The following is a 56,339-nucleotide window of genomic DNA, read 5'->3' as shown; positions in this document are numbered from 1 at the left end:
GACGTGCCGAAATCCGTTCCAGGCGTCGACACCGGGCTGCTGAACCCACGCAATACCTGGGCCGACAAAGCAGCGTACGACGAAGCGGCCAAGGCGCTGGCCGGTCTGTTCATCGAGAACTTCAAGAAGTTCGACGTGAGCGATGCGATCAAGGCAGCGGGTCCGAAGTTGTAAGACCGGGCTTTGCTGACCAAAAAACCGCCTCCAGGGGCGGTTTTTTTATAGATATCTTTCGGCGTCAGTCTTGCCCGATCTTATGGCTCAGCCTGATTTCCCCGTCACCGGAAAATCCTGAGTGATGTCGAAACTGCCCTTGGCAACGACGTTCTTCGCGTTGCACAGTTTCGCGTCGAAGCCGGGGTGGCGTTCGCCGTGTTGGGCCGCGAAGGCGGCGGCTTCTTTGGTGCATTCGTCGTTGGGCTGTTCGGGGGAGAGTGCGGCGTTGAACTGAAACGTGCCTACCAATCTATAACGGTCCAACAGCTTGTTGGATGACGTCAGCTTCTCGATCTTGCTGAAGTCGAGTTTGACGTTGCTGTTCGTGCCGTCCTTGTCTGTGTCGAAATACTGGTAGTACGAGCCGGTGTCGTAGGACGCGCTGTTTTCATCGTGAGCGACTTCAACGCGGCCACCCTGAAACATGATCGCCTGTTTCTGCTGGTCCGGGTCCTCGAAAGAGAAACCGAGGATGGGGCCGATGCTGACTTCGTTGCGATCACCGTCTGCTTCCTGGTCCGCACTGAGCGTCAGCCAGTTCGCGCCGGGCAGCTTGCCGGGCAGGAAGCCAACGCTGACGGCATCGCCTTTGGCTTCGTAGTGCAGATTCATGGCACCGCTCACGTCTACCGTCATCGACTTCGAGAGGCCGCGAGCGTCGGCAGAGGCGCTGCTGGCTTTCTCGGGATTTTTATCGCCGCAGCCTGCGAGGGTGGCAATCAGGGCGGCGAACATGAGCGGAAGGTAGCGAGTGTGGGTCATGGGGTTTTCCTGAAGTGATCGGCTGAAAGCCTCTGCTTGGCGGAAGGTATGACCGCTGAAATCGCGTTTTGTCGAGCCAGTGACTGAAAAATGTTGCCGAGGTCTTTGTTGGCAAGCTCGCCCTCGACGGTGATTCATGATCCCGGTCAAGAGCGAGACAGTTGCCTGGAATTCTTGATGACGTATTGCCGCTTCGTTTATGTCACGGCAGGGTGTCAATCGGTTTTTCAGTTTTACGTATAATGTGAAGCGATACAGCTTGAACGGTCTTGTAAATCACATTCAATAAAATGGAAGTGAAATTTCAACTAATGGGCTTGTGAAAACTCGACGTTGGCGCAACAGGGGCGGACAAGCCTGCGTTGGGAAAGAATGCATTGCCGTTCACGGCTGAAAACTTCACACCCTTATCGCCCCACGAGACGCGGCGCTCTCCGGCGTCCGCTTCCGTAATGGCGGTATAAGATTTGCTGCGCATACCGATAAAACTCTTATCGTTTCGTGCAATCACTTTCAAATACTCATCAATTCTGGCGGAAGTCAGCTTGAGCATTTTATTCAGCGGAGCCCCCCAGCGAGTCAGACTTTGCTCGGCGTAATGACGGATGATCAAACCCGGTTCCGTAAAAGCATTTCTGCCATTGGCGCCATCATCGGCCGCGTTGCCCACTAACGTTGCGTGGCGACCTGCCATTGGGAAGATATGTACCTGGGTGCTTGGCGCGGTGCGCGGCGCTACGCAGGCGAAACCTTTGGAGCGTTCATCACGTGCGTAAAAGCCAATGTACTGTTTGACGTTGGCACCGAGCGTGACGCGGTGAGCCTGGAAGTTCAGCGCACCCGGCACAGGGTCGATGGCGAAGATATTGACGGCAATGTGCTTCAGCTCAGGGTCTGCCAGCATGGCATTGGCCAGCATGTGGCAACTGATACCCCCGCGGCTCCAGCCCACCAGATTGACCTGTTTGGGAATCGGGCGGCCTTTTTCATCTTTCTTGCGGAAGATCTGGATGATTTTTTCCTGAAGCTGCTGGGGGGTGACTTTGCGATCCCCGTAGTCGTAAGTGCGCCACAGCCAGCACCCGGTTCGATCAAGGTCTTCAACAGGAATGTTGGCTTTCTTCAATCGATCGTATTCCTGCTTGGTCAACTTCGTGCGCTGCCAGTTCGTTTTGCCTTTTATCATCGCCAATGCATGACCGACATTTTCTTCCCAGCCTTTGCCAAATAGCGTTCCGGTCATGCCATAGCCGCCGGGCTCAGTGAACAGGTTATCGGCTTGCAAGTTGCCACTGCCAGGGCCATCAATAATGATCCAGTCGGCAAACTCTCGGTTGTTCATGTTTGAAGCCAGTGTGGATACCAGCTCGCCGTCCCAATAGCTTTTATTGAATGGGTCAAAACTGTTAGAGCCGGTACCGCAAAAGAATACTGTTAAAACACTCATGATTAATTACCCTTGGGTTGATAGGTCTCCAAAAGGTAGGTTGAGGATATTCATTTGGCAAAAGCGTAACTGTTTCGCAATATGAGCCTGTCAAAAGGCTCCAAAGTGTGTCAGTCCGCATCAGGGTCGATAAGTATTAGCCGCCTCACAGAACTGTTCCTGTGCGAGTTTGTTTTTCTCGTCCCTGTCTTTGGCAGCGCGCTTGGTCCAGTCGCTGCACATGTCTTTGAAGTACGGTGCAGCGGCGCGACGGCATTCGCGATATTCGACGCTGTCCGCTTTGAAGTTCATGCACACGCTATTGTTTTCGACGTGATTGTTGTAGATGCGGTAGCGCGCTTCATACCGATTGCGCCCATCCACTTCCCTGATAAGTACGCCCGCGACTTCATAGCGACGGCCCGTTTCAGCCTGAGGCTTGGCGGCGGTCGCCTTGTACTGCGCCATGTAACGGTCAGACACCATGCCCTGTGGTCGGGGTGCGTTGTAGTCCGTCGGTTGAATATCGCCAAACCGGCAATTGATGACGTCTCGGTCGATCACATTGCCTTGCTTCATGCAGTCGTCGAGCGGCTTTGACGTCGCAGGTTGGGTGGTATCTAGCTTGGGAGCGACGTAGACCACTTGCTCGGTCGTCCGCATTTCGGGTGTTTGAGCCTCGGGTTCAGGTGCTTCGATGACGTCAGCCGCCGGTAACGTGGCGACGGGCATCGGAGCGGGTTTCTGCGTATGAAACATCTGAGCGACGAGGTAGAGAATCGCCATCACTAGCGCCAGACAAATCAACACGCTGCTGAGCGGCCACGTACTTTTGGCAGGTGGGAGTTTTCTTTTTGCAGGGTGCGAACCGAGCACGACGTCGAACTGGTCTGGCGTCAGACGCTGTATGACGATCTGGCCGTCATCCTCGGGCGGCAGGGTGGGTTGCATGGCCTCTCCTTGGCGATTTTCGTGCTGCAATGGGGCCTCTAGGCCCTCTTCAGCGAGTGAAATCAGATGTGAGTAAAAGTTGCGGCGAGGTTAAACGGCGCGATGTCGTTTTGCTAGTCGTGCACATCCCTCGCTTATCAGAGATGTATCCTGTTTGGCATTTCTGTAACGGTTTAGGTGTTCGTCGCCCGAACCTGCCGCGCTAAGGTTCAGGTCTTTGCGACGGTTCATGGAGGGGCGGTACATGCATCAAACGCTTGAGCAGGTTTTCGGTTATCAGCAGTTCCGCGCCGGACAAGAGGCAGCGATCAGCGCGGTATTGGCGGGTCGTTCCGTTGCCGCGATCTTTCCCACCGGCTCCGGAAAATCGCTGTGTTACCAGTTGCCAGCCTTGCTATTGCCAAACCTCACACTAGTGGTTTCTCCGTTGCTGGCGCTGATTCAGGACCAGTTGACCTTTCGCAGCGCCACGGCATCTCAGCGGCGAGTATCGATTCGGCACAGAGTCGTGAAGACGTGACAGACGTGATGAACCGCGCCCGCTCCGGCGAACTGAAAATTCTGATGATTTCGGTAGAGCGTCTAAAAAATGAGCGATTCCGGCACTTCATCGCGCAGGTGCCGATCTCGCTGTTGGTGATCGACGAGGCGCATTGCATCTCGGAATGGGGGCACAACTTCCGCCCGGACTATCTCAAGCTTCCGGACTACCAGCGCGAATTCAATATCCCGCAAGCGCTGTTGCTGACCGCGACTGCCACTCCACACGTCATCGAAGACATGCAGAGCAAATTCGCCATCGCGCCCAGAGACGTGGTGACGACCGGATTTTATCGGCCGAATCTCACGCTGTTGGTCGAACCCGCGCCGGGGCGTGACAAAAGCAGACGCCTGACGCAGTGGCTGGGCGAGCGGGCCGGGCAGCCGAGCATTGTGTATGTCACCTTGCAGAAAACCGCCGAATTCGTGGCGGCGCATTTGGCGGAGCAGGGCATTCCGGCGCAGGCCTATCACGCCGGATTACCCCACGACAGACGCGAATCGATCCAGCGTCAGTTCATGGCGGGGCGCCTGAACTGCATCGTCGCTACCATTGCGTTCGGGATGGGCATCGACAAAAGTGACATCCGCAACGTCGTGCATTTCGATCTGCCCAAATCGGTCGAGAACTACAGCCAGGAAATTGGCCGGGCAGGGCGCGACGGTGCCGTCTCCGAGTGTCTGGTGCTGGCCAATCGCGACAGCCTCAACGTGCTGGAAAATTTCGTGTACGGGGACACGCCCGAGCGCGAGGGGATTCGTCGGGTGCTGGAGGATTTGCTCAGTGCGCGCCATGACGGCCAGTGGGAATTCTTGTTGCTGCATCTTTCCGACATGAGCAACATCCGCCAGCTGCCGTTGAAAACGTTGCTTGTTCAGCTTGAACTGCGCGGGATCATTGCCCCTCGTTACTCGTATTTCGCGGAGTACCGCTTCAAATATTTGATCGAGCCGCAGGACCTGGTGCAGCGGTTTCAAGGCGAGCGTCAGCAGTTCGTGCAGGCATTGGTCGAGACTTCACGCCGCGCGCGGACTTGGGCGACTGTGGACTTCGACGCGATTTACCAGCAATACCAAGCGGAGCGCGGACGCGTGGTAACGGCGCTGGATTTCTTTCAGGAAAAGGGCTGGATCGAGCTGGAAACCAAGCAGATGACCGACGTCTACAACGTGCTGGTCACGGATTTTGATATCCAGGTGCTGAGCGAAGAGCTTCACGCTTACTTCGTGCATCATGAGACGACCGAAGTGGCGCGTATTCACGCGATGCTGGATCTATTCGCGAGTGAACAGTGCCTGAGTCATCGCCTTGCTACGTACTTTGGCGATGAGCGGGCGCCTGATCGCTGCGGGCATTGCTCGGTGTGTGCAGGGCATGTCGCGGTGTTGCCGGGGCCTCCCGAGCTGAGGCCGCTCGATGAGCGGGATCTGGGGGATTTGTGCAGCGAGTTTGTCAGCAAGCATTTGCAGGCGTTGGGGCATGATCCCAGCCTTGAATGCCTGACCCGGTTTTTATGCGGAATCAGCGTGCCGGTGTTTACCAAACTCAAGGCCCGGGGCATTCCTGGTTTCGCGGTGCTGGAGGATTACCCCTATGGCGAAGTGAGGGCTTGGGTTCAGGGCCAACTTCAGTAGGGCTGCAGATGCAGTCTGCTGTGGGAGCGAATTCATTCACGATGCGTATTCTCAGGCGCAGGTGATGGTGTTGTTACGCCGCCATCGCGAATCAATTCGCTCCCACAGGTTTCATGGATACCCTAAAGCGTCATAGTGTCAGGTCCGCACTTGCCCACCGAGGACAACGCATGAGCGAAACTCCGATACGCGCCGACTACCGCCACTTTCAGCCCATCACCACACGCTGGCATGACAACGACATTTACGGCCATGTGAACAACGTCACCTACTACAGCTTCTTCGACAGCACCGTGAACAGCTACCTGATTGAGCAGGGCGGGCTGGATATTCACGATGGGGCAGTGGTGGGGTTCGTGGTCAGTTCGTCCTGTGACTATTTTGCGTCAGTCGCTTATCCCGACCTGATTGAGGTGGGGTTGCGCGTCGGAAAACTGGGGAACAGTTCAGTGCAGTACGAGCTGGCAGTGTTCAAGGTGGGTGAAGAAGAGGCGTGTGCGGCGGGGCGGTTCGTGCACGTGTTCGTGGATCGGGCCTCGAATCAGCCCGTGCCGATTCCTGTGGCGTTGCGCGCGGCGATGGAGCGTCTGGTGCTCTGAAGCGGCTGGAAACGCAAACCGGCCGCGTTATCGGCGGCCGGTGAATGTCCCTGTCGAAGGCGTTGCGCTGCTGTCAGCGATGACGCCAGCCGCGATGACGGCCGTGGTCGTAGTGACGCTTGCCATGACCGCCGTGGTAGTCGCGACGATCACCGCGATAGCCGCGACGATTGTCGTCACGACGGCTCTCTTCGCCCATATAGTTACCCAGCGCGCCACCGGCACCGCCACCTGCTGCTGCGCCGATCAGGCTGCCAGTGCTGCCGCCGACGCTGCGACCAATCACGTTGCCGCCTGCCGCGCCCAAACCGCCGCCGATGGCGGCTTCAGTACGGTTGTGACGGTTGGCGCCCACTGCGCCGCCAGCCGCCCCGCCCAGTCCTGCGCCGATGGCAGAACCGGTGCTGCCGCCGATTTGTTGACCGACAACTGAACCCAGTACCCCACCCAATGCGCCGCCTACGCCAGCGTTCAGGTTATCGCCTGCTGAGGCGAAACCGGTGGCCAGCGAGAGGGACAACAACAGAATCGAGGAATACTTCATGTAGGGATGCTCGTAGGGATGACGACGCGATCCTGCAATCATGAAGAAAATGTCACAATCGAAATCCGACGAATAACACGACTTGTATACAAAAGCCTAAGTTATTGTTTTTGATGCGGAACTTAGTAAGGTTTGACGAGTCCTAGATTACTTCCCACAGGCCCAAATCATGCGATTTGGGCCTTTTTTGTGGGCAGTACTGTGCCAGCGAGCACACGTGGATTTGGGTGTACGAGGATCATCTGTAGGAGCGAATTCATTCGCGAAGCGTCAGTACACTCGACGCATCACTGTCGACTTCAAGACCCTTTCGCGAATGAATTCGCTCCTACAGGGGATAGCGGCGTTAGTTAAATAATCCGCGCCACCTCGGCGTGCCGCTCCAGCTTGATCGCCACGAACTTGGACGTTGGCGTATGGCTGCCATCGCCAATGCTTTCCAGTGGCACCAGCGGGTTGACCTCTGGGTAGTAAGCCGCTGCCTGGCCCGCCGGAATATCGAACGGCAGCAGGGTAAAGCCCTTCACGCGCCGTTCGATGTCATCGCCCCAGATCGACACGATGTCGGCTTTCTGGCCGGGTACGAAGCCCAGGCGCACGATGTCGGCTTCGTTGAGGAACATCACGTCACGCTGGCCTTTCACGCCGCGATAGCGATCGTCCAGCCCATAGATTGTGGTGTTGTACTGATCGTGGGAGCGCATCGACTGCATGATCAGGTCCGGAATGATGCCGGTCCCGCGAATGCTTTCGTGCACCAGATCGACCGGCAGCTCGTTTGCCTTGAAATTGGCGCGTGCGCTTGGCGTGTTCCATTTGCGCGAACCGGCCGTGCTGCCCAGATAGAAGCCGCCGGGGTTCTTGATCTTCTCGTTGAAGTCTTTGAACGCCGGGATGGTGTCGGCGATCAGGTCGCGAATACGCCCGTAATCTGCCGCCAGCCACAGCCAGTCCACAGGCTGCTTGCCCAGGGTGGCGTTGGCGATGCCTGCCAGAATGGCGGGCTCGGAGCGCATGTGACGCGACAGCGGTTTCAACTGGCCGTTGGATGCGTGAACCATGCTGAAGGAGTCTTCCACGGTGACGGCCTGCGGGCCTTCAGCCTGGATATCGATGTCGGTGCGACCGAAGCACGGCAGGATCAGCGCCTCCTTGCCGTGGGCCAGGTGGCTGCGATTGAGCTTGGTGCTGATCTGCACGGTCAGGTCGCAATTGCCCAGGGCTTCGAACGTACGCGTGCTGTCCGGGGTTGCCTGAGCAAAGTTGCCGCCCAAGGCGATAAACACTTTCGAGCGCCCTTCCAGCATCGCGTGGATCGCTTCAACGACGTTGTGGCCGTTTTCGCGCGGCACTTTGAACTGGAAGCGTTTTTCCAGCGCATCGAGGAAGAACGCCGGTGGACGCTCGTTGATCCCCATGGTGCGGTCGCCCTGCACGTTACTGTGGCCACGCACCGGACACAGGCCCGCGCCGGGCTTGCCGATGTTGCCGCGCAGCAGCATCAGGTTGGCGACTTCCTGGATGGTCGGCACCGAATGGCGATGTTGGGTGATGCCCATCGCCCAGCACATGATCACGTTCTTGGCGCGGGCATACATCCGGGCAGACAGCTCGATGTCGTCCAGCGTCAGGCCCGATTGCTCGACGATGAATTCCCATGAGGTCGCGTCGACGGTGGCGAGGTAATCCTGCACGCCGTCGGTATGCTCGTTGATGAAGGCGTGGTCGAACACGGCTGGCTCATTCTTGGCCTGGGCTTCACGTTCCCATTGCAGCAGGAACTTGGCCATGCCACGCATCATGGCCATGTCACCGCCCAGTGCAGGGCGGAAGAACGCGGTATTGGTCGGCTCGGAGCCGTTGGTGAGCATTTCCAGCGCATGTTGCGGGTGCTGGAAACGTTCCAGGCCACGCTCCTTGAGCGGATTGACGCTGACCACCTGGGCGCCGCGCTGTACGGCTTCACGCAGCGGTTCAAGCATGCGCGGGTGGTTGGTGCCAGGGTTCTGGCCCAACACGAAGATCGCGTCGGCGTGTTCGAAGTCGTCGAAGGTCACGGTGCCTTTGCCGACGCCCACACTTTGCGACAGCGCAACGCCACTGGCCTCGTGGCACATGTTGGAGCAGTCAGGGAAGTTATTGGTGCCGTAGGCGCGCACGAACAGCTGATACAGATAGGCGGCTTCGTTGCTGGCCCGCCCCGAGGTGTAAAACTCGGCCATGTTCGGGCTGGGCAGATTGTTAAGGTGCTTGGCGATCAGCGCAAACGCGTCGTCCCATGCGATCGGCTTGTAACGATCGGTCTGGGCGTCGTAGACCATCGGCTCGGTCAGGCGACCTTGATACTCCAGCCAGTAATCGCTCTGCTCCAACAGCGCGCTGACGCTGTAGCGGGCAAAGAAAGACGGGTCGACGCGACGCTTGGTGGCTTCCCAGTTGACCGCCTTGGCCCCGTTTTCACAGAACTTGACCAGACCGCTTTCCGGCGAGTCGCCCCACGCACAGCCCGGGCAGTCGAAGCCGCCGTTCTGGTTGGTCTTGAGCATCATGCGCAGGTTTTTCAGCGCGTTGTCACTGGTCAGCCAGGCTTTACTCACACTGATCAGCGCACCCCATCCGCCGGCCGGACCTTTATAAGGCTTGTAGCGAGGGACGGGGGTCTTGTCGGCTTGTTTGTGCATGCTCACGCGTTAATTCTCCAAGGCCGGGCTGTAGACCCGCGGCGCGCTGTGTTTTGGCAGATGAATGAGGTTGAGGTTGTGCCGACGCGCCCATTGCAGCGCCAGGCCGGTAGGCGAGGACAGGCTGACAAGGGTTTGTATCCCGGCACGCAAGACTTTCTGGATCAATTCGAGGCTGCAACGGCTAGTTACGACCGCCAGGCCGCCCGCCGTGGGAATGTGCTGGCGGATCAGCGCCCCGATCAGTTTGTCGAGGGCGTTATGGCGACCGATGTCTTCGCGACCGAGCAGCAGTTCGCCCTTGTCGTTCATGAACATCGCGGCATGGACGGCGCCGCAGTACTGGCCCAGCGGCTGGAATTCGTCCAGGCGCTCACGCAGGCCGTGAAGCCATTCGGCCGGGGGCAGCGGAGCGCCGGGGAGTACGTTCAGCTCAGGCAAGGCCTGTTCCACGGCTTCGACCCCGCACAGGCCGCAACCGGTGGTTCCGGCCATTTGCCGACGCTGAGTCTTGAGGTTCCAGAACGCGCGGCTGGCGATTTCGACTTCCGCCGTTTGTGCAGAGCCGCAGCCGCCAAGCTTGATGTCGTAGATTTCATCGGGGGATTCGATGATGCCGCTGCCGATGCTGAAACCGACGATAAAGTCTTCCAGATCGGAGGGCGTCACCAGCATCACCGCCTGGCTGATGCCGTTAAAGGCAATGGCCAGCGCCACTTCTTCCGCGAGCACGGTGGGCTCAGAAGCGTCGTGCTCCAGATTCGAGTAGGTGTAGGGCTGGCTTGCGGCAGGCGCGGGCAGTTGTTTTGCGGGCGCCGTGCTTTCCTTGTGCTTGGTATGCATCGGGACGTACCGGCAGAGTTTCCAGGCCCCTAGCCTAGGCCTCTCGTCGGATGGCGTCTAATCGCTAGTACTGATGCCGTAATAGATGACGTCGATCAAGATGCTGCGATCATTTTGTGATACTCGCCAAAGCACGCCTCGGCCAGCGCGGATCGTGGCGCCGAGCGGCGCATGATGAGTCCCAGGCGGGCCAGCGTCTGCGCCTGTTCGATGGGCTGCAGACGCAGGTGATCTGTCAGCGTTTCGAGCCCGCCGTCCAGCGGCATGATCGCGCAGCAGAAACCGGCCTGAACGGCTTGCAGCAGTTGATGGACGGCGTCGGTCTGGATCAGCGGCTGGGGTTCCAGCCCGCGGGTCTGGAAGTTGTGGTCGATGGACTGACGAAAGTGCATGCCGCTGGTCAGCATGCCCAACGGCAATTCGATCAGGCTCTCCCAGCTCAGGGGGGCGTCACCGAAGCTGAAGTGGCGCTGGTCGTACATGAGGCCCATGCGCGTTTCCGCCAGCTCCAGCGAGTCGAAGCGTTCCGAGTCCAGCCGTTCCAGGTATGAAACGCCGAGGTCGAGCCGGTTGCTCGCCAGTTGGTCGAGGATTTGTTCGGAACTGAGGGACGACAATTCGAAGCGCATGCTTGGGTGATTGTTGTGCAGGCGTTGCAGCAACGGCAGCGGATCGAAGTTGGACAGTGGCACGACGCCCAATCGCAAGGTGCCGACGAGGTGACCGCGACAGGCAGCGGCTTCGGCCTGCAAACCGTCATAGGCCGCCAACACCGTACGTGCCCACGCCAGCACGCGCTCGCCGGGGGCTGTGAAACCTTCGAAACGCTGCCCCCGATTGACCAGCGGCAGGTCCAGCTCTTCTTCCAGACTGCGCAGACGCATGGAGAGGGTCGGCTGAGTGATGTGGCAACGCGCAGCCGCCTGCCCGAAATGACGGGTTTCGTCGAGGGCGATCAGGAATTTCAGCTGTTTGATGTCCATCTTCACTCCGCAAGGCACAGGTCGGCTCGGGGATTCTAGCGCGGCAGGATGTCGCATGGGGTGATGATTGGGACTGGGACGAACAGTTGCGCAATGGGCAACCTGTAGGAGTGAGCTTGCTCGCGATAGGCCTGACACTCGATACATACCTGTTTGTTCCAGGCATCCATCGCGAGCAAGCTCACTCCCACAAGGATTGGTGTGTGACAGGGGAACGATCACAGGCCTTGGATAAGCGTCCGGTAATCTTCAACGGCGTCGAATTCTTCGGTCTCCTTCGGCCCCTTGCGGCTGTCGGGTTCACGCACGGCCAGCAGGTGTTTCACGCCATAACGTCCGGCGCTGCGCAGGATTGGCAAGGTGTCGTCGATGAACAGACTGCGTGCCGGATCGAAATCGATATCTGCGTGCAACGCGTCCCAGAACTGCGGGTTTTCCTTGGGGTAGCCGTAATCGTGTGAGCTGATCAGCCGCTCGAAATAGGGCGCCAGCTCCAGCCGCTGCATCTTCAACGACAACGAATCCCGGTGTGCATTGGTGATCATGATCACCCGCTTGCCAGCCTGTTTGATGGCGCCCAGAAACAGCTCGGCGTCGGGGCGTAGCGCGATCAGGTGGGCAATTTCCACTTTCAGCTCTTTCACCGAGAGCTTCAGTTCGCTGCTCCAGAAATCGGTGCAATACCAGTTCAGCGTGCCTGCGTTCTTCTCAAACAGCGGCGTCAGCTCCATTTTCGCCATCGCGAGGCTCACGCCATGCAGCTCCGCGTAGCGTTTAGGCAGGTGTTCAAGCCAGAAATGATTGTCGAAGTGCAGGTCGAGCAGTGTTCCGTCCATGTCCAGCAGAACGGTGTCGATGTCGCGCCAGGGCAAAGAAGGCATACGGGTCTCTCGGCATTGAATAAGTCGCTGTGGTTTTCCGACACAGACATTCAGAAAAGCCACGGTATAGTAACCCGTCTACGCCAAGGAGCTTGTCATGCGCCAGAAACCCACCGTACTCGCCCGTGAAATCGTCGCGAGCAGCCGTCTATTCCGAGTCGAAGAAGTGCAATTGCGCTTTTCCAATGGCGTCGAACGCGTTTATGAGCGTCTGGTCGGACGCGGCAACGGTTACGGGGCGGTGATGATCGTGGCGATGCTCGACGCCGACCACGCCGTATTGGTGGAAGAATATTGCGGCGGCACCGATGAATACGAGCTGTCCTTGCCCAAAGGGCTGGTCGAGCCGGGCGAAGACGTGCTGGCCGCCGCCAACCGTGAGCTCAAGGAAGAAGCGGGTTACGGGGCGCGCAACCTTGAACATCTGACTGAGCTGTCGCTGTCGCCGGGCTACATGAGTCAGAAGATTCAAGTGGTGCTGGCCACCGATCTGTATGAAGAGCGCCTTGAGGGCGACGAGCCTGAGCCGATGCGCGTGGACAAGATCAACCTGCGCGAACTCGCCAGCCTGGCGCAGCACCCGCAGTTCTCAGAAGGTCGCGCCTTGGCTGCGTTGTATCTGACCCGCGATCTGTTGACCCAGCGCGGGGTCTTCCAGCCATGACTGATCTGTTCGCTGGTTTGCCCCACCCGTTGCTGGCCCCGGTGATCGACCTCTGCCGTCGCGCGGGAGAAGCCATTCTGCCGTTCTGGCGCTCGGGCGTTGAAGTGACGTCCAAATCCGACAATTCCCCCGTGACCGCTGCCGACCTGGCCGCTCACGAGCTGTTGGTAGCGGGACTGAAAGCGCTGGACCCGAGCATTCACATCCTGTCCGAAGAAGACGCCAACATTCCATTGAGCGAACGCAGCCAGTGGCAGCGTTGGTGGCTGGTCGATCCGCTGGATGGGACCAAGGAATTTATCTCCGGCAGCGAAGAGTTCACCGTCAACGTCGCGCTGGTCGAGAACGGGCGCGTTGTGTTCGGCGTGGTATCGATGCCGACCAACGACCGCTGTTACTTTGGCGGAGCGGGCCTGGGGGCCTGGCGCAGCGATGCTGTTGATCACGTCGAACCGATCGCCGTGCGTAATCGGCCAGGAGTGGGCGAGGCGTTTACCGTGGTCGCCAGCCGTCGCCATTCCAGCCCGGAGCAGGAGGCGTTGCTCGCGGGACTTTCTTCCGTGGTGGGCGAACTGAAGCTGACCAACATCGGCAGCTCGTTGAAATTCTGTCTGCTGGCAGAGGGTTCGGCTGATTGCTACCCGCGTCTGGCCCCGACTTCGCAGTGGGACACCGCCGCTGCGCAGGGTGTGCTTGAAGGTGCGGGCGGTGTGGTGCTGGACCTGATGGGCGAAACGTTCGATTACCCGGCGCGTGAGTCGCTGCTTAACGGGTTTTTTCTGGCGTTGCCGGGCAATGCGCCGTGGCGCGGGGCGTTGGTGGAGTTGGCGAAAGGCTGATCGCAGCCAACTCAACATTCTGCTGCGGACACGATTCCGATCGTTCCTACGCTCCGCGTGGGAATGCCGCCTTCGACGCTCTGCGTCCGCTGATGCCGCGCTTATTTATGCAACACATACTGCCCAACAAACTCCACCGCTGAGTCGTCCGACCCTTCGGCCACGATTCGGGTGTTCAGCGCCAATCGCGCACGCCCGCGACGCTGATACAGCTTCAGGAATTTCTCCCAGGTCGCGTCATCCGGCGCTTCGCAAATTGCCACGCCGTCGCGCTTCACCGGCAGCGGATAGCTGATCTGGCCGTCCTGGATCACGATATGGCCGTCGTCGATCCCGGCTTCTTTCAACCGCAGGTACAGCCAACCCCAACCCGCCAGCACGGCGCCGCAATACAGGCTGCCGCCAAACAGCGTGCTCTTGTGGTTGATGTTCTGCGCCAGCGGCAAGTGCAGGCGCAGTTGATGGTTTTCCCAGGCGATGACTTTCATGCCCATGTCGCGGGTCAGGGGGATGTCGTGATGCAGCACGGTTTCCAGGTAGCTGGCCGCAGATTCATTCGTTGTCATCGGACCCGCCACCGCTAAAGATCAGGCCGTGTTTGCGCAGTTTGTCGTGCAGGGTTTTGCGGGGGATGCCCAGGGCTTCGGCGAGGCTGCGAACAGAGTTGTGAGGGCGGGTCAGTTCGGCGGCAATCAGAGCGCGCTCGAAGGCTTCGACTTGATCACTTAGGCCACCGGTCGAGGCAGGTATGTGCGGCGACGTGCCTTCCAGTTCCAACTCCAGACCCAGCGCAAAACGCTCGGCGGCATTTTGCAGCTCGCGCACATTCCCGGGCCAACTGTGGCGCAACAGCATTGCCCGTTGCCCCGGTTGCAGTTCGTGGCGAGGCAAGCCGTGACGCAGGCTCCCGGCATCCGCGAAATGCTGAAACAGCACCAGTGCATCCTCGCCTCGTTCGCGCAGAGGGGGAATGCGCAGCGGCGCGACGTTCAGACGGTAATACAGGTCGGCCCGGAAACGGCCTTGATCGGCGGCGTGGCGCAGGTCTTCCTTGGTGGCGGCGACGATGCGAATGTCCAACGGAATCTGCTGATTGCCGCCCAGCCGTTCGACCACCCGTTCTTGCAACAGCCGCAGTAGCTTGACCTGCACGTCCATGCTCATGCTCTCGATCTCATCGAGAAACAGCGTGCCGCCGTTGGCGAATTCGAATTTACCGATGCGCCGTTTTTGCGCCCCGGTGAAAGCGCCCGGCTCGTGACCGAACAGCTCGCTCTCGACCACCGACTCCGCCAGCGCGCCCGCGTTGATCGCAACAAAAGGGCCGTTGCGACGGTTGGACAGATCATGCAGCGCGCGGGCCACGACTTCTTTGCCGGCGCCGGTTTCACCGAGAATCAGCACATCGGCCTTCGTGGCCGCCAGTGCACCGATCTGGTCGCGCAAGCGCTGCATCTGGGGCGAGAGGCCGACCAGTCGCGCACTCAGTTGCTGACGATCACTCAGCTCGAGACGCAGGCTCCGGTTGTCCAGCACCAACCGGCGCAAGGCCAGTGCCCGGCGCACGCTGTCGAGCAGCGCGTCGCTGGCGAAGGGTTTTTCCAGAAAGTCATAGGCCCCGGCCCGCATCGCCTGGACTGCCAGCGGTACATCGCCGTGACCGGTGATCAGCAGTACCGGGAGTTCCGGGTCTTGTGCGTGGAGTTGATTGAGCAGTTCGAGGCCGTCGATGCCTGGCATGCGGATGTCACTGACGATCACCCCCGGCCAGTCACGCTCAATGCGGGCTTGCAGGCCAGTGGCGTCGCTCAGCGGCAGGACTTTCAGACCTGCCAGGTCCAGCGTCTGACTCAGGGCCTGACGCAAGTGTGGGTCGTCGTCGATCAGCACAACCTGAATACGGCTGTCGATGGCGGTGTCCGTGGTCATGCAGATAGATCCTCCGGCGGTTGAAGACTGACCCCTGAAGCCCCGGTGCGCATGCGCAACGTCAGCAGCGCGCCCCCCTCGGGGTGATTGGCGAACAGCAGTTCGCCGCCCAGCGCGCGCATCAGCGTATCGCAGATCGCAAGGCCCAGCCCCAGGCCCTGCGTGCGCGTCTTGGTGGTGAAGAAGGGTTCGCGCGCATGCTCCAACGCCTCACGGGAAAAGCCCGGGCCGTTGTCGCGAATGTACAGGTTGACGCCCTCGGCGTTGTACTCGGCACTTATCCACAATTTGCGCGGCGGGCCTTTCTCGGTGAGGGCGTCCAGTGCGTTCGCCAGCAAATTGCCGAGCACCTGCCGCAAGCGGGTTTCGCCAGCCTGCACCCACAGCGTGGCGTCGGGCAGGTCGCGAATCAGCTCGACGTCCATGGCGCGGCGTCGTTTGGCGAGCAAGGCCAGCGCGTCATCAAGCGCTGGTTGCAGGGCCACGCTTTCAGGCGCGTGCCGGTCACGCCGGGCGAAGGCCCGCAAGTGTGCGATGATCGACGCCATGCGCCCCGTGAGTTCGCTGATCAGCTTGAGGTTGCCCCGCGCATCGTCGGTGCGCTGGTGATCGAGCAGCACTTCGGCGTTTTCTGCGTAGCTGCGAATCGCCGCCAACGGCTGGTTGAGCTCATGGCTGATGCTGGCCGACATGGTGCCCAGCGCCGACAGCTTGCCCGCTTGAACCAGCTCGTCCTGCGCACGAAACAGCTCCTGCTGCGCATGTTCCCGTTCCAGCACTTCCTGGCGCAGCCGCTGGTTCAAGCCTTCCAGGTCGCTGGTGCGTTCCATCACCCGCACTTCCAGTTCGCGGCGGGCTTTGCCTTCGAAGTTGATGCGGTCAAGGTAGTGACGCCGCCGCTGCATCATGATGCCGAGCAGCAACATCAGCACCAGCAACGTCGCGCCGCCGATGGCGAGCACCGTGCGCACTGGACGCGAGACCAGCACTTTCGGGGCGAGGATGTTCACGCTCCAGCCGGTTTCGTCGATCTGCTGGGTCTGGGTCAGCCAGCCGTTTTCATTCAGTTGAAGCGGGCGCGGGTCGCGGGTCGGGTACGGCTGAATCGCAACGATGGCCTGTTTTTCTTCTTCGCTGAGCGGCCGTGTCGCGCGGAAACGCCAGGCCGGGTTGGACGTCAGGATCACCACGCCGTTGTGGTCGGTGACCAACAGCTGTTCGGGCGTCTTGCCCCACAGGGTTTCGGTCAGGTCCAGATCGACCTTGACCACCAGCACGCCGATGACAGTGTTACCGTCATGCACGGCGGCGGCGAAGAAATACCCGCGTTTGGCCGACGTGGTGCCCAAGCCGAAGAAGCGACCCAGTTTGCCGGCCATGGCGTTGCTGAAATACGGGCGGAAGGCGAAATTCCGACCCACGAAACTGTCGCGCTTGTCCCAGTTGGATGCCGCGAGGGTTTCGCCGTTAGGCGCCATCAGGTAAATGACTTCCGCGCCGGTTTGCTGGGCCGTGTTCATCAACAGCAGATTGGCCTGCTCTTGGGTCTGCTTGTCCTGAGGGTTGGCCAGCATGGCGCGTAAGCCCGGCAGGTCACCAAGGATTTGTGGCAGCACTTCGTAACGGTGCAGGGTGCCGAGCAGGTTGGCGACGTAGAGGTCCAGCGTCTGACGGTTCTGGCTCAGCAGCTCATTGAGGTAATAACGCTCGGCCAGGCGTTCGAGCGGCCACAGCAGCGGCGCGAGGATCAACGCCAATAACGCGAGGCTGCGCCAGCGAGGGCGACGGGGGAGAGAGGAAGTGCTGGTCATGAAATCGCCCGGTGAGTCCGTTGCGATGCTTGTGTGACAGGCATTTGGCCCGTGTCGCTCATGCCGTCACTATCGCGAGCAAGCTTACTCCTACAGGCGGGAGCCGTTGAATGTAGGAGTGAGCTTGCTCGCGAAGGCGTTAGGTCAAGCGAAGCATCGTTCGGCCAGTGCCACGCGGCATCTGATAGGCGACATTATGCCTATCGCTGCTGAGCTAAGCACTCCAGCAATGCAGCGTGCCAATCCGGCTGGCTCACGCCCCATTCCTGTTGCAGGCGGCTGCAATCGAGACGGGAGTTGAGCGGGCGTTTGGCGGGGGTTGGGTAGGCGCTGGAAGGGATCGGCTCAATTGTCGCGCACGGCTTCCCGACCTTGATCAGTTCCTGACCAATCGCCCCGGCAAAGCCTGCCCATGACGTTTCGCCGCTGGCCGTCAGGTGATACACGCCCCATGCGCCCGACTCGCCGTCACGCCAGCGCTCTATCAACGCCCGCGTGCTCTGCGCGATGGTGCCCGCCCACGTCGGTGCGCCTATCTGGTCGGCCACGATGGTGAGTTTTTCGCGCTCTTGCAGCAGGCGTTGCATGGTCAGCAGAAAGTTGCGGCCGGTCAGGGAATAGACCCAACTGGTGCGCAGGATAAGGTACTGACCACCGGCCTTTTCGATGGCCTGCTCCCCGGCGAGTTTGCTGCTGCCGTAGACGCCCAGCGGGTGGGGCGTATCTGTTTCCGTCCATGCTTCGTTCTTGCTGCCATCGAACACGTAATCGGTGGAGTAATGAATGAATGGGATGCCCAGCGCGGCAGCTTCTTCAGCAAATACGCCGGGAGAAGTCGCGTTGATCGCGTAGGCCAGGTCGGGTTCGCTTTCGGCCTGATCCACTGCCGTGTGAGCGGCAGCGTTGATGATCAGGTCCGGTTTGACCTCACGCACGACATTGCGGATCGACTCCGGCGCACTCAAATCGAGCTGGTCGCGACCCACCACGATCAGCTCACCGAGGTCCTTCAGAGTGTGCTGCAGCGCTTGCGAGACCTGGCCGTGTTGCCCGCTGATCAGAATCCGCAGTGGCGCACTCACGGGAACAATTCCGCGTCTTTGAGGCTTTTGCCGACCTGGTCCTTCGCTGACAAGGTTGGCGCGTCGCTCAGGCCCCAGTCGATGCCCAGCTCTTCGTCGTCCCAACGAATGCAGCGTTCGGCAGACGGCGTGTAGTAGTCGGTGGTCTTGTACAAGAACTCGGCGTGATCGCTGAGCACCACGAAGCCGTGGGCGAATCCTGGTGGAATCCAGAGCTGGCGGGCGTTTTCCGCCGACAGCTCAAGGCCGAACCATTTGCCGAAGTGCGGCGAGCTGCGGCGGATGTCGACAGCGATGTCCAGCACCTTGCCCGCCGTGACGCGCACCAGCTTCCCTTGAGGGTTCTGGATTTGATAATGCAGACCGCGCAACACGCCTTTCTGTGAACGCGAGTGGTTGTCTTGCACGAACTGATCGGTAATCCCGGTGGCTTCGGCGAAGGCTTTGGCATTGAAGCTTTCGTAGAAGAAACCGCGCTCATCACCGAACACTTTAGGCTCGATGATGAGCACTTCTGGCAACTCGCTTTGAGTGACGTTCACTGGCTTTCCCCGGCAATTTTGAACAGGTACTGACCGTAGCCGGTCTTGCCAAAATAGTCAGCCCGTTTGAGCAGATGATCGCGATCGATCCAGCCGTTCTGATACGCAATTTCTTCGAGGCACGCCACTTTCAGGCCCTGACGATGCTCGATGGTCTGCACATATTGCGAGGCGTCGAGCAGGCTGTCGTGAGTGCCAGTGTCGAGCCAGGCAAAGCCCCGCCCGAAACGCTCGACGCGCAGGTCGCCACGTGTGAGGTAAGCGTTGTTGACGTCGGTGATTTCCAGCTCGCCCCGTGGCGACGGTTTCACGTCTTTGGCGATCTGAATGACGCCGTTGTCGTAGAAATACAAACCCGTCACGGCGTAGCTGGACTTCGGTGCCTTGGGCTTTTCTTCGATGGACAGCGCGTGGCCGTTCTCGTCGAAATCAATCACGCCGAAGCGCTCCGGGTCCTTGACCCAATAGCCGAACACGGTTGCGCCCGAGGTGTGCTCAGCCGCTCGCTTGAGCTGATCGCTGAAGTGCTGACCATGGAAGATGTTGTCGCCCAGGATCAGGCACACCGAATCGTCACCAATGAACTCCTCGCCGATCAGGAACGCCTGCGCGAGACCGTCCGGCTTGGGTTGTTCGGCGTAGTGGAAATGCACGCCGAACTGGCTGCCATCACCGAGTAGGGCCTTGTATTGCGGCAGGTCCAGCGGCGTGGAAATGACCAGGATTTCCTTGATGCCCGCCAGCATCAGCACCGAGATCGGGTAGTAGATCATCGGTTTGTCGTAGATCGGCAACAGTTGCTTGGAGACCCCGAGGGTGATGGGGTGCAGGCGTGTGCCCGACCCGCCTGCCAGTACGATTCCTTTAGTCATGCGATCAGATCCTTCACGTTGGTGCCCAAGCGTTCGCCCTGGTAGCTGCCGTCCTGCACGTTACGGCACCATTCCAGGTTGTCGAGATACCACTGCACGGTTTTGCGCAGCCCGGATTCGAAGGTTTCTTCCGGCGTCCAGCCCAGTTCGCGTTCAATCTTGCTCGCGTCGATGGCGTAGCGCATGTCATGGCCAGGGCGGTCGGTCACGTAAGTGATCAGGTCCGCGTAGTTGGCCACGCCTTTGCGCTGCTCCGGCGCCAGTTCTTCAAGCAGGGCGCAAATGCCACGCACCACGTCGATGTTCTTTTGCTCGTTATGGCCGCCGATGTTGTAGGTCTCGCCGACCTTGCCTTCAGTCACGACCTTCAGCAGCGCGCGGGCGTGATCCTCGACGAACAGCCAGTCCCGCACTTGCAGGCCGTTGCCGTAGACCGGCAGCGGTTTGCCCGCGAGGGCGTTGAGGATCACCAGCGGGATGAGCTTTTCCGGAAAGTGGAACGGCCCGTAATTGTTCGAGCAGTTGGTCACGACGACTGGCAGGCCGTAGGTGCGTTGCCAGGCGCGAACCAGGTGATCGGACGCCGCCTTGCTGGCCGAATAGGGCGAGCTGGGCGCGTAAGGCGTGGTTTCGGTGAACAGGTCATCGACGCCATGCAGGTCGCCGTACACCTCATCGGTGGAAATGTGGTGGAAGCGGAACGCGGCGCGCTCGGCCTCAGGCAAGGTCAGCCAGTAACCGCGAGTCGCTTCCAGCAGGCTGTAAGTGCCGACGATATTGGTCTGGATGAATTCCGACGGGCCGTCGATAGAGCGGTCCACGTGGGATTCCGCTGCCAGGTGCATGATCGCGTCAGGCTTGAAACGCGCCAGCACCTTGCTGACTTCGGCCTGATTGACGATGTCCTGCTGCACGAATTCGTAGCGGGTGTTCGTCACGATGCTGTGCAGCGATTCGAGGTTGCCTGCGTACGTCAATTTGTCGAAATTCAGTACGTCGTGGTCGGTGTTATTGATCAGATGACGGATCAGCGCCGAACCGATAAATCCGGCGCCACCGGTGACAAGTATTCGCATAGCCAGACCTTCTTCCCTGGATGGACGTCAAGATTACGAAGCATAGCTTGTGGGCGGGCGGTGACAGGCGCAAGGCACAAACGCCCCGAAGGCCATGAAATTAATTGATGGCCAGACCCGATTAGCGTCATAAAACCGCCGCAAGTGTTTCATTCGTGTAACGACTACGCTATCTATCGATCAGCTAAATGATTTCTTTACGTTGCACTGTTGCAGGGTTGCGCATTTCACGAGCAACTGGCGATATTGCGCGTTCATCCTGCCCCGAGACCCTTCATATGCCGCTCGCCACCCTGATTCATCGATCCAGCCTGCCTTGCCCGGAGGTCACTCCCGACCAGGCGGCCGAACTGCTTTCGGTGCATTACGGGCTGGTGGGTTCGTTGAAGGAATTGGGCAGTCAGCAAGACCGAAATTTCTTGCTGGACACAAACGAAGGGCGGCGCTTTGTGTTGAAGATCTGCCGTGGCGACTACGCCACCGCTGAGTTGGCGGCCCAGCATGCGACGCTTCGGCACCTCGGAGCGCATCCCGATCTACGGGTGCCGGGGGTGGTGCCTGCGGTCAGCGGCGACGACATCTTGTCGGTCGAGGTGGGTGGGAACGCGGTGCACGTGCGCTTGCTGGAGTTCATCGACGGGCAGTCGCTGGCCGATGTTCAACACCTGAGCCGGGACGTGGTGACCCGTTTGGCTGAGTTGTGTGCCAAGGTCGATGTCGCACTGGCTGACTTCGACCATCCGGGGCTGGAGCGCATTCTGCAATGGGACCCTCGCCATGCGAGCGCGCTGATCAAGCACCTGCAGCCAGTGATTGAAAACGCTGACGAGCGCGCATGCATCGCCAATGCAACGGACCAGGCCCATGCCCGGTTATTGCCATTGATCGCTGCATTGCCGATGCAAGCCATTCACCTGGACATCACGGAATACAACGTCGTCTGGGAACGGGACGGACACCATATGTGGCAGTTGCAGGGCCTGATCGACTTCGGCGATGTGGTGCGTACCTGGCGCATCGCGGACCTCTCGGTGACCTGCGCCGCGCTGCTGCACCATGCCGAAGGCGATCCGCTGTACATCCTGCCGGCGATTCAGGCGTATCACCGAATCAACCCCTTGCAGATCGAAGAGCTGAAAGCGCTGTGGCCGTTGATCGTCAATCGCTCGGCGGTGCTGGTGCTCAGCAGTGAGCAACACGCCAGTGTCGAGCCGGACAATGCTTACATTCAGGCCAACCTCGACAGCGAATGGAACATCTTCGACGTGGCGACTTCGGTGCCGATGGCGTTGATGGAAGCTGCGATTCTGGACGCCGTGGGTCTTGAAACGACCCACGAATCAAAAGGCGAAACGCCGTTTTCGCCCCTGTTGCCAAGTCTGGCGGGGCAGGCATTCAAAACCGTTGATTTGGGTGTCCTCAGCGAGCATTTCGAGGCGGGAAACTGGGAGCAGAGCGGCATCGACGAGACGCTCCTCAAGGAGGCGGCCCACCAGCACGGCCTGGCCGCCAGTCGCTACGGGGAGTTCCGGCTCTCCCGAACGCTGCCCGACAGCGCCCATGAGCCGGACACCTTCGCGCTGCACGTCGAACTGCTGATCCCCCACGGGACGGCGGTGCACGCGCCTTTTCACGGCACCTTGCGACACACCGCCGACGGCGCGTTAATGCTCGTCGGTGCCCATTCGAACCTGCGCCTGTGGGGCGTGCGATCAGATTTCGATTCCGGAGTCGAGTTCGGGGCCAGCGATGTGATCGGGCAGGGCGGCGGTTCATTGATCGTGCAGCTGTGTTCCGAACGCAACGTCAGCCCGCCGCTGTTTTGTACGCCCTCCCGCGCTGCCGGCTGGCGCACGTTGTGCCCGTCGCCAAGCGGGTTGCTGGGGTTCGATTGCGACGCCTCGCTCCCCTCAGACGCTGCCGAGTTGCTGGCCCGTCGCGACGCCAGTTTCGCTCGCTCACAGAAGCACTATTACCAGGCACCGCCGCAGATCGAGCGTGGTTGGCGCAATCACCTGATCGACATGCAAGGCCGTTCGTATCTGGACATGCTCAATAACGTCGCAGTCCTCGGTCATGGTCATCCGCGCATGGCGCAGGTCGCGGCGCGGCAATGGTCGTTATTCAACTCCAACTCGCGCTTTCATTACGCGTCCATCGCTGAATTCTCCGAGCGTCTGCTCAAGCTGGCGCCGCAAGGGATGGATCGGGTGTTTCTGGTCAACAGCGGCACCGAAGCGAACGATCTGGCAATCCGGTTGGCTTGGGCCTACAGCGGCGGGCGCGATGTCTTGAGCGTGCTGGAGGCTTATCACGGTTGGTCGGTGGCGACCGATGCGATTTCCACGTCCATCGCCGACAACCCGCAGGCGTTGAGCACGCGTCCGGATTGGGTGCATCCGGTGGTCGCGCCGAACACGTATCGGGGCGAAGCGCGTGGTGCGGACAGCACGCCGTTCTACCTGAAAAGCGTGGATGCGCACTTGGCGCGACTGGCCGGGCAGGGGCGTCAGGTGGCGGGTTTCATCTGCGAGCCGGTGTACGGCAACGCGGGCGGCATCTCGCTGCCGCCGGGTTACTTGAGCGAGGTGTACCAGAAAGTCCGCGCGCAGGGCGGGGTGTGCATCGCGGACGAGATTCAAGTGGGGTACGGCCGTCTTGGGCACTATTTCTGGGGCTTTGAAGAGCAGGGCGTGGTGCCGGACATCATCACCATGGCCAAGGGGATGGGCAACGGCCACCCGCTTGGCGCGGTGATCACGCGGCGCGAGATTGCTGAGGCGCTGGAAGCCGAGGGCTATTTCTTCTCATCGGCGGGGGGCAGTCCGGTGAGCTGCCAGATCGGTCTGGCGGTGCTGGATGTCATGGAAGAGGAACGGTTGTGGGAGAACGCGCAGGTGGTGGGCGGCTATTTCAAGGAACGGCTGCTGGCGCTGATCGACCTGCATCCCCTGGTGGGCGCGGCCCACGGTTCGGGTTTCTATTTGGGCCTGGAGCTGGTGCGCAATCGCCAAACGTTGGAACCCGCCACAGAAGAGACCACTTACCTGTGCGACCGGCTGCGTGAGCTGGGCATCTTCATGCAGTCTACCGGTGATTACCTGAACATCCTCAAGATCAAACCGCCGATGGTGACGACGCGCCGTAGCGTGGATTTCTTCGTGGACAGCGTTTCGAAGGTTCTGGCTGAGCTTGAAGGTTAATTGAACCTGCGTCCCTGTCAGGCATGGGGCGGTCGTCTGTGGGAGCGAATTCATTCGCGAATGGCTGGTACATTCGACGCATCTGCGTCGTCTGTTCCACCGTTTCGCGAATGAATTCGCTCCCACAGGGGTATGTATTTTCAGATTAATATCGGATTTATCAGCCTAAATTCAATTAAGGAATTTCGTAATAGCTTTAAATACGGATATTTATCGGCTATAAAGACGCCAGATTGTCATCGCTGATCTGTCACGATGACGCGCCCTTCGTCTTTGTCGCCGGAGATTGTCATGAGCCGTATCGTCACTGTCGCTGCCACCCAGATGGCCTGTTCGTGGGAGCTGGACGCCAATATCGAGACCGCCGAAAGGCTGGTGCGTGACGCTGCGACGAAGGGCGCGCAGATCATCCTGATTCAGGAGCTGTTCGAAACCCCGTATTTCTGCCAGAAGCCCAACCCCGAATACCTGCAGTTGGCGACGTCGACCGACACCAACGTGGCCATTGCGCATTTCCAGAAAGTCGCGAAAGAGCTGCAAGTGGTGCTGCCGATCAGCTTTTTCGAACTCGCCGGGCGGGCGCGATTCAACAGCATCGCGATCATCGACGCGGACGGCAGCAACCTCGGGATTTATCGGAAGAGCCACATCCCGGACGGCCCCGGCTATCACGAGAAGTATTACTTCAACCCCGGTGATACGGGCTTCAAGGTCTGGAACACCCGCTACGCGAAAATCGGCGTCGGCATCTGCTGGGACCAATGGTTTCCGGAGTGCGCGCGCAGCATGGCGTTACTCGGGGCGGAGATTCTGTTCTACCCGACCGCCATCGGCAGCGAGCCCCACGACAAGACCATCAGCTCTCGCGATCACTGGCAACGGGTGCAACAGGGCCATGCAGGCGCTAACCTGATGCCTTTGGTCGCGAGCAACCGCATCGGCAACGAAGCTCAAGACGGCTACGACATCACGTTTTATGGCTCCTCGTTCATCGCCAATCAGTTTGGCGAGAAAGTCGAGGAACTGAATCAAACCGAGGAGGGCGTGCTCGTGCACCGCTTCGACCTCGATGAACTGGAACACATTCGCAGTGCCTGGGGCACTTTCCGTGACCGCCGTCCCAACCTGTACGGCCCACTCAAAACCCTCGATGGCTCACTGGAGTCCTGATCAATGACCACACTCAACAGTACACCACGCGCCGACGGCTTCTACATGCCCGCCGAATGGGCCCCGCAAACCCAGACCTGGATGGTGTGGCCTGAGCGCCCTGACAACTGGCGCCTGGGCGGTAAACCCGTGCAGAGCGCCCATGTCGCGGTGGCCAAGGCGATCGCCCGCTTCGAACCTGTGACCGTCGCCGTATCCGCTGCGCAATACGACAACGCCCGCGCGCGTCTTGATGTGCCGAACATCCGTGTCGTCGAAATCAGCAACGACGACGCTTGGGTGCGTGATACCGGCCCGACCTTCGTCATCAATGACCAAGGCGAGGTGCGCGGCGTGGACTGGGGCTTCAACGCGTGGGGCGGTTTCGATGGCGGCCTGTACTCGCCGTGGAATCTGGACGAACAGCTCGCCAGCAAAGTGCTGGAAATCGAACGCTGCCCGCGTTACGTCACTGAAGGATTCGTGTTGGAAGGCGGCTCGATTCACGTCGACGGCGAAGGCACGCTGATCACCACCGAGGAATGCCTGCTCAATCGCAACCGCAACCCGCATCTCTCTCGGGAAGAGATTGAAGCCGTGCTGCGCGATCACCTGTCGGTCGAGAAAATCATCTGGCTGCCGGAGGGTTTGTACAACGACGAAACCGACGGGCATGTGGATAACTTCTGCTGTTACGTGCGTCCGGGTGAAGTCCTGTTGGCGTGGACCGATGATCCGAAAGACCCCAATTACCCGCGCTGTCAGGCCGCCATGGGCATTCTGGAAAACGCGCGTGATGCCAAGGGGCGACCGTTCGTCGTGCACAAGATGCCGATTCCCGGTCCGTTGTTCGCCACGGAAGAAGAGTGCGCAGGCGTCGATCAGGTGCACGGCAGCCAGGAACGCAACCCATCGGTGCGCCTGGCCGGTTCGTACGTGAACTTCCTGATCGTCAACGGCGGCATCATTGCCCCGAGTTTCAATGATCCGCTCGACGAAACGGCACGCCAGATCCTGCAACGCCTGTTTCCGGAACATGAAGTGGTCATGGTCCCAGGCCGTGAGCTGCTGCTGGGCGGCGGCAATATCCATTGCCTGACGCAGCAGCAACCAGCGCCGCACCGCCGCTGAGTTGGTTCACTTCTTGCTCTCATCAAAGCCTGTCGAACGACGGGCTTTTTTGTGGGTAGCGACTTCTCGTTTTTCGGCGAGGGGGTGTTTCCACGAAGGCTTGACGGTGACACGAGTCGTTCGTCTGTAACAAAAGCTCCGTAGATTTCGCAGTCCAAGACGCAAGAGGTTATCCCTATGAACGCAGGTCATGAGCCACGCGTGACTCGAGGTTTGTCTGCGAGCAGTGAAGCACGGCAGATGATGGCGGACTGGTTACGGATAACCCAGGCTTCAAAACACCAGGCTCCGGATTACCGGGCCATGCTCTCCGAGCGCTACCCCTCTGGCCTCATCAACGATGCGGAAATCGAGGCGTTGCTCGGTATTTGGCACAAATGATCATGCGCGCCTATTCCAATCTGGAGTAGGCGCACTTCATCGTTTCGGCCTTCATCAAATTGACACCCATCGGTGCTGGCGATAGCATTCGCGCCTCAACCGCCTGTGGCCAAGCGCCATGTACGTGCATCAGTAGTCCACTGCGATGATTTCGTGCGGGCTTCCGGGACTGAAAGTAAGTCTGGGGAGACGCAATTACCTGTCCGGTTTTTGCCACAGCGCGAGATCAATCTGCCTATAAGGACAACAAGATGAAACAGCGTATCGGTCTGCTCGCTCTGGGCATCCTGGCGGCCACTCAGGTCATGGCTGATGGCCAAGCCGACTCCAAAGGCTTCGTCGAAGACAGCAGCCTCAACGTCAATCTGCGTAACGTCTACATCAACCGCGATTACAAAGGTGGTCCTCAAGACCGCGCTGAATGGGGCCAAGGCTTCATCGCCAATTACTCGTCCGGTTACACTCAGGGCACCGTGGGCGTCGGCGTTGACGCATTCGGCCTGTACGCCGTTCGTCTGGACGGCGGTCGCGGTAAAAGCGGCGCCGGCGGCATCGACTTCTTCAAGCAAGACAGCAACGGCAAAGCGGCTGACGACCTGTCCCGCTTCGGCGGCGCGGTCAAATTCCGCATCTCCAACACCGAGCTGAAATACGGCGACATGATGCCGGAGCTGCCGGTGCTGAGTTACGACAACTCGCGTCTGCTGCCAGAAACCTATACCGGCACCATGATCACCTCGAAAGAGATCAAGGACCTGACGCTGGTTGCAGGCCGCTTCACTGCTCAGACCCGCAAGAGTGCGGAAGGCCGCGACAGCGGTGATCTGAAAAGCATCAACGTCTACGGCGGCGCTTACAAATTCTCCGATGCGTTCAGCGCGGCCTACTACGCCTCCGACGACGAAGACACGCTGAAGAAGCAGTACGTCAACCTGAACTACGTCCTCGCGCTGCCGACCGATCAGTCGCTGACGTTCGACTTCAACGGCTACAAGACCAAGCTGGATCGTGACGTGGCGGTCGATGACGCCCGTGACAACAAGATCTGGAGCCTGGCGGCGACGTGGGCAGTGGGCATCCACTCCTTCACCATCGCGCACCAGCGCAGCACCGGCGAAACCGGCTACAACTACGGCGGCTATCGCAACAATGGCGGCTTCAGCGATGGCGGCAACTCCATCTACCTGACCAACTCCTACTGGTCGGACTTCAACGCCAAGGACGAGCGTTCGTGGCAGTTGGGCTACGGCGTTAACCTGTCGACCCTCGTGACTCCAGGCCTGAGCTACAAAGTGGCTTACGTGCGCGGCGACAACATCGACGATGGCACCAACCGTGGCGATGGCGAAGAGCACGAACTGTTCAGCCAGATGACCTATGTCGTCCAGAGCGGCCCGGCCAAAGACCTCTCTTTGCGCCTGCGCAATTCCTGGCTGCGTGTATCGGACAACGCTTCCAACTACAACGTTGGCGGTAACGAAACCCGCATCTTCATCACCTACCCGATCAACGTTTTCTAATGTTGAACGGCGATTGAGCTGAAGCTGCAAAAGAGCGCCCCGGTCGAGAGATCGGGGCGTTTTTGTTCGAGCGCTCGCCTGGATACGCTAATCGCTGGTCATCTTCGACCCCGCGTCGCTAACATTGCCCACACCCGATCTTTTGTTGGTCACCCCCCATGGCCCTTGCCGCACCTCCCGATCTCACTAACACCACCGTTCCGGTTCAGCGTGTTTCGCGCACGTACCCGCGTGGGCTTTACATCGAACCGCATGAGCATGACTGGGGGCAGGTGCTCTATGCGATGTCGGGGGTAATGTGGGTCGAAACACCCAACGAGGCATTAGTGGTGCCGCCACAGCGGGCGGTCTGGTTGCCGCCGGGGGTGTCTCATGGCATTCGTGTGGTGTCCGACCTGGAGATGCGCAACATCTACTTACGTCCGGCGTTGTCCGAGACGCTGGAGCCGACCGTTCAGGTATTCGAAGTGGCGCGGCTGTTGCGCGAGCTGATCGTCCATCTGGTGGCCGAGCAGGACAAGGATTCCGAGTATTACAGTGCCTTGGTCGGTCTGGCGTTGCTGGAGCTACGCCGGGCAAAGCGCTCGTTGCTGAAGGTGCCGATGCCTGACGACAGCGACCGTCGGCTGATGAATATTTGTCAGGCGGTGATGATCGAACCGTCCATTGGCGTCTCGTTCGAGCAACATGCCGAAAACGCCGGGGCCAGCGTACGCACGCTGTCCCGGTTGTTTCAGGGCACGCTGGGCATGGGTTTCGCCGAATGGCGCAGGCAGGTGCAATTGGCGACGGCGGTGGCGGAGATCATTCAGGGCGTGTCGGTCAGCACCATTGCGCGTTCGATGGGGTATTCCCCCAGCAGTTTCAGCGACATGTTCCGTCGTGAGCTGGGGATGGCGCCATCGCAGTATCCGTTGGGCGAAATGGCGTAATCGCCAGACATCTTGTGGGAGTGAGTTTGCTCGCGATGGCGGTGTGTCAGACATGAATGAACCGACTGATTCACTGCTATCGCGAGCAAGCTCACTCCTACAGGTCAGCCATCGCACTCAGCCTGTCCGAAATTCAGAAGCACTTGGCCGGTAGGCATTTCCACCTTTCCCTAAACTCTGGTCCATCGCCAACGCTGTCGTGCTTCACGACACACGGTCCCGGAGTTCGTCATGAGCTACATCATTTCACTCGCCATTGGTATCGCCGTCGGCTTGCTGTACGGCGCACTCGACTTTCGCTCACCCGCGCCGCCCTTGGTGGCGTTGGTCGGGCTGCTCGGCATGCAGGCGGGCGAAAAGCTGTGGCCCATGGGCCGCCAGTTGTTCGCCAACCTGATGTCCTGAATAGAACGAATTCTGTATTCCCACTCTGGATTTGAACGCCATGAAAGCACTGCAATTTTCCCGAACCGGCGACCTGGCTGCACTGGAAGTCGTCGAACTGCCCACTCCCGTTCCTGCAGCGGATGAGGTTCTCGTACAGATCAAAGCGGCAGGCCTGAACCCGAGCGACGTGAAAAACGTCCTGGGCCGTTTCCCTTACACGACGCTGCCACGGGTGCCCGGTCGCGACTTCGCGGGCGTCGTCGTCGAAGGTCCAAGTGAGTTGATCGGTGAGGAAGTCTGGGGCACAGGCAACCAGATCGGTTTCTCGCGTAATGGCTCCCACGCGGGTTACATCACGTTGTCAGCCAAAGGCGTAGCGCTCAAACCCAAGTCCTTGAGTTTCGTGCAGGCCGCGAGTCTTGGCGTGCCGTACACCACTGCATGGGATGCGTTGGAGCGCAGCCTGGTAAAAGCCGACACCCGCCTGCTGGTGATCGGTGCCAATGGTGCGGTCGGCAGCGCTGCCATCGCGTTGGCTAAAGTCCGCGGGGCCCAAGTGCTGGCTGCCGTACGCCGTCCGGAACAGGTCAAAGCTCTTCAGGACCAAGGCTACACCGCCATTCTGCTGGGCAAGCCTGAAGAACTCTCGGCCCAAGTGAACGCAGTCTTCCAGGGCGGCGCGGACGTGATCTTCGACACCACCGGTTTCTGGCTGCCCGCGTCGGTTCAGGCACTGGCCCCATTCGGGCGCATCGCAATCATCGCCGCCCCGGTGGACGGCCACGTCCAGTTGCCAGCGCTGGCGCTGTACCGAAAAGGTGGCTCGGTGGTGGGCGTCAATTCGCTGCTGTACGGCGTCGAAGCCTGCGCGCGGATGCTGGAACAGTTCGGCAAACTGTTCGACGACGGCACCTTGCCGCTGCCGACCGACTTGATCGAGACGCCAATTGAAGAAGGGCTCGCGCGTTACGCAGAAGTGAATGAGGGGAGTGCGGACAAGATTATTCTGCTGCCGTGATCCCTCGCGTCGCTGGGCGAACCTTGCTGCGTTCGCCCAATCTCACCAAACCGGCAACCCTTTCACATACCCCGCCTCAATCCTCGCCGACGTGCCATTGGCTTCCAGCGTATCGAGGGCCGTCCGCAGGCGTTCGACCATCTGCGGATCGCAATCCTTGGAGCAGGCCAGGTAGAGGTTTGCGGTCATCAACACTCGGCTCATCACCAGCGGCCGGTCGCTGATTTGCTTCCAGATGTAGCGGGTTTCAGGCACGCCGTTGAACCACGCATCCACACGTCCTTTGAGCAGCATTTGCGCCGGGTTTTCACCGATCTTCAACGGGTAGATTTGCGAGGCAGGGAAGCCTTCTTCGCGTAGACGGGTTTCCTGCGCTGTGCCGATTCCCACTGCGATGAGCTTGAAGGCTTTCTTTGCTTCGTCGAAGGTATCGACGCGCTGGTCGAGGCTGAAAAACGTACGGTCCATCGTCATCACCGGGGCGATCCAGGTGAAGAGGCCTTCTCGGCTTTGCGTGCGCGTGAGAGGGGCGATCAGCATGTCTTTGCCACTGCTGACTTCCCGTTGTGCACGGGGCCAGGGTGGAGAGACAAAGTTGCCCGAGTACCCTGTCATCGCCATTGCCTGTACCACAATGTCGCCCACGATGCCGTGCGCGTCTGCCTGATTGAGCATGGTCAACGGTGGCGCTTCGGGAACGTAAAGGTCAACGGCGGAGGTGGCGAATGCCATGGGTGGGCCTGCCAATACCGCACTGATGGCGTATCGGATAAAGCGGGAAATCCATTTCATGGCAGCAGCGCTCAAGGTAAATACAGGGCCTGTCAGGGCAGGCCTCTTGCCTGGCTCACGAGTCGGTCGGAAAGCCGCTCATGATTTTGCTGGAAAGGTACAACATTCAAGCTGCGAGGGCTTCACAAGACTCACGTCTTGTTGTGCTCATTGGTGTAGCGGCCGCTCAGTTCCCATCCACATTCGAGCAACATGTCGATCCAGTCCTCATAGGAATCGTCGACGTCCAGCAGGTTCATGAACTGATCTTCGATGTGACAGCGAAAGGTCTGCTCTTCAACGTTCCATTCAACGTCCCGGATTCGCCAGGCGCGTTGATCGGGCAGCTGAATGTTCAGGCCATGGAAGGGCACGAACGGCAACTCGACCTCATACAGAAGCTTCGACCATTCAGAAGAAATTTCGGGGGTCTGGTGAGTCCAGACGTATTTGATCAATCGAACATTGTGCACGGTTGGGCCTTCTCTCGTGTTTCGGGTGACGGCTCGCTGTCGCTGCGGGCGAAGGCGCGGGCCAGTCGGAATGCCTATACGTTACTAGATGGGCGCGTGATCGGGGAGGGGGCGCGTGAGATCGCTGCCGCAGAGGCTCGGGTGTGCGAGGCTTGTTGGTCAGCGTTGACGACGAATGGTGGGGGCGACGAGGGTTTTGAGTCAGCTTCGGGAGACCGTCTGGCAGAATCAGGGGCTGCAGGACAATGATTCGACATCCCTCAGCCCAATCGTGCTATCACAGAGACAGCCTCATCTCCTCTACGGCGCTATCCAGCTTTTCGCGTAACGGATCGATCAAGCACCAGATCTGATCCGCATCGAGCTTTTCGGTGTGAGCCGCCTCAAGCAGGCGGGTCGTCAACGCCAGCGCCATATTAACGTTCGCGACCTGCTGCATCGCCGCGCTGACGGCGCCCACATGGCTCTTTACATCTTTCAACTCAGTCAACCATTCCAGTACGCGGGCCGCAGGTATTGGGGCCTTACCCTGGACGCTATTTTCAAGCAAAAGCTCAAGTGAGCAGAGGCGTGCTTCGATATTCATGGGCGACGCTCTCTGAGTGTGGAGGGAAGTGTGGCATTTGTCTGAAAGCGGGCAGTTGTTGCTCGCCAAATTTCATGATCTACAAAAAAGGCCCTACAGATAATTTCAAATCCTAAGTATGTCTTAGTACGCGGTCAATCTGATTCTAAGAATCTCTTAGCCTTTTAGCGGCTAATAAATGAGCATTTTTAGCAAACGATTGAAGGAAGCCCGAACGGCTGCCGGGCTGTCCCAGGAGCGTTTGGGCATTGAATCAGGGATCGATCCCGCCTCCGCCAGTGCGCGGATGAATCAATACGAAAACAATAAACACACGCCCAATTCATTGACCATCATTCAAATCGCCGCCGCTCTGGATCTTCCGCCCGCCTATTTTTATAGCGCTGATGATGAAGAGGCCAGAATGTTGCTCCTGTTTTATCGCCTCGATTCGCCAGGGAAAAAACAGATTTTGACATTGGCCGTTGAATTACACGGTCAGACCAAATTCCTGAACGTCTGAAATATTCAATCAGTTTGTAGATGTTTAGAAGACGATATTGATCCACATCTCTCATTTGTTGTCTTCCAAATTCCTGTTCTGGTGGGATGATAGCCAGCCGTCGTTTTACGTATATGCTGAGCGGGCCCCGTGGCCGAGACCTGCCCATGCTTCACAAAAATCTCATTCGTCGCCTTGATCTGATCACCCTCAAGCTGTTCGTTGCCGTGCATGAAGAAGGCACGCTGACCCGTGCAGCGGCTCGCGAGGCCATTGCTGTATCGGCCGCCAGCAAGCGATTGATGGAGCTCGAAGAGGTCTTGGGCATTGGGTTGTTCGTGCGCAACGCCAAAGGCATGGTGCTGACCGCTGCGGGTGAAACCCTGTTGCACCATGCTCGGCGCATGCTGTTCGACCTGGAAAAGATGGGTCTTGAACTCGATGAGCACCTGCAAGGCATGCGCGGCTATGTACGCATGTTGGCTAACCTTTCGGCGATTATTCAGTTTCTCCCGGAAGACCTGCACGACTTCACCATCAGCCATGAACGGGTCAAGGTCGATCTAGAAGAGCGGCCCAGCACCGGCGTGGTTCAAGGCTTGATCGACGGCGTTGCCGACATCGGCATCTGTTCGGAAGACACCGATGTTCAGGGTCTCTATAGCGTGCCGTACAGGCGCGACGAGTTGGTCGTGGTCATGCGTTCCGACCATGCGCTGGCTCAACGGCATCACGTCGCTTTCGAAGACACACTGGGCAGTGATCACATCGGCCTGCACGCCGCCAGCTCCATCAACATGCGCACCCACACGGCAGCGCGCTCCCACGGCAAACCTCTACGCGTGCGTATTCATGTTCCGGGCTTCGACGCGATGTGCCGAATGGTGCAGGCGAACATGGGAATAGGCGTCCTGCCGCGTAAGGCGTTTGATTTGCTGGGCACACCATTAGGCCTGACAGCCGTAGGCTTGAGCGATGCGTGGGCCAAACGCACATTGATTCTGGTGGTGCGCGACAAGGCCGCGTTATCCCCGGTCAGCCTTTTGCTGTTCGATCACCTCCAGCAGCACGAGCAGCACGGTCGCTAGCGTTCGCGTTTCGCGAACGATCCTTGCCAACATACGGTTGGATTTGCGAAACCCCGGTCCTCTAGTCTTGGGTACAAATTCCAAGAAACACTGAGGTATCCGCTATGACAGGCCCCCTGAACGGTGTGCGCGTAATTGAAATCGGCACACTGATCGCAGCGCCCTTCGCCGCACGCTTGATGGGCGAGTTCGGCGCTGAGGTGATCAAGATCGAATCCATGGGACAGGGTGACCCGCTTCGTAAATGGCGAAAGCTGCACGAGGGCACCTCGCTGTGGTGGTATCTCCAGTCTCGGAACAAAAAATCCCTGTCGCTGAACCTCAAATCCCCCGAAGGCATCGAGATCGTCAAGCGTCTGGCCGAAAGCGCCGACGTGTTGATCGAAAACTTGCGCCCCGGCGCGCTGGAAAAACTCGGTCTCGGCTGGGATGTCCTACACGCCTTGAACCCCAAGCTGACGCTGGTTCGTATCTCGGGCTACGGCCAATCCGGTCCTTATCGTGATCGTCCGGGCTTTGGTGCCATCGGCGAGGCCATGGGCGGCATTCGTTACACCACCGGCACCCCCGGTTCGCCTCCGGCGCGAGTGGGCGTCAGCCTCGGTGATTCACTGGCTTCGATGCACGCTGTGATGGGCGCGCTGATGTCGTTGCTGCGCGTGAAAACCGGGCAAGGCGATGGCCAGATCGTCGATGTCTCGCTGGTCGAAAGCGTGTTTAACCTCATGGAAAGCCTAGTGCCGGAATACGACATGCTTGGCCATGTTCGTGAGCGCACCGGCGGTGCACTGCCCGGCATCGCACCCTCCAACACCTATCCGACCGCTGATGGCGCATTTGTCGTCATCGCCGGCAACAGCGATCCGATTTTCAAGCGCTTGATGCACACGATTGGCCGTCCTGACCTGGCTGAAGCCCCTGAGCTTGCACAGAACGATGGCCGTGCTGCGCAAAGCGAGATGCTCGATGCGGTGATCAGCGCATGGTCGTCCAATTTGCCTATCGACGACGTCCTTGAGGCGCTTGAACAGGCGGAAGTGCCCGCCGGCCGGATCTATAACGTCGCTGACATTGTGGCCGACCCTCACTATCAGGCGCGCGAGATGATCCTCGACGCGCAACTGCCCGGCGGCGCCCACGTGAAAATGCCCGGCATCGTGCCCAAACTCTCCGAAACACCGGGTTCGGTGAACTGGCAAGGGCCTGCCTTGGGTCAACACACTGACAGCGTCCTGAGCGATCTGGGCCTGACCGCTGCCGATATCGCACAACTCAAAACAGAGGGGGTGGTGCAATGATCACCGACTTTTCCGAGCGTTTGATCGTCCAGGAAGTTTCGCCGCGCGACGGTTTGCAAATCGAGCCCACTTGGGTCGAAACACCCGACAAAATCGAGCTCATCGATCAGCTTTCTCTAGCCGGTTTCAGCCGCATCGAGGCCGGCTCTTTTGTTTCGCCCAAGGCCATTCCCGCGCTGCGTGATGGCGACGAGGTGTTTCGTGGAATCTTGCGCCACCCGGGCGTGATTTACGTGGCGCTGATCCCCAACCTCAAGGGGGCGCAGCGTGCGATAGACGCAGGTGCCAACGAGCTGAATCTGGTGATGTCCGCCAGCCAGACCCACAACCTGGCGAACATGCGCATGCGCTGCGAGCAGTCGCTCAGTGCGTTTGGCGACGTCGTTTCCTTCGCCGCTGGCCATCCCGTGAGTCTCAACGGCTCTATCGCCACGACGTTCGGTTGTCCATTCGAGGGCAAGATCGACGAAGACCGCGTGCTGCAGATCGTCGATGCCTACCTGGAACTGGGCATGCAGGGCATTTCGCTGGCGGACACAACAGGCATGGCCAACCCGCGTCAGGTGCATCGGCTGGTACAGCGCGTGCTGACCCGCATACCCGCGTCGGCACTGACGCTGCACTTCCATAACACCCGTGGGTTGGGGCTCAGCAATGTCCTCGCGGCCTACGAGGCAGGCGCTCGCCGTTTTGATGCGTCGTTGGGTGGCTTGGGCGGTTGCCCGTTCGCGCCTGGCGCATCAGGAAATATCTGCACTGAAGACCTTGTGAACATGTGCGAAGAAATGGGGATCGAGACCGGTGTCGACCTGCCGCATCTCCTGAAACTCTCGCGCGGCCTGCCTGCGCTGCTCGGGCATGAAATGCCGGGGCAAGTTGCCAAGGCAGGGCGCAACTGTGATTTGCATCCCGCGCCTGAACATCTGCCGGGCTGATTTATCGCGAGACATCTGTAGCCAAACGCTTTACCGAATACGAACGAATACGCCTCGCCGCGTATTCGTCCAGACAACAAAAACAATAGGGCTCCCTTTGGGAAGTCCAACTGGAGTGACCGCAATGACTATCTCCGTTCTAAACCCCAATAGCAGCGTCGTGGACGTTGTGAACGCCGAAAAAGCGTTGATCCGCAAAGTCGCGTGGCGGCTGATGCCGTTGATCATGGTCTGCTACCTGTTCGCATTCTTTGACCGCATCAACATCAGCTTCGCCAAGTTTCAGCTGCAAACCGACCTGAGCCTGAGCGACACCGCGTACGGCCTCGGCGCGAGCCTGTTCGTCATCGGTTACGTGCTGTTCGAGGTGCCGAGCAACATCATGCTCTACAAGGTTGGCGCCCGCCGCTGGATTGCCCGGATCATGATTTCCTGGGGCATCGCGACGGCGCTGATGGTGTTCGTCAACGCTGAATGGCAGTTCTACGTGCTGCGCTTCATCATCGGCGCCATGGAAGCCGGTTTCGCACCCGGCGTACTGTTTTATCTGACGCTGTGGTTCCCACAGACCTACCGTGGACGTATCACATCGATCCTGTTTCTCGCCTCGGCCTTCGCCGGTCTGCTCGGTGCGCCGATTTCCGGCCTGGTGCTGGGCCACATGGACGGCGTCATGCAAATGCGCGGCTGGCACTGGCTGTTCCTGCTCGGCGGCCTGCCTTGCATTGCACTTGGTATCGCTGTGCTCAAGATCCTCAAAGACCGCGTTTCAGACGCCCATTGGCTGACCGACGCCGAAAAAAACTATCTTTCCAGCCGCATCGCCCAGCATGAGCCTAATAAACATGGCTCGCTGCTGACCGCCCTGAAAATGCCCGGCTTCCTGATGCTTGGCCTGATCTACTTTCTGATTCAGGTTGCGTCCTACGGCCTCAACTTCTGGGCGCCTCAGCTGATTCGCAGCGCAGGTGTCGAAAGCCCGGTCGTGATCGGCCTACTCACCGCCATCCCTTACATCTGCGGCGCCATCAGCATGGTTGTGATCGGACGCCTGTCAGACGCCAGCGGCGAGCGTCGCAAATTTGTCTGCGGTCTGGTCGTGCTGGGTGCCATCGGCTTCTTCAGCGCGGGGATTTTCGCTCAGCACACCAGCATGCTGATCCTCTCCCTGGCCATGCTCGGTGGCGGCATCGTTGCTTCCATCCCGGCATTCTGGACCCTGCCGCCGAAGCTGCTGGCCGGTGCAGGCGCAGGCGCGGCAGGCGGCATCGCGCTGATCAACACCCTTGGCCAGTTCGGCGGCATCGTCAGCCCGATCATGGTCGGCAGCATCAAGGACATGACAGGCAGCACCACGCCAGCGCTGTACGTGATTGGCGTCACCAGCGTGATTGCGGCAGGTTTGTTGTTGTGGGCGTTGCCCGAGAAGTTGCGGACGTTGGATAAGAATCACGACTGACGCCTGAAAGCTGCGCCTGACTTCAGGCGCAGCTTTTTGTGCAGGTATAAGGCCGCATCGTCTGGTTCGAGCGTTATCCCTGAGTCGCCTTGTTCAACACGGCTTTATGCAACTCGATGTTCTGCTCCGCGGTGCCCTCGTAGGACGAAATCCCGACCTCCTCGGCCAACTTCTTCCGATTTTCCATGCTGCTGTCGAGCTTCAATGCCTTGAGCAAGTCCACGATGGACGACTGGGGATTCAGCCCTGGGTTGCCCTCCTTCAACTTCGTAATTTCGGCGCTGAGCTGATCAGGCGTAGGCTGGCTGCTCGCTCCAGGAGAAGGCGACGCGCTCCCCGCCGTGGGCGCAGTCGGCGCATCTGGCGATGCCTGCGTGCTGGCGTTAGCCGTCCCAAACCCGAGTTTTTCAAGAATGCTGCTGATAATGCTCATAGTAAGTCCCTTTTTTCAGTGATCGAACTGTTCGAGAAACGGCCGACAGGCAATTGCCCGTCCGTACAGAATCGCCATCTCCGTCGTCGCGGCGACTGACATGTCTTCACAAAAGCCTGTGCGCACCAACACACGCGCCAAACACGCACCTGCGCTATGCGAATTCAGGCTATGGAGCGAATACATTCCCCGAGACGGTCAAAACGGCTTCCATTGCTGGAAATGGGATCGTCACTGCCATGTGCGTGGGTGCAGTCCATAAAACGTGTGGCAGATCAGTCAGGTTGCAGCGTAGCCGCTAATTACTGGAGTGGCGGGGGGAGGGTTCGGTTCCAGAGCGTTCTGGGTTGAGGTTGATATCGGACGAGTGGTGAAGGCGCGCCCCGTCTTCGATGCTCGTCGAGAGGGACGGGAGATAACGCGTAAGTACGCGTCTAGACTGGTGGTTATTTCGTTGGAGAGAGTGGGTCGTTGTAAGCGGCTCACTTCGGCATGTATTTAGACTGCCAGCTTCGTGGAATCGCTGCCGATGCGATGCCGACCCCCAAAGTGATAACGCCGCTAATGACCATGGCCTTGAAAGAAAGTGTGTGCGCCATTGTGCCGCCTGCAATTGCACCAACAAGCATGCCGCTCCAAGGTACAAGCTGAACACGCCATCCGATCCGCTGTTGCCCTAAGATCGCGCGGCCCAGACCTCGTCCAAACCGTGATAATGCCCCGGTGACGTAGGTTAGCCCTATGGGCAAACCATTCACTTCCTCGACGACCGCGTTAATCATCCCCATGGCAAGTACCGCCAAGATAGGCGCTATCGTGTTTTCTCCGAGAAATCCGCCAACGCAGAGCAGCAGCCCAATGCAAAGAAGTAGGGGCCACGACCGGCGGCCACTGTAGGTTGCAGCTATCACCCCTAAGGCATTTCCTACGACGAACGTTGCTACGAGCAGGGCGATGTGGAGGGCCAAGACAAAGTTGCTCGTGCTTAGCGACGCCGCAAGGCGTGTAGTATTGCCGCTCATGAATGAGACAAAGTCGCCAGTGACCATAAAACTGATCGAGTCCGTCATACCGGCGATGAACGAAAGACTGGCAACGAAACAGAGACCTATCCGTCCACGAAACCGGAACATTTGCCTGGCTTTGGCACCAGAATATTTAGGCTCTGGAAGCACTACGACCTCGACGATGTACAGACCCGAGACAATCTGTCTCGCATTTGATGGGCAGGCAGGGGGCAGCATCCCGTTCTAATGCTCACGGCACGATGCCAAGACGCGTTCCCGCCTGTCCTCCTGTTCATAGAGTGTCAGAAGTTTCTGCGAATTTCGCTACTGCATCAATCAATGACCGTCAAGCAGCGCCCTGAATCTGAAGAATGGAGGTTTGCGCCTTTTGGGTCAGCCTCAACTCTTGTTCTGTCTGGTCCCGGCTACTGGTCAAATCCAAGAGCACTCCTTGCCAATATCCACGCGTTCCAACATAGCCGCATACGGCGACTCGATGTTCTGCACGTTTAGGGGGATCTGAAGATTTTAGATATTTGCTGCAGGCTGTAGCGAAGACGTCGAGACAAGGCAGGCGTCAAGGCGCTCGATGACAGGTCAATTTGCCATAGAAGTATAGGAAGAATGAGCGCGACTAGAGCAATCCCTGTAGTCCGCGAAAACTCCAGTCCTATTTCTTCCAAGCCACAGGCAACTCACTACAGGAAGCAACCATGCTGCTCCTTAGGCCGGATGATCTGACTTGGTACATGAGTTGTTACGCACGGGACAAAAACAAAAGGCCCACATTTCTGCGAGCCTTTGTTTTGTATGGTGCCGGCACCAGGAGTCGAACCCGGGACCTACTGATTACAAGTCAGTTGCTCTACCAACTGAGCTATACCGGCGTTGTGGGCGCTGATTATAGGGATTTGATCGGGCGAGTAAAGCCCTAATTCAAGTTTTTTTGCGAGGCTTATGACCTGTCGCAATTACCGTTATTCACAAGCGGTCCATCGAGCTCGTTGCAAAAGGCCGTTTTGTGGAACTCTTCTCATTCGTTCGCAAGCTACTGTTTTTTCGAAAATTTAACACCTGGTCAAAAAATAACCAGATGTGTGAATCGGTTGCGAATCAGGATTTCTGTGCGTTCGTGGGAATTTCGTCAACAGAGTTATCCACAGGGCTTTGTGCTTGTACTCGGTCATTTCCGCTCGGCGAGGATGAGCAGATTGCGGGGTGTCACGTGTGACGGGCAGAAGGTGCCGACTCGCACCTCGTAATCGCGTTGTTGCAGGAAGAGGGCGCGGTCGAGGATGAGCCAGAGTTCGAGGGGGCGGCGGAAGAGGTTGCGGAGCAGTTCGAGGTTGCGCACTTCGGCCAGTCGTTGCCAGCCGGTTGCTTCAAGGGCGGGCCAGTCTCGGTTGCCAGGCTCGGGCAGTTGTTTGAGCGCGGCGAGGTCGCGGCAGTAGTCGTTGAAGGGTTTGTCGAGCCAAGCGCTGGGAAGCGAGGGCGTTGGCAGGTAGTCGTCGATGCCGCGCAGTTGGCGTTGCAGCAGGTCGAATGCCAGCCTGCGGGCCATGGAGATGTCGCGCTGCCGACGAACGCGGGCGCCTGCTGTGATCGTTTCACTGAGGGGCAGACCGAGGTCGTCGAGTGACAAGCTGAGGGTTGATGCCTGACCTTCGTTTGACAGGGCTTGGTAGTGCTCGCTGGCGATGCGGTTGTAGCAGCAGGGGGCGATGGCGATCTGTTGGCAGTCAGCCTCGCTGGCGAGTTGCATGAGGCGTACGTGGAGGTCGCCGCAGGCATGCAGGGCGACGGGGGTGTGGTGAGCTGCGAGTTGGTCGGTCGCCGTTTCGGCCATGACGTCTTGATGCAGATGCGCCGCGTGAACGCCGAGCTTGTGGCTGAGTTGCCGACCTGCTTCAACCAGCGTGGCGTCGTATTCGAGGCAGGTCAGGGCCTGGCCGTCGTGGGCGAGGCGTCTGCCGAGGTGGCCTTTGCCCGAACACCAGTCGAGCCAGTGCGTGGGCGCTTTCCGAAAACTCAGGCTGCTGGCGAAAGCTTCGATCTGTTGCCATTTGCGGCCGGGCACATCGACGCTCATGCGTGAGGAGATGGCGTTGAGGGCGTGGGTTGGCAGGGCGTCGGTTTGGCTAAGCGCTGCAGATTGTTTCGCGATGTGCGTGAAAGGCTCTGGCGCTTCGAGTGTCTCTGGATGGTTATGGGCCGCTTCGGCATCTTCCAGTGAGCGTTGGCGCAGCCATATGGACAGTTCCGGGTGCGCGGCTTCCCACGGTAATTCGCGATGGGTGAAGGGTTTCGGCCGCCACAGGTCTTGGTGCACGAGCAGGAAGGCGTCGAGCGCGAGGAAGCGGGATGTGAGGTCTGCGGTATGCGGGGGCATGGGCTGGGCGGTGATTTAGGCTGGAGGTCAAGCTTACGGGCTTTGAGATAAGGGTGGCACCTTTGCCAGAGCAAAACCGGATGACCTCGTTGTATCAGATACAACGCGTTGTAGATTTTGCTGCCGCTGCGCCAGATCGTCCGATCGCGGCCCGGAGCAAGCTTGCTCCTACGCCCTCCGGGCAGAATCAAAAGCGAGTCGACAGGCAGTGGCCGGAACCTCAGCGTCCTTGGCTCGCATCCACCCGCAGATACCGCTCCAGCAGTTTGAATCCCTGCACCAACACAAACGACATCACCAGATAGATCACGCCCGCGATGAAGAACGTCTGCTCTGGCATGTAGGTCCGTGCGTTGATCGTGCGGGCCATCCCCGTGATGTCGAGCAGGGTCACCGTGCTGGCGAGGGCGCTGGCTTTGAGCATCAGAATGACTTCGTTGCTGTAAGCGGGCAGACCGATGCGGGCGGCGCGAGGCAGGATGATATAGACCAGCGCCTTGCCCTTGGACATGCCCAATGCGCGAGCGGCTTCGATTTCGCCGGGCGGCACGGCCTGGATCGCGCCGCGCAGGATCTCGGCAATGTATGCAGTGGTGTGCAGCGTCATGGTCAGCGCGGCGCAGAAAAACGGTTCACGCAGGTACGGCCACAGCACGCTTTGCGTCACGGCTTCGAACTGGGCGAGGCCGTAATAGACAAGAAACAGTTGGACGAGTAGCGGCGTGCCGCGAAAGAAGAAGATGTAGGCGTAGGGCACGGCGCGGACATACGCGTTTCGCGAGGCCCGAGCGATGCCCATCGGAATCGCCAGGATCAGCCCCGCCACAACGGCGATGGCGACCAATTCCAGTGTAAGCGTGGCCCCTTGCAGCAATTTGGGCAGCCACTTGAGGACGAATTCCCAACTCATGACGCGCTCCTCACAAAACCCACCGATGCGCGGCGTTCCAGCCATGCAAGGCCGATCATCGACATCGCTGTCATGCCCAGGTACATAAGCGCCGCGACCATATAGAAGGTGAACGGCTGTTTGGTAGTCGTGACGGCGATCTGCGCGTGTCGCATGACTTCTTCAAGCCCGATCACCGATACCAGCGCCGTATCCTTCATCAGGATCATGAAAAGGTTGCCCAAGCCTGGCAGTGCGATGCGCCACATCTGCGGCATGACCAGTTTGATGAAGATGCGCGACCGGGACATGCCCAACGCCAGCCCTGCTTCGCGATGCCCTTTCGGGATCGACAGCATGGCGCCGCGAAACACCTCAGTTGCGTATGCGCCGAAGCACAGGCCCAGAGCGATGACGCCTGCAGCGAAGGCGCTGAGCGACAGGTTGGGGATGCCGAACACATGCCCGATGGCGCGCATCGAACTCACGGTGCCGAAATAGATCAGCAGCACCCACAGCAGTTCGGGAATGCCGCGCACCAGCGTCGAATACACCCCGCCGATCCATTGCAGAATACGGTTGGGCGAGGTTTTGGCGAGGGCGCCGAGCAGTCCCAGGATGAGGCCCAGGCACAGGGCGGACAGCGCGAGTTGAATCGTCATCAGCATGCCAGCCGCGAGGGCCGGGCCGAATCCTTGGAGATCGAAGTTCATGGCTTTGCTTGGTTGACGGATCGGCACCGCCGCAGGTTGAGTGCGGCGATACTGGTCAGGCGGGTCAGAGGATGCTGAACGGGAAATACTTGTCGTTGATCTTTTTGTAGGTGCCGTCTTCGATGATTTCTTTCAGGGCGGTGTTCAGCTTGTCGCGCAGCGGATCATCCTTGCGCACGGCAATACCGATCTTGTCTTCGCCAAACATCGGCTCGCCCTTGAATTCGAAGTTCTTGCCTGCGTCGCTCTTCAGCCACTCATAGCTGGCGTATTTGTCGCCCAGCAGGGCATCCACGCGACCGGAAGTGAGGTCGAGAAAGGCGTTTTCCTGCGAGTCGTAGAGCTTGACGGTCACGTCGTTGCCCCAGTTGTCTTCCAGCCAGGTGCCAGCCAAGGTCGCGCGCTGGGCGCCGATGGTCTTGCCTTTCAGGGCTTCCTTGATCGCCGCGGGGTCGCCGGTCAGGTTGGTGGCTTTTGGCGCGATGAATTGCAGTTTGTTCGAGTAGTACGGGTTCGTGAAGTCCACGGCCTGCTTGCGATCTTCTGTGATCGACATCGACGAGATGATGAAATCGAATTTCTGAGCGTTCAGCGCCGGGATGATGCCATCCCAGTCGGAAGTGACGACCTCGCAGGTGACTTTCATCTTGGCGCACAAGGCGTTGCCGATTTCGACGTCGAAGCCCACGACTTGGCCGCTTGCATCCTTGTTGTTGAACGGGGGGTAGGCGCCCTCGATGCCCATTTTCAGGGTGTCGGCAGCAACGGCGCTGGAGGCGACGACCAGAAGAGCGGCCACCAGAATGTTTTTCAGGGTCTGCATCGATGTTGCTCCGTTAGCGATTGCTGGACATGAATTGTTTGCAGCGTGCCGATTGCGGGTCATCGAAGACCTGCTGCGGCGATCCTTGTTCTTCCACGCGCCCCTGGTGCAGGAAGACCACTTCACTGGACACCTGCCGGGCGAAATTCATTTCGTGAGTCACCATCAACATGGTCCGGCCTTCTTCGGCCAGGCCACGAATCACACTGAGCACTTCCTGCACCATCTCGGGGTCAAGCGCAGAGGTCGGCTCGTCGAACAGAATCACTTTGGGTTGCATGGCCAGCGTACGGGCGATGGCTGCTCTTTGCTGCTGACCGCCCGACAGTTGCGCCGGGTACACATGACGTTTATCCGCGATGCCCACTTTGGCGAGCAACGCTTCTGCCACTTCGATCGCCTCGGCCTTCGTTTGCCCCAAAACCCGGCGCGGCGCCTCGATGATGTTATCGAGTACGGTCATGTGCGGCCACAGATTGAAGTTCTGAAATACGAAGCCAATCTCGCTGCGCAGGCGATTGATCTGACGAGTGTCGGCAGCGATCAGTTCACACTTGCGCGAAGCTTTGAGTTTGAGGGCTTCGCCCGCGACGAGGATTTCACCCTTGTGCGGGTTTTCGAGCAGGTTGATACAGCGCAGCAGCGTCGACTTGCCAGAACCGGACGAGCCCAGAATTGAAATCACGTCGCCGTCCCGTGCAGTCAGCGAGATGCCCTTGAGCACCTCAAGCTGATCGTAGCGTTTATGCAAATCGCGAATTTCCAGGGCGGGCGTTGCCTGGGCCATGTTGAAACCTCGTGTATTCGGTACTGATGGCGCACGGCAAACGAGCTGGCCCTGCGCAAAAAGGGCGCGATGGTGCCAGCTTTAAACGCCGTGGGGAAGGGTATTTCGGCCAGATGGAATGTCGGGAGAGGGTAAGCTTGCGCCAATTTGGTGCTGTATGTCGCCAAGTGTGTATTTTCGGTGCGACAAAACGTCTCTATGCTGTTGCGGTTGGTAACGTTTCCTACAGAAATGGCAAAACGCTATTCGTCTCAGACACTTATCAAACGCCTTTGCAACGGGCATATCCGCGCACGACGTCGCTTTTGAAATATCTTGGCGTAATTCTTGCGTAAAAAATAAATAACAGTGCTGTTGTGATCTTTTTACGAAGGGTCGCAAATCGCTCTGATCCGTATAAAAATTCTTAAAGGTTGCTTACATGAGCAGTACCCCAAATTCTTCAAACCTCGATCAGGGGCTCAAACCGCGTCACATCACCATGCTCTCCATTGCAGGTGTGATCGGTGCGGGTCTCTTCGTCGGTTCTGGTCACGCCATTGCCGAAGCGGGTCCAGCGGTTCTGCTGGCCTACGCGGCAGCCGGTACGCTGGTGGTTCTCGTGATGCGCATGTTGGCCGAAATGGCAGTGGCTTCGCCGGACACCGGTTCGTTTTCGACCTACGCAGACCGTGCGATCGGTCACTGGGCGGGTTTCACCATCGGCTGGCTGTACTGGTGGTTCTGGGTGTTGGTGATTCCGTTGGAAGCCAACGCTGCGGCGACCATCCTTCACGCGTGGTTCCCGAACATCGCGATCTGGGCTTTCACCCTGGTCATTACGCTGGTGCTGACGGCGACCAACCTGTTCAGCGTCAAGAACTACGGTGAATTCGAGTTCTGGTTCGCGCTGATCAAGGTCTTGGCGATCATCGGCTTCGTGATTCTGGGCATTGCGGCCATGTTCGGCCTGCTGCCAAGCAGCCAGGTCAGCGGCGTCAGCCATCTGTGGGACACCAACGGTTTCCTGCCGAACGGCATGGGTGCCGTGTTGGCTGCCATGCTGACCACCATGTTCTCGTTCATGGGCACCGAAATCGTCACCATCGCGGCGGCGGAATCGAAGAACCCGGGCCAGCAAATCACCAAGGCCACCAACTCGGTGATCTGGCGGATTTGCCTGTTCTACCTCGTGTCGATTTTCCTGGTCGTTGCATTGGTGCCGTGGAATGACAGCCGTCTGGCCGAAGTCGGTTCCTACCAGACCGTCCTCGACCTGATGGGCATCCCGAACGCCAAGCTGATCGTAGACCTGGTCGTTCTGGTTGCCGTAACCAGTTGCCTCAACTCGGCGCTGTACACCGCTTCGCGCATGCTCTTCTCCCTGGGCAAGCGAGGCGATGCGCCAGCCGTTTCGCAACGCACCAGCAAAGCCGGCACCCCGTACTGGGCCGTGCTGCTGTCGACCGCTGCCGCTTTCGCTGCCGTGTTCGCCAACTACGTCGCACCGGCTGCTGTGTTCGACTTCCTGCTCGCCAGCTCCGGCGCCATCGCGCTGCTGGTGTACCTGGTGATCGCCGTCTCGCAACTGCGCATGCGCCGTAAGCGCGAAGCAGAAGGCCAGGCCATCGACTTCCGCATGTGGCTGTTCCCGGGCCTGACCTGGGCGGTGATCGTGTTCATCGTCGCAGTCCTGACCATCATGCTGTTCCAGGAAGGCCACCGCATGGAAATCATCGCCACCGGCCTGCTGAGTATTTTGGTCGTCGCAGCGGGTTTGATCGTGTCGAGCCGCCGCAAGGCGAGCAAGGCCGGGAAAGTTGTGCTGAATTGATGAGTGATTGAGCTGGCGTTGCCAGTGAGAAGAAACGGCTGCTTTCAGGGATGGGGGCGGCCGTTTTTTTTTGCCCAAGCACATTCAAGCATTCGAAAGGGCATATCTATCTATGCTTTTTAACGTACGCTTCAGGGCATTATTCAGGTGCTGTTTATCGAGCAGCGATGAAGCGGCTTGGCAAGTGTTAAGCGTTTTATCGGTCGAGGCTCATCCTTCCCAACACCGATTTCCCCCGCACCTGATGCAGCACGACCGCCGTCAGATGCAACGCCACCAACCCCGCCAAAATCGCGCACAAGACGTGATGCAACTCGTGCAGTTCCAGCAACGCGATCTTTGAGTGAATAAGCTGTGGCAGCGTTACAACCGCCATGAGCGTGACCGGGTGGCTCATCATCAGCACGCCGGTGATCAGCACGCCCGAAACGGCTGCGTAGATCGCCATGTGTGCCAACGAGACCAAGCGTTCGTGCGCTGAGGTGCGCGTGTAAGGGGGATTAGCCTTGATGGCTAGCCACAGACGCCAGGCGAAGAACGGGATGAACAGACTGGTGATCTGCGGATTGAACGATTCGACCCATTGCCGGAACGGGTCTTGGGTGTTCAGCAACGCAACGCCAAAGCCACTGAGCGTCGCCCAGAGAATGACAGCGGCGGACAGCCAGTGCAGGAAAATTCGGGGCTTGGTGTAAGGAGTTGCTTCTACCGCTGTCAGCACAGAAGAACGGGAGTGAGGGTGTTTCAAAACGGCAGCCTTATTGAGAAGAAGTTGCATTCTCGTGGAGGCGCAACGCTACCGTCTTGATCGGTGTCATGCAAATAAAAGCGCGTGTGTCAGCGGCGACCCGCGTCTCGCGAGTTCTTCATGGTCAAGATGTCCGACGCCTGGTTGTAGGCATCCTGGAAGATATCGCTGCCCAGCCATTCAACAGTCACGTCTTCTTCTTCATCATGAAAGATGCCGCGATAGACGATCAGCAACGCCATGAGGAAGTCAGTGGCCGGATCTTCCTCTTCCTCCGCAATCACCAATTCCAGCACCGGGTATTGCAGGAACACAACGCACATCGCCAGCAGGCTGATCGACTCGGCGGCTTTCATGGCCTGGAACAGGTCATCGTAGTCGGCAGGCTCGAAGCCGTTTTCCATGATGTCCTTGAAGTCGAACGTGCTCAGGTCAATCGTCACATCATCGAATGGCTCGTTGACGATCGCGTGGTTCAGCACCGGATGAACCGGGCTCGGCTTACCTTTGCCCGAACGGTTCTGCTTGGCCTTGGCTTTGGCCCGTTGGGCGCGTTTTTGCTGTTTGTCTGGGGAGGCCATGGAGGCGATTTCCTTTATGCGGTACAGCCATTTTCATGGCCCGGAATGAGCGGGCGCACATTGTATTCAGTCTTGGCCGGCTTCGTCCTGTTTGCTGCCGCCTGTCGTGTATTGCTCAATGAGCGTCTGTTCTTCGATTTCGCTGTAGACATTGCACAATGCCTCGCGGAATTCATCGCTGTTGATGCGCGTGCGGACGGTTTCCTCATTCAGGCCGTGCGCCCACTGAAGATAGCTGCCGATAGTGCCTAGCAGGATGTCGTCGTACTTGTCGAAGTCGATGTTGTACAACGCGTGTGCAGCGACTGGGCCTCGTGCGAACGCAAGCAGGAGGGCGTGCAGGCCGTCCTGTTCAGCCAGCTTGAGCGCTTCGAAATGGTCTCGACGTTGTTTTTTAGTGGGCTCAGGTGCTGGGGTTTCGAAGACATCCAAAAGCAGCAACTCCTCCTCGGTGATTGTTACTTCCGAATCGTCTCTGAGCAGCGCGGCCATGGCTTCTCGCTCTTCGTCATCCATGCTCGCCAGAAGCTCAGGGTCAACGTAGGCCTCCAGAAGAACATCGTCGTCGATGTCTTCCTCGTAATATTCCTCAGGGAGGAGGTCGGGCATGAAATAGTCCGGAACGATCGGATCAGCCGCCTGAGGACTATGGCGTGCGACACGACCTTGTTTGGCTTTGTCCTTGGCGCGCTTGGCGCGTTTCTGCTGCTTTTGAGCGGATGGCACGATGGTTCTCCTTCGCTTGGCGTCAGGGTTGCCATGTTAGTAAATCGCACCCAATAAAAAACCCCTGAATCTTTCGATGCATGGGTTTTTCGGTATTGGTGGTGCCCCGAGACGGAATCGAACCGCCGACTCTTTGCATTGACATCCAAGTTCAATAAGCACGGGGCTTTCCGCCGAGTTAAGGTATTGCCTGTGTACTGAGTATGCGTACATAGGCTCTGGCGAGCACTCGAAAATGTGCTGCCGCATTCCCTAAGGCGGTTGGTGTTTCAGCGGTGCGTAAGCCTGAAGCTAAATTTGCGTCCCCTCTCGGCGGTCAGCTGTCCGCCTCATTAGATTCTTTGGCGCCTATTCCGCAATTGTTTAACTTGCGTGCAGGGAGGTGTTATCGGAGCAGAATGATCAAGGCTAATGGTACTCGTAAATTGTATTCATCATAATTTATGGCGAGTAGCATCACGATTGCGCATGCTGCTCTGGTAAAATCTCGCATGGGTATGTAATGAAAATTAGGTCCTTATTAGGGAGGTTGCTTGCTGCTCAAGCATGGCAGACATTTGCCTTAACTGATCTCGTTGTGATGATACCTCGTTGCTCAGCCAGTCGTCCCAGTAGATTTCATGTGAGTACCCCGCAATAGCGAGTAATATGTATTCTAGCCAGAGGTGTAAATGATCATTAGCAAGTGAGAGCGCCCCGGGGGCAAGTCTCATTACCTCGCGCCCGTGCGCGAGTTCATTACGTATCCAGTAGAGCGACTTCCCGCCTGTGTTGTCGAACAAAGGCCATAGGTCTAAGATGCGTGGGGTGTAGAGTTGCAGCATTGCGTCTGCTTTGCCTCTAAGCTTTAGTTTTCCTGCATCTAGAGGCGCCCATCTTTTCACTAACCCTTCGAACGCTGAAAATCTAGCAATATAGCTTGATTCTATCGTGGAGTCGGTTGAGGGGTTTATCGAAAAGATAGCCAGTCTTATTGCATCTTTCTTAATTGAATCTAAGCTGCTCCACCATTTCGACATGTGGATGAAATAATCTTCGATATTTTGTGGTGCTATCAAGGGGCCTGAGGCTTCCTCTTCAGTGGTAGCGCGTTGCCGTTGCAAAGGATTAGGCCAGTAGTTTGTTGTATTGCTGCGCCCTGATCTGGTGATAGTGTAAGGAAAAACACGGTGCCGAGCCGCCAATGTGAGAAGTAGACAAGTATCATCGGCTAGCTTTAGGAGTTCTTCGGATGTTAGGTCGGAGTGCCGCTCCGCCGCATTGCATAGTGACAGCACTGTATAGCTTGTAGCTGTGATCTTAGAGCGACTTGTCTTAGACCATTCCCAGTAGCGCTGTAAGCTCCATTCACAACTAACTTCATCAGAAATCCCCCTCATTGATAGCAGTTTTGGAGGTTCTAACTCCTCAATGGTCCTATTGCCTTAGGGCGTGAAAGTATCGAATACTTTTGAGATGCCGTAATTTATAGCGCTCAATTTAACAATCACCGAGTCTAACATGTCCGGGCTATTAGATTTTTTATCTTTTTTTGAGCGGAATTTTTCGATGGTCCAGCTGCTGATGTGGAGGAATTTTAACCTAGTCCCACCAGTCCTCCTTTTCTGGGCTATTGAACGACTGCTCCTGATGTACGCCCCTTTGGCCTCAAAATGTAAGCCTGCTGCATCAACCGCCTCTTCGCTAATTAGCGAAACGAGTCCTTGAAGCTCTTTAGAGTTACCCAGTTCACCTATTACAACAACCTCAATGCTCGCGTCTGACGCCGTTTCTTTAGGCAGCCAAAGTCGAATGTCGCATAGATATCTTTCGCCTTTCGTAGTGCACAGATATCCGTCAAATTCGTAATCAGGTACTTCGATCATTGCTGACGTCCTTTGTCGTGACGGTTATGGGGGGGGCGAAGCTTTAGCTTTCTTGTTATATCTGGAGCAGAATAATTTTACAACTCATGATTTAGGTACTTTACGGGCTTAGCTATCTTCACCAGCCCATTCATGTTTTCATACCGCTAGCCTTCGCGGAGTATCATGTGTTTGTAAGTGTGACCTGGTTTTCCGCAAGAGCCAGACGCGATGCTCCTTTGTCCCTCACGTCAGTGGCATTCTTGGCTAGCTCGCTGAGGCGCAATACCGCTGCTGAGAACTTTATTCACATAACGGTTGCAATCTTTATTTCTAGTTTGAGCGGAGTTTCATTACCGCTTCAATCGAAACAGACTCAGAACGCAGTAAGCCGGTGGGTGGCCGTCAACCACATATGAACCTAGGTGCGCATAGCTTGAAGTATTCCTACGCATGCAGGAGCGTTGATCCCATCGCGGACCAGATTCACTGTGCGTGCTTAAGAGTGCCCTCAGAGCAGAAAAGTGGGCGATTTCCCCGTGGGGGAGTCGTGAGCGCACGAAGTCGGGGCACTGATGGCCCGATCATAATACGGCTGTGAGATGCCATGTTTACCGCCCTTGTGTACCAGTTAGGCGGGCTAGGTTTTTGCGGCACAAACAAAAAACCCCTGAATCCTTGCGGAATCAGGGGCTTAGATGTTTTGGTGCCCAGAGACGGAATCGAACCGCCGACACGGGGATTTTCAATCCCCTGCTCTACCGACTGAGCTATCTGGGCAACGGGGCGCATTAGACGTGTTTTTCAGGAGGTCGTCAAGCGTGTTGTTGAAAAAAATTTGAATTATTTCCTCCGCTTACGACGAACCCCGTCTGCAAAGGGTTATTCGGACGGTGGAACGTAGCCTTCGGCCTTGGCGTACTCTTCGCCCGAGAGGTACTTGTCCATCTCGGTCTGGAGGAATTTGCGGTCTTCGGCGTTCATCATGTTCAAACGACGCTCGTTGATGAGCAGGGTCTGGTGTTTCTGCCAGTCGGCCCAGGCTTTCTGTGAGACGTGGTTGTAGATGTCCTCGCCTTTGGCACCGGGGTACGGGGGGCGCTCAAGGCCTGGCAGTTCTTCTTTGTATTTGCGGCACATTACGGTGCGGGTCATGACGACTCTCCTGCATTCAAAACGTCGGCTGCATGTTTCAGCAGCTTTTTCACCGGGGCGGCGAGGCCCAGGCGCGGCGGGGTGGCGAGGTTATACCAGAGCCAGTCGTCCTCGGCCACGTGATGGGCGGACTCCTCGACCCGGACCAGCCAGGGTTCGATGGTCAACTGAAAGTGACTGAAGGTGTGGACCAGCCCGGGAAGCGCGTGATGTTCGCCCATCTCCAGCGAATGTTGATCGGCCAGATGCTGCATGTCCTCGACCGCGTCCAGTTCCGGCAGGCTCCAGAGCCCTCCCCACAACCCGGTCGAGGGACGGCGATAGAGCAGAATCTCGCCTTCGCGGTTGGCGAAAATAGGCATCAAGGTGCGTTTCTGCGGAACGGTCTTACGCGGTTTGGGGATCGGGTACCGCGTTTCCTGTCCGAGCATGTGCGCTTCGCACCCGCGCTCCAGTGGGCAGAGCAGGCAGCTGGGTTTGCTGCGGGTGCAGAGGGTCGCGCCGAGATCCATCATCGCCTGAGTGTAGTGGTTGACGCGGCTATGGGGCGTGAAGCGCTCTGCGGTCGTCCACATCTGTTTGGCGACCTTGGGTTCGCCCGGATAGCCTTCCTGCGCTGTAAAGCGCGCCAGAACGCGTTTGACGTTGCCGTCGAGGATCGGCGCGCGCAGGCCCATGCTGATGCTGGCGATCGCGCCTGCGGTGGACAAACCGATGCCCGGCAGTTCGGTGAGCTGTTCAACGTCGGGGGGGAATTCGCCGCCATGCTGAGCGACGACGATTTTGGCGGCCTTCTGCAGATTGCGGGCGCGGGTGTAATAACCGAGTCCGGTCCACAGGTGCAGCACTTCGTCTTCCGGCGCGTCGGCCAAGGCCTGAACGGTGGGCAGCGCTTCCATGAACCGGTCGAAATAGCCGAGCACGGTACTGACTTGGGTCTGTTGCAGCATGATTTCCGACACCCAGACGCGGTAGGGGGTGATGTCGTGTTGCCAGGGAAGGTCGTGGCGGCCGTGACGGTCGTACCAGTCGAGGACGGCGGAGGAGAACTGCTCGGGTTGCATCGTGGTTCCGAATTGTCAGAGAGGACGTGTCTATGTGTAGGAGCCCTGAACTCTGTGGGAGCGAATTCATTTGCGAGAGGGCAGTACATTCGACACATTTCTATCGTCTGTACCACCGCATCGTCGGGATGCCGCCCAGAACGAATTCGCTCCTACAGGGAAAAGCGGGGCTGCCAATTTACCGCTTGAACAATCCCTTGATGGCATCCTTGAGCTCGGGACTGACCTTGTCCCCCAGCTTTTCATCGATCTTGTCGCCGATCCGGTCTGTCGCCAGTTTGGCGGCGACTCTGCCCAGGCCATCGTTATCGAGGCGGCAGGCCTTGGCGCCCAGTTCCAGCGGACCCCGGCAGAGGATTGGCCATTCGATGCCGACAAAGCGCGGGTTCACTTCGCAGGCCGGGTCCGGCATGTCGCTCTTGTCGCCTTCGATGATCACACCGACGCGGTAGTTCATGCCCAGCACGCGCAGGTCGATGTCGCCGTCGCCGTTGACCGTCAGGCCCGGCGTGCGGACTTTCAGGTCCGGGTTGCTGGCCACGCCGTTGCGGAACACCAGATTGCCGTTGAGCTGCTGGAACGGGGTGTCCTTGCCGCGCGGATCGCCGCTCAGCGTTTTGCGGTTCAGCACCGAAATTCCGCGACACAGCTGTTGCTCAAGGTTGGCGTTGACCAGCACACCGTCGTTCAGTGCGAAATTGGCCGTGCCGTTAAGGCTTTCGACCAGCGCTTTCTGGCTGTTGCCTTTGGCGGTGACGTCGCTGTTCAGCGTCAGCAAGCCACGCAGCGGCGGCGTGGTGCCTTGACTCTGGATGAAACGCTCGACCGGTACGCGGGCGATACGTGTCTGCACGCTGGCCAGCGGCACTTCCGGACGCACATCCAGATTGCCTTTGACCTCGAAATTGCCGTTGTAGAGATCGCCGCGCAGGCTGTCGAGCTTGACCACGCCGTCGAGTGCCGAGGTTTTCAACGCTGCATTTTGAATCGCCAGTTTCTCAACCGTCAGCTTGCCGAAGCTCAGGTCCGCATCGACGTCGAGCGTGCGCATGCGTTCAAGCGGCAGCAGTCGCGCATCGCTCCAGGCGCCTTGAGTTGGCTGGTTTGGCAGTGGCGACGTACCGGAAGCGACCAAGGCGTCAGCTTCGCCACTCTGGACTTCGGACTTGCGCGCAGCGCCGGCAGCCTTGGCCTGATCGCTTTGCGGCGGACGATAGCGGTCGGCGTCGAAGGTGTCGGCCTTGAGTTGCAGGCGCAGGGCTTGTTTGGCGAAATCGTCTACCGCGACGTGGCCGGTGAAGGTGCTGTCGTCAACCTTCAAGGTCAGATCATCCAGCGAAACGCTGGTCTGCGTCGCGGCGATGCGGCTGACCATTTCCAGCCGCGTCAGGCTATTTTCACCCAGTGTGGGCGCGGTCTGGCCGACGCTGTCGAGGAATTCGCGCAGGTTGAATTGAGCGATGGAAATGCCGCCGCTCAGCTGGGGCGCCTTGTCCAGGTCGCGCACGTGCAGTTCGCCGAGCGCTCGCAATTGGTTGGCCGACAGTTTGAGGTTGGTCCATTCGGCAACGTTGGCCGACATGTCAGCCAGCAGTTGGCCTTGAGCGGAGAACGTCAGTGTCTTGCCCTGCAACGGATCGCCCGCCGCTTCGCCCGAGAAACGCATGTCGTCGAGCTGGTAGCGCTTGAGGGCGCGGTCGAAACGGACTTTGCCGGTCAATTCGGTCTTGGTGCGCAAGACGGGCTGATTGGTGCTCAGGAACGCGGTCAGCTTGACCGGAATGTCGGTCGCATTGTGAATCGGGCCAGTGCTCAGTTGGATGCTCTCGGCGGTGAATTGCCGGGCCTTCTGCATGTCATTGAAATCGATGCGGGCGTTGTTCACGGTCAGGCTGTCGATGTCCAGCTTGAGCGGTTGCCAGGTTTTTTCCGACTGTGCGGGTGCCTGGGCGGGTTCGCTGGAAGGCTGGGTGGCCGCCGGGGGCTGAGCAGGATTCGCGGCCTTTGCAGGGGCCTTGCCAATGTCTTCCCAGTTGCCATGCCCGCTTTCGTCGCGGGTCAGCATCAGGTTCAGGCCTTCGACGCGCACGTCGCTCATCTGCACTTCCTTGCGCAGCAGCGGCAGCACGCGCACGGAAAGGCCGAGCATTTGCAGGTCGGCGAACGGTTTGGTCGGCTCGGGCAGCGTCGCGATGCTGGCGTCGTGCAGTTCAAGGCCAAGCCACGGGAAGAGGCTCCAGCCGATATCGCCATTGAGGGTCAGTTCGACATGGGCCCGGTCGCGAACCAGTTTACGAATCTCGTCTTTGTAATCGTTGGGATCAAACAGATGGGTCAAGGCAAAGCCGAGAGCCACGATGATCAGCAACAGCCCGAGAATGAAAAGTCCCAGGATTTTGCCGAACGCTTTCATGGGCGAGTCCTTGTAATCGAATCGTTCAAAATTTAGCCCGCGAGTATAGCGTTCTCACGCAGGTGCCGGGCTGCGATCGGCCTTGCACGCTACCCGGACAAATGTAAGCAGCACTGGGACAGCAAGAAGTCGTGCCCATTCGGGGACATTCTTCACAGTGTGCACGTCGCGTTCGCGCAGTGACAGACGGCATAAAAAAGGTAATAGCAGAATGCTTTATCTGATGCAGCAAATGTTAATCTCAGCGCGTTCGTGGCACATGCTGCGTCGAATTGCCACGTACTGAGACTTTCCACTTCTAAAACCCCCAATGCTTGCGTGCGTTAAGAGGGGTGGTGGAACGATGTCGCTGTTCTTGCGTGGCATAACTACAAAATAGGGGCAAAAAAATAATGACTACGAGTACTGCTCTGGGTGGCGTTGCCGCTCAGCCTGCGTTCTTGTCCAAAGAGCGCATTATCGCCAAGCGTGGCTTCAACCGTTGGCTGGTTCCGCCAGCTGCATTGGCCATTCACCTGTGTATCGGCATGGCATACGGGTTCTCCGTATTCTGGTTGCCGCTGTCCAAAGCCATCGGGATCAAGACCGCCGTGGCCTGCCCGGCAGACATGGGCTTCTTTCAGCAAATTTTCTCGTCCGCCTGTGACTGGCCGATCTCGATGCTCGGCTGGATCTACACCCTGTTCTTCATCTTCCTGGGCTGCTCGGCCGCCATCTGGGGTGGCTGGCTGGAGCACGCAGGTCCACGCAAGGCAGGTGTCGTTTCGGCCCTGTGCTGGTGTGGCGGTCTGTTGATCTCGGCGCTGGGTGTCTACACCCACCAGATCTGGCTGATGTGGATCGGTTCGGGCGTGATCGGCGGTATCGGTCTGGGCCTGGGCTACATTTCGCCGGTTTCAACGCTGATCAAGTGGTTCCCGGACAAACGCGGCATGGCCACCGGCATGGCGATCATGGGTTTCGGCGGCGGCGCGATGGTGGGTGCTCCACTGGCGACCGCGCTGATGAGCCACTTCGCAACGCCTGACAGTGTCGGCGTATGGCAAAGCTTCGTGGCCATGGCGGTGATTTACTTCATCTTCATGATCGGCGGTGCACTGTCCTATCGCGTCCCGCCAACCGGCTGGAAACCTGAAGGCTGGACCGCGCCAGCGAAGAAAACCAACAGCGCGATGATCACCAACCGTCACGTGCACGTCAGTGTGGCGTGGAAAACCCCGCAATTCCGTCTGGTATGGCTGGTGCTGTGCCTGAACGTTTCGGCGG

The 56,339-nt window shown here is 58.6% G+C and carries 53 protein-coding genes, 3 tRNA genes and 1 pseudogene (2 of these 57 running past the window's edge); 21 read left to right on the top strand and 36 right to left on the bottom strand.

The genetic code is table 11. The annotated features are described in order from the left end of the window. On the top strand, positions 1-174 hold the 3' end of the coding sequence (locus tag ACWKWE_RS21925; protein WP_483851692.1) for a phosphoenolpyruvate carboxykinase. The gene continues 1,368 nt to the left of window position 1, outside the view; only the last 174 of its 1,542 coding nucleotides appear in the window; its start codon lies off the left edge, out of view; its stop codon occupies positions 172-174. Between the two features lie 87 nt (positions 175-261). Here ACWKWE_RS21925 and ACWKWE_RS21920 read toward each other — a convergent pair whose 3' ends face one another. From ACWKWE_RS21920 to ACWKWE_RS21910, 3 genes are all read right to left on the bottom strand, one after another. Further along, positions 262-978 carry a hypothetical protein gene (locus tag ACWKWE_RS21920; protein ID WP_483851691.1) on the bottom strand — a complete coding sequence of 239 codons (717 nt, stop codon included), beginning with the start codon at positions 976-978 and terminating at the stop codon, positions 262-264. A gap of 304 nt (positions 979-1,282) precedes the next feature. After that, complete coding sequence (locus ACWKWE_RS21915) at positions 1,283-2,425, bottom strand: hypothetical protein (RefSeq protein ID WP_483851690.1); 1,143 nt, start codon at positions 2,423-2,425, stop codon at positions 1,283-1,285. A gap of 120 nt (positions 2,426-2,545) precedes the next feature. After that, positions 2,546-3,355, bottom strand: a complete 810-nt coding sequence (locus ACWKWE_RS21910; RefSeq protein WP_483851689.1) for a hypothetical protein — start codon at positions 3,353-3,355, stop codon at positions 2,546-2,548. A 244-nt stretch (positions 3,356-3,599) separates the two neighbouring features. On the opposite strand from ACWKWE_RS21910, the pseudogene ACWKWE_RS21905 reads away from it, so the two are divergent. Continuing rightward, positions 3,600-5,530, top strand: a pseudogene (locus ACWKWE_RS21905) (RecQ family ATP-dependent DNA helicase). A gap of 170 nt (positions 5,531-5,700) precedes the next feature. Then, positions 5,701-6,129, top strand: coding sequence for an acyl-CoA thioesterase (locus tag ACWKWE_RS21900; RefSeq protein WP_341960683.1), 429 nt, complete (start codon positions 5,701-5,703; stop codon positions 6,127-6,129). A 73-nt stretch (positions 6,130-6,202) separates the two neighbouring features. Here the strand turns inward: ACWKWE_RS21900 and ACWKWE_RS21895 are convergent, their stop codons facing one another. The 5 genes from ACWKWE_RS21895 to yrfG all read right to left on the bottom strand — a co-directional run bounded on the left by ACWKWE_RS21895 (position 6,203) and on the right by yrfG (position 12,061). Further along, entirely contained in the window at positions 6,203-6,673 is a 471-nt protein-coding gene (locus ACWKWE_RS21895; protein ID WP_166594176.1) for a glycine zipper domain-containing protein, read from the bottom strand. Positions 6,674-7,023: 350 nt separating this feature from the next. After that, positions 7,024-9,354, bottom strand: a complete 2,331-nt coding sequence (locus ACWKWE_RS21890) for an FdhF/YdeP family oxidoreductase (protein ID WP_483851899.1) — start codon at positions 9,352-9,354, stop codon at positions 7,024-7,026. Positions 9,355-9,363: 9 nt separating this feature from the next. Further along, positions 9,364-10,197: a formate dehydrogenase accessory sulfurtransferase FdhD gene (gene fdhD, locus ACWKWE_RS21885; protein ID WP_483851688.1), complete on the bottom strand. Its 834-nt coding sequence runs from the start codon at positions 10,195-10,197 to the stop codon at positions 9,364-9,366. 95 nt (positions 10,198-10,292) lie between these two features. Then, positions 10,293-11,180 carry a LysR family transcriptional regulator gene (locus tag ACWKWE_RS21880; protein WP_341960680.1) on the bottom strand — a complete coding sequence of 296 codons (888 nt, stop codon included), beginning with the start codon at positions 11,178-11,180 and terminating at the stop codon, positions 10,293-10,295. Positions 11,181-11,398: 218 nt separating this feature from the next. Then, positions 11,399-12,061 (bottom strand): GMP/IMP nucleotidase, encoded by a 663-nt coding sequence (gene yrfG, locus ACWKWE_RS21875; protein WP_483851687.1) that lies wholly within the window; start codon positions 12,059-12,061, stop codon positions 11,399-11,401. 97 nt (positions 12,062-12,158) lie between these two features. Here yrfG and nudE point away from each other — a divergent pair, with 97 nt between their 5' ends. Together nudE and cysQ are read left to right on the top strand one after the other, a co-directional pair. Then, positions 12,159-12,725, top strand: coding sequence for an ADP compounds hydrolase NudE (gene nudE, locus ACWKWE_RS21870; protein WP_166594180.1), 567 nt, complete (start codon positions 12,159-12,161; stop codon positions 12,723-12,725). Then, positions 12,722-13,564, top strand: coding sequence for a 3'(2'),5'-bisphosphate nucleotidase CysQ (gene cysQ, locus ACWKWE_RS21865; RefSeq protein WP_483851686.1), 843 nt, complete (start codon positions 12,722-12,724; stop codon positions 13,562-13,564). Before nudE ends, cysQ begins: the two co-directional genes overlap by 4 nt. A gap of 101 nt (positions 13,565-13,665) precedes the next feature. Here cysQ and ACWKWE_RS21860 read toward each other — a convergent pair whose 3' ends face one another. From ACWKWE_RS21860 to rfbB, 7 genes are all read right to left on the bottom strand, one after another. After that, positions 13,666-14,130 carry a YiiD C-terminal domain-containing protein gene (locus tag ACWKWE_RS21860; protein ID WP_483851685.1) on the bottom strand — a complete coding sequence of 155 codons (465 nt, stop codon included), beginning with the start codon at positions 14,128-14,130 and terminating at the stop codon, positions 13,666-13,668. Beyond that, the gene (locus ACWKWE_RS21855) at positions 14,117-15,493 is read right to left on the bottom strand and encodes a sigma-54-dependent transcriptional regulator (protein WP_166594183.1); all 1,377 of its coding nucleotides are present in this window, start codon (positions 15,491-15,493) and stop codon (positions 14,117-14,119) included. The genes ACWKWE_RS21860 and ACWKWE_RS21855 overlap by 14 nt, the downstream gene beginning before the upstream one ends. Beyond that, positions 15,490-17,304, bottom strand: coding sequence for a sensor histidine kinase (locus ACWKWE_RS21850; RefSeq protein WP_483851684.1), 1,815 nt, complete (start codon positions 17,302-17,304; stop codon positions 15,490-15,492). Before ACWKWE_RS21850 ends, ACWKWE_RS21855 begins: the two co-directional genes overlap by 4 nt. A gap of 200 nt (positions 17,305-17,504) precedes the next feature. Then, a complete protein-coding gene (gene rfbD, locus ACWKWE_RS21845; protein ID WP_483851683.1) occupies positions 17,505-18,386 on the bottom strand; it encodes a dTDP-4-dehydrorhamnose reductase in 882 nt (293 codons plus the stop codon). Further along, positions 18,383-18,928: a dTDP-4-dehydrorhamnose 3,5-epimerase gene (gene rfbC, locus ACWKWE_RS21840; protein ID WP_166594186.1), complete on the bottom strand. Its 546-nt coding sequence runs from the start codon at positions 18,926-18,928 to the stop codon at positions 18,383-18,385. The genes rfbD and rfbC overlap by 4 nt, the downstream gene beginning before the upstream one ends. Then, the gene (rfbA, locus tag ACWKWE_RS21835) at positions 18,925-19,800 is read right to left on the bottom strand and encodes a glucose-1-phosphate thymidylyltransferase RfbA (RefSeq protein WP_166594187.1); all 876 of its coding nucleotides are present in this window, start codon (positions 19,798-19,800) and stop codon (positions 18,925-18,927) included. Before rfbA ends, rfbC begins: the two co-directional genes overlap by 4 nt. Beyond that, complete coding sequence (gene rfbB, locus ACWKWE_RS21830; RefSeq protein WP_166594188.1) at positions 19,797-20,876, bottom strand: dTDP-glucose 4,6-dehydratase; 1,080 nt, start codon at positions 20,874-20,876, stop codon at positions 19,797-19,799. Before rfbB ends, rfbA begins: the two co-directional genes overlap by 4 nt. Before the next feature lie 278 nt (positions 20,877-21,154). Here rfbB and ACWKWE_RS21825 point away from each other — a divergent pair, with 278 nt between their 5' ends. The 8 genes from ACWKWE_RS21825 (at position 21,155) to ACWKWE_RS21790 (ending at position 30,597) form a co-directional block, all read left to right on the top strand. Next, the gene (locus ACWKWE_RS21825; protein ID WP_483851682.1) at positions 21,155-24,079 is read left to right on the top strand and encodes an aminotransferase; all 2,925 of its coding nucleotides are present in this window, start codon (positions 21,155-21,157) and stop codon (positions 24,077-24,079) included. 291 nt (positions 24,080-24,370) lie between these two features. Continuing rightward, a complete protein-coding gene (gene aguB, locus ACWKWE_RS21820) occupies positions 24,371-25,249 on the top strand; it encodes an N-carbamoylputrescine amidase (RefSeq protein WP_483851681.1) in 879 nt (292 codons plus the stop codon). A gap of 3 nt (positions 25,250-25,252) precedes the next feature. Continuing rightward, complete coding sequence (gene aguA, locus ACWKWE_RS21815) at positions 25,253-26,359, top strand: agmatine deiminase (protein WP_483851680.1); 1,107 nt, start codon at positions 25,253-25,255, stop codon at positions 26,357-26,359. A 177-nt stretch (positions 26,360-26,536) separates the two neighbouring features. Further along, the gene (locus tag ACWKWE_RS21810) at positions 26,537-26,740 is read left to right on the top strand and encodes a hypothetical protein (protein ID WP_166594192.1); all 204 of its coding nucleotides are present in this window, start codon (positions 26,537-26,539) and stop codon (positions 26,738-26,740) included. A 251-nt stretch (positions 26,741-26,991) separates the two neighbouring features. Then, positions 26,992-28,260, top strand: coding sequence for an OprD family porin (locus ACWKWE_RS21805; RefSeq protein WP_166594193.1), 1,269 nt, complete (start codon positions 26,992-26,994; stop codon positions 28,258-28,260). 158 nt (positions 28,261-28,418) lie between these two features. Continuing rightward, entirely contained in the window at positions 28,419-29,192 is a 774-nt protein-coding gene (locus ACWKWE_RS21800; protein ID WP_483851679.1) for an AraC family transcriptional regulator, read from the top strand. Between the two features lie 231 nt (positions 29,193-29,423). Further along, on the top strand, positions 29,424-29,597 hold the full coding sequence (locus tag ACWKWE_RS21795) for a DUF1427 family protein (protein WP_166594195.1): 174 nt from the start codon (positions 29,424-29,426) through the stop codon (positions 29,595-29,597). A 40-nt stretch (positions 29,598-29,637) separates the two neighbouring features. After that, positions 29,638-30,597, top strand: a complete 960-nt coding sequence (locus ACWKWE_RS21790; RefSeq protein ID WP_483851678.1) for a quinone oxidoreductase family protein — start codon at positions 29,638-29,640, stop codon at positions 30,595-30,597. Between the two features lie 42 nt (positions 30,598-30,639). Here ACWKWE_RS21790 and ACWKWE_RS21785 read toward each other — a convergent pair whose 3' ends face one another. The 3 genes from ACWKWE_RS21785 to ACWKWE_RS21775 all read right to left on the bottom strand — a co-directional run bounded on the left by ACWKWE_RS21785 (position 30,640) and on the right by ACWKWE_RS21775 (position 32,427). Continuing rightward, a complete protein-coding gene (locus ACWKWE_RS21785) occupies positions 30,640-31,389 on the bottom strand; it encodes a substrate-binding periplasmic protein (RefSeq protein ID WP_256665081.1) in 750 nt (249 codons plus the stop codon). A gap of 131 nt (positions 31,390-31,520) precedes the next feature. After that, positions 31,521-31,841, bottom strand: coding sequence for a hypothetical protein (locus tag ACWKWE_RS21780; RefSeq protein WP_074757986.1), 321 nt, complete (start codon positions 31,839-31,841; stop codon positions 31,521-31,523). A gap of 277 nt (positions 31,842-32,118) precedes the next feature. Beyond that, on the bottom strand, positions 32,119-32,427 hold the full coding sequence (locus ACWKWE_RS21775) for a DUF1484 family protein (RefSeq protein WP_483851677.1): 309 nt from the start codon (positions 32,425-32,427) through the stop codon (positions 32,119-32,121). Between the two features lie 178 nt (positions 32,428-32,605). Between ACWKWE_RS21775 and ACWKWE_RS21770 the strand changes: the two genes are divergently transcribed. From ACWKWE_RS21770 to ACWKWE_RS21750, 5 genes are all read left to right on the top strand, one after another. Further along, positions 32,606-32,929: a helix-turn-helix domain-containing protein gene (locus ACWKWE_RS21770; protein WP_166594198.1), complete on the top strand. Its 324-nt coding sequence runs from the start codon at positions 32,606-32,608 to the stop codon at positions 32,927-32,929. A gap of 146 nt (positions 32,930-33,075) precedes the next feature. Continuing rightward, positions 33,076-33,996, top strand: a complete 921-nt coding sequence (locus ACWKWE_RS21765) for a LysR family transcriptional regulator (protein WP_483851676.1) — start codon at positions 33,076-33,078, stop codon at positions 33,994-33,996. A 104-nt stretch (positions 33,997-34,100) separates the two neighbouring features. Next, positions 34,101-35,294: a CaiB/BaiF CoA transferase family protein gene (locus ACWKWE_RS21760; protein ID WP_166594200.1), complete on the top strand. Its 1,194-nt coding sequence runs from the start codon at positions 34,101-34,103 to the stop codon at positions 35,292-35,294. Beyond that, positions 35,291-36,229, top strand: coding sequence for a hydroxymethylglutaryl-CoA lyase (locus ACWKWE_RS21755; protein ID WP_166594201.1), 939 nt, complete (start codon positions 35,291-35,293; stop codon positions 36,227-36,229). Before ACWKWE_RS21760 ends, ACWKWE_RS21755 begins: the two co-directional genes overlap by 4 nt. A 124-nt stretch (positions 36,230-36,353) precedes the next feature. Then, the gene (locus ACWKWE_RS21750) at positions 36,354-37,688 is read left to right on the top strand and encodes an MFS transporter (protein ID WP_483851675.1); all 1,335 of its coding nucleotides are present in this window, start codon (positions 36,354-36,356) and stop codon (positions 37,686-37,688) included. A gap of 73 nt (positions 37,689-37,761) precedes the next feature. Here ACWKWE_RS21750 and ACWKWE_RS21745 read toward each other — a convergent pair whose 3' ends face one another. The 8 genes from ACWKWE_RS21745 to ACWKWE_RS21710 all read right to left on the bottom strand — a co-directional run bounded on the left by ACWKWE_RS21745 (position 37,762) and on the right by ACWKWE_RS21710 (position 44,729). Continuing rightward, entirely contained in the window at positions 37,762-38,121 is a 360-nt protein-coding gene (locus ACWKWE_RS21745; RefSeq protein ID WP_483851674.1) for a DUF3597 family protein, read from the bottom strand. A gap of 482 nt (positions 38,122-38,603) precedes the next feature. Then, complete coding sequence (locus tag ACWKWE_RS21740) at positions 38,604-39,296, bottom strand: YoaK family protein (RefSeq protein ID WP_371928484.1); 693 nt, start codon at positions 39,294-39,296, stop codon at positions 38,604-38,606. 643 nt (positions 39,297-39,939) lie between these two features. Further along, positions 39,940-40,015: transfer RNA gene (locus tag ACWKWE_RS21735), tRNA-Thr, on the bottom strand. Positions 40,016-40,311: 296 nt separating this feature from the next. Then, entirely contained in the window at positions 40,312-41,517 is a 1,206-nt protein-coding gene (locus tag ACWKWE_RS21730) for a methyltransferase (RefSeq protein ID WP_483851673.1), read from the bottom strand. Between the two features lie 220 nt (positions 41,518-41,737). Continuing rightward, on the bottom strand, positions 41,738-42,427 hold the full coding sequence (locus ACWKWE_RS21725) for an ABC transporter permease (protein ID WP_483851672.1): 690 nt from the start codon (positions 42,425-42,427) through the stop codon (positions 41,738-41,740). Then, entirely contained in the window at positions 42,424-43,119 is a 696-nt protein-coding gene (locus tag ACWKWE_RS21720; protein ID WP_483851671.1) for an ABC transporter permease, read from the bottom strand. The genes ACWKWE_RS21725 and ACWKWE_RS21720 overlap by 4 nt, the downstream gene beginning before the upstream one ends. 64 nt (positions 43,120-43,183) lie before the next feature. Next, positions 43,184-43,942 (bottom strand): ABC transporter substrate-binding protein, encoded by a 759-nt coding sequence (locus ACWKWE_RS21715; RefSeq protein WP_483851670.1) that lies wholly within the window; start codon positions 43,940-43,942, stop codon positions 43,184-43,186. Between the two features lie 13 nt (positions 43,943-43,955). Next, complete coding sequence (locus ACWKWE_RS21710; RefSeq protein WP_483851669.1) at positions 43,956-44,729, bottom strand: ABC transporter ATP-binding protein; 774 nt, start codon at positions 44,727-44,729, stop codon at positions 43,956-43,958. An 11-nt stretch (positions 44,730-44,740) separates the two neighbouring features. Between ACWKWE_RS21710 and ACWKWE_RS21705 the strand changes: the two genes are divergently transcribed. Together ACWKWE_RS21705 and gabP are read left to right on the top strand one after the other, a co-directional pair. Beyond that, positions 44,741-45,064 carry a hypothetical protein gene (locus tag ACWKWE_RS21705; protein ID WP_483851668.1) on the top strand — a complete coding sequence of 108 codons (324 nt, stop codon included), beginning with the start codon at positions 44,741-44,743 and terminating at the stop codon, positions 45,062-45,064. 86 nt (positions 45,065-45,150) lie between these two features. Beyond that, complete coding sequence (gabP, locus tag ACWKWE_RS21700) at positions 45,151-46,542, top strand: GABA permease (protein WP_166594210.1); 1,392 nt, start codon at positions 45,151-45,153, stop codon at positions 46,540-46,542. A 196-nt stretch (positions 46,543-46,738) separates the two neighbouring features. On the opposite strand, the gene ACWKWE_RS21695 is transcribed toward gabP, so the two are convergent. The 10 genes from ACWKWE_RS21695 to ACWKWE_RS21650 form a co-directional block, all read right to left on the bottom strand. Continuing rightward, entirely contained in the window at positions 46,739-47,290 is a 552-nt protein-coding gene (locus ACWKWE_RS21695) for a cytochrome b (protein ID WP_483851667.1), read from the bottom strand. 89 nt (positions 47,291-47,379) lie between these two features. Then, complete coding sequence (locus tag ACWKWE_RS21690) at positions 47,380-47,871, bottom strand: hypothetical protein (RefSeq protein ID WP_483851666.1); 492 nt, start codon at positions 47,869-47,871, stop codon at positions 47,380-47,382. A gap of 66 nt (positions 47,872-47,937) precedes the next feature. Beyond that, the gene (locus ACWKWE_RS21685) at positions 47,938-48,597 is read right to left on the bottom strand and encodes a hypothetical protein (protein WP_166594213.1); all 660 of its coding nucleotides are present in this window, start codon (positions 48,595-48,597) and stop codon (positions 47,938-47,940) included. 99 nt (positions 48,598-48,696) lie between these two features. After that, a tRNA-OTHER gene (locus tag ACWKWE_RS21680) sits at positions 48,697-48,764 on the bottom strand. Positions 48,765-49,106: 342 nt separating this feature from the next. Then, entirely contained in the window at positions 49,107-49,655 is a 549-nt protein-coding gene (locus ACWKWE_RS21675; protein ID WP_483851665.1) for a hypothetical protein, read from the bottom strand. A 366-nt stretch (positions 49,656-50,021) separates the two neighbouring features. Continuing rightward, positions 50,022-50,462, bottom strand: coding sequence for a hypothetical protein (locus tag ACWKWE_RS21670; RefSeq protein ID WP_483851664.1), 441 nt, complete (start codon positions 50,460-50,462; stop codon positions 50,022-50,024). A gap of 683 nt (positions 50,463-51,145) precedes the next feature. Continuing rightward, positions 51,146-51,221: transfer RNA gene (locus ACWKWE_RS21665), tRNA-Phe, on the bottom strand. A gap of 102 nt (positions 51,222-51,323) precedes the next feature. Beyond that, positions 51,324-51,596 (bottom strand): oxidative damage protection protein, encoded by a 273-nt coding sequence (locus ACWKWE_RS21660; RefSeq protein WP_166594215.1) that lies wholly within the window; start codon positions 51,594-51,596, stop codon positions 51,324-51,326. Then, positions 51,593-52,660, bottom strand: a complete 1,068-nt coding sequence (gene mutY / locus ACWKWE_RS21655) for an A/G-specific adenine glycosylase (protein ID WP_483851663.1) — start codon at positions 52,658-52,660, stop codon at positions 51,593-51,595. Before mutY ends, ACWKWE_RS21660 begins: the two co-directional genes overlap by 4 nt. A 178-nt stretch (positions 52,661-52,838) precedes the next feature. Continuing rightward, positions 52,839-55,073 carry an AsmA family protein gene (locus ACWKWE_RS21650; protein WP_483851662.1) on the bottom strand — a complete coding sequence of 745 codons (2,235 nt, stop codon included), beginning with the start codon at positions 55,071-55,073 and terminating at the stop codon, positions 52,839-52,841. A 392-nt stretch (positions 55,074-55,465) separates the two neighbouring features. Here ACWKWE_RS21650 and ACWKWE_RS21645 point away from each other — a divergent pair, with 392 nt between their 5' ends. After that, positions 55,466-56,339, top strand: partial view of an OFA family MFS transporter gene (locus ACWKWE_RS21645; protein ID WP_166594218.1) — the 5' portion only. It continues 788 nt past the right edge of the window; the window shows 874 of its 1,662 coding nt (coding positions 1-874); it begins with the start codon at positions 55,466-55,468; its stop codon lies off the right edge, out of view.

This window comes from Pseudomonas salicis (assembly GCF_057128705.1).
This window is presented reverse-complemented; position numbering and strand designations above follow the sequence as displayed.

Excerpts from the sequence above, each read along its gene's own strand:
- ACWKWE_RS21920 (WP_483851691.1), bottom strand. The coding sequence starts at position 978 with ATGACCCACACTCGCTACCTTCCGCTCATGTTCGCCGCCCTGATTGCC.
- ACWKWE_RS21915 (WP_483851690.1), bottom strand. The coding sequence starts at position 2,425 with ATGAGTGTTTTAACAGTATTCTTTTGCGGTACCGGCTCTAACAGTTTT.
- ACWKWE_RS21910 (WP_483851689.1), bottom strand. The coding sequence starts at position 3,355 with ATGCAACCCACCCTGCCGCCCGAGGATGACGGCCAGATCGTCATACAG.
- ACWKWE_RS21900 (WP_341960683.1), top strand. The coding sequence starts at position 5,701 with ATGAGCGAAACTCCGATACGCGCCGACTACCGCCACTTTCAGCCCATC.
- ACWKWE_RS21895 (WP_166594176.1), bottom strand. The coding sequence starts at position 6,673 with ATGAAGTATTCCTCGATTCTGTTGTTGTCCCTCTCGCTGGCCACCGGT.
- ACWKWE_RS21890 (WP_483851899.1), bottom strand. The coding sequence starts at position 9,354 with ATGCACAAACAAGCCGACAAGACCCCCGTCCCTCGCTACAAGCCTTAT.
- fdhD (WP_483851688.1), bottom strand. The coding sequence starts at position 10,197 with ATGCATACCAAGCACAAGGAAAGCACGGCGCCCGCAAAACAACTGCCC.
- ACWKWE_RS21880 (WP_341960680.1), bottom strand. The coding sequence starts at position 11,180 with ATGGACATCAAACAGCTGAAATTCCTGATCGCCCTCGACGAAACCCGT.
- yrfG (WP_483851687.1), bottom strand. The coding sequence starts at position 12,061 with ATGCCTTCTTTGCCCTGGCGCGACATCGACACCGTTCTGCTGGACATG.
- nudE (WP_166594180.1), top strand. The coding sequence starts at position 12,159 with ATGCGCCAGAAACCCACCGTACTCGCCCGTGAAATCGTCGCGAGCAGC.
- cysQ (WP_483851686.1), top strand. The coding sequence starts at position 12,722 with ATGACTGATCTGTTCGCTGGTTTGCCCCACCCGTTGCTGGCCCCGGTG.
- ACWKWE_RS21860 (WP_483851685.1), bottom strand. The coding sequence starts at position 14,130 with ATGACAACGAATGAATCTGCGGCCAGCTACCTGGAAACCGTGCTGCAT.
- ACWKWE_RS21855 (WP_166594183.1), bottom strand. The coding sequence starts at position 15,493 with ATGACCACGGACACCGCCATCGACAGCCGTATTCAGGTTGTGCTGATC.
- ACWKWE_RS21850 (WP_483851684.1), bottom strand. The coding sequence starts at position 17,304 with ATGACCAGCACTTCCTCTCTCCCCCGTCGCCCTCGCTGGCGCAGCCTC.
- rfbA (WP_166594187.1), bottom strand. The coding sequence starts at position 19,800 with ATGACTAAAGGAATCGTACTGGCAGGCGGGTCGGGCACACGCCTGCAC.
- rfbB (WP_166594188.1), bottom strand. The coding sequence starts at position 20,876 with ATGCGAATACTTGTCACCGGTGGCGCCGGATTTATCGGTTCGGCGCTG.
- ACWKWE_RS21825 (WP_483851682.1), top strand. The coding sequence starts at position 21,155 with ATGCCGCTCGCCACCCTGATTCATCGATCCAGCCTGCCTTGCCCGGAG.
- aguB (WP_483851681.1), top strand. The coding sequence starts at position 24,371 with ATGAGCCGTATCGTCACTGTCGCTGCCACCCAGATGGCCTGTTCGTGG.
- aguA (WP_483851680.1), top strand. The coding sequence starts at position 25,253 with ATGACCACACTCAACAGTACACCACGCGCCGACGGCTTCTACATGCCC.
- ACWKWE_RS21810 (WP_166594192.1), top strand. The coding sequence starts at position 26,537 with ATGAACGCAGGTCATGAGCCACGCGTGACTCGAGGTTTGTCTGCGAGC.
- ACWKWE_RS21805 (WP_166594193.1), top strand. The coding sequence starts at position 26,992 with ATGAAACAGCGTATCGGTCTGCTCGCTCTGGGCATCCTGGCGGCCACT.
- ACWKWE_RS21800 (WP_483851679.1), top strand. The coding sequence starts at position 28,419 with ATGGCCCTTGCCGCACCTCCCGATCTCACTAACACCACCGTTCCGGTT.
- ACWKWE_RS21795 (WP_166594195.1), top strand. The coding sequence starts at position 29,424 with ATGAGCTACATCATTTCACTCGCCATTGGTATCGCCGTCGGCTTGCTG.
- ACWKWE_RS21790 (WP_483851678.1), top strand. The coding sequence starts at position 29,638 with ATGAAAGCACTGCAATTTTCCCGAACCGGCGACCTGGCTGCACTGGAA.
- ACWKWE_RS21785 (WP_256665081.1), bottom strand. The coding sequence starts at position 31,389 with ATGAAATGGATTTCCCGCTTTATCCGATACGCCATCAGTGCGGTATTG.
- ACWKWE_RS21775 (WP_483851677.1), bottom strand. The coding sequence starts at position 32,427 with ATGAATATCGAAGCACGCCTCTGCTCACTTGAGCTTTTGCTTGAAAAT.
- ACWKWE_RS21770 (WP_166594198.1), top strand. The coding sequence starts at position 32,606 with ATGAGCATTTTTAGCAAACGATTGAAGGAAGCCCGAACGGCTGCCGGG.
- ACWKWE_RS21765 (WP_483851676.1), top strand. The coding sequence starts at position 33,076 with ATGCTTCACAAAAATCTCATTCGTCGCCTTGATCTGATCACCCTCAAG.
- ACWKWE_RS21760 (WP_166594200.1), top strand. The coding sequence starts at position 34,101 with ATGACAGGCCCCCTGAACGGTGTGCGCGTAATTGAAATCGGCACACTG.
- ACWKWE_RS21755 (WP_166594201.1), top strand. The coding sequence starts at position 35,291 with ATGATCACCGACTTTTCCGAGCGTTTGATCGTCCAGGAAGTTTCGCCG.
- ACWKWE_RS21750 (WP_483851675.1), top strand. The coding sequence starts at position 36,354 with ATGACTATCTCCGTTCTAAACCCCAATAGCAGCGTCGTGGACGTTGTG.
- ACWKWE_RS21745 (WP_483851674.1), bottom strand. The coding sequence starts at position 38,121 with ATGAGCATTATCAGCAGCATTCTTGAAAAACTCGGGTTTGGGACGGCT.
- ACWKWE_RS21730 (WP_483851673.1), bottom strand. The coding sequence starts at position 41,517 with ATGCCCCCGCATACCGCAGACCTCACATCCCGCTTCCTCGCGCTCGAC.
- ACWKWE_RS21725 (WP_483851672.1), bottom strand. The coding sequence starts at position 42,427 with ATGAGTTGGGAATTCGTCCTCAAGTGGCTGCCCAAATTGCTGCAAGGG.
- ACWKWE_RS21720 (WP_483851671.1), bottom strand. The coding sequence starts at position 43,119 with ATGAACTTCGATCTCCAAGGATTCGGCCCGGCCCTCGCGGCTGGCATG.
- ACWKWE_RS21715 (WP_483851670.1), bottom strand. The coding sequence starts at position 43,942 with ATGCAGACCCTGAAAAACATTCTGGTGGCCGCTCTTCTGGTCGTCGCC.
- ACWKWE_RS21710 (WP_483851669.1), bottom strand. The coding sequence starts at position 44,729 with ATGGCCCAGGCAACGCCCGCCCTGGAAATTCGCGATTTGCATAAACGC.
- gabP (WP_166594210.1), top strand. The coding sequence starts at position 45,151 with ATGAGCAGTACCCCAAATTCTTCAAACCTCGATCAGGGGCTCAAACCG.
- ACWKWE_RS21690 (WP_483851666.1), bottom strand. The coding sequence starts at position 47,871 with ATGGCCTCCCCAGACAAACAGCAAAAACGCGCCCAACGGGCCAAAGCC.
- ACWKWE_RS21670 (WP_483851664.1), bottom strand. The coding sequence starts at position 50,462 with ATGATCGAAGTACCTGATTACGAATTTGACGGATATCTGTGCACTACG.
- ACWKWE_RS21660 (WP_166594215.1), bottom strand. The coding sequence starts at position 51,596 with ATGACCCGCACCGTAATGTGCCGCAAATACAAAGAAGAACTGCCAGGC.
- mutY (WP_483851663.1), bottom strand. The coding sequence starts at position 52,660 with ATGCAACCCGAGCAGTTCTCCTCCGCCGTCCTCGACTGGTACGACCGT.
- ACWKWE_RS21650 (WP_483851662.1), bottom strand. The coding sequence starts at position 55,073 with ATGAAAGCGTTCGGCAAAATCCTGGGACTTTTCATTCTCGGGCTGTTG.